Origin of the sequence: Chryseobacterium sp. MEBOG07 (genome assembly GCF_021869745.1) — a bacterium.
Lineage (GTDB): Bacteria > Bacteroidota > Bacteroidia > Flavobacteriales > Weeksellaceae > Chryseobacterium > Chryseobacterium viscerum.
The window spans coordinates 1-57671 of record NZ_CP084579.1; the positions used below are offsets into that span (position 1 = coordinate 1).

Consider the following 57671-nt stretch of genomic DNA (forward strand, 5'->3'; position numbering starts at 1 on the left):
AATCAGGGCAAACAGAATTCCTATGGCAAATTGGGTAAAAACGACAAAGAATTTTTTGGTTTTATAAATTTCTAAAAAAGGACTCCAAAGAGGTTTCAATGTCCAGGAGAACAGGATAAGTGCTGTCCAGAATGTGATCTTCGAATCCGAAACTCCCATATCTTTATACATAATTCCTGAAACCGCATTAATGGTTACAAAGGGAACACCCATTGCAAAATATAATGTGGAAATCCAGAGAATTGGCTGAATCCGACGGGTTCCGGAGTTGTTTTTTCCCATATTTGAAAATAAAATTCTAAATAAAAGAGAACATCTCAAAAGTTTATTCAGGCTAAAAACGAAACTATAAATTTTTTGGAGATTTTACTCTCCTGCCTTAATGAACAGATCAAATAAAAATCTGATTTTGAGATGCCTCTTTATTAATGAGTGATTCTGATTATTTCTTATCCCACCATAGCTTAGTTCCTCCGGTATCCGGTCCGTTAAGCATTTGGGAAGCTTGCTGATAATTGTATAATGAAGTTTTGGTATCAATAGTAAAAGGAATTCTTCTGATCATTGCTTCTGTACTGATGGCACCACCACTATCATTTTTTCTTACTTTGAAAAGAATAGGATAACCTGTTCTTCTCTGTTCTGCCCATGCTTCCGGTCCGTTTGGATACAGGGAAAGCCATTTTTGGGTAATAATTCTTTCTAATTTTCTTTCGTTGGTATCACCATTATTCCATGCAATAGTAATGGTACTTAACTGAGAATTTCCTACAAGCACGTTATTGTCTACATTTTTTGGATCAACATAAGGTGCTTCCGTAGAAGTTGTATCGGCAAGATAAGCTCCAACATTGGCACTTTTTCCCCATTCTCCGAAAGACTGTTGAACACCTGTAGTATAGTTGGTCTGAATATCTCCAGCTCCTGCATATCCTCTCAAAGCTGCTTCCGCTTTCAGGAACCATACTTCTGCAGCAGTAAATAATTTCATTTTACCATCAGTAGCTGAAAAATAATCTCCCGCTGCTGATTTTGCCTGTGGCTGAGAGAATCCTCCGTACGTTGTTTTACCATTTAACAAATCAATTCCCTGACGAATTCCTATATATTTCCCCTGAAGACTTGGATCAGCTGCCGGAATAGCATATGCAGGAAGTCTTGGGTCATTATATCCGTTCATATAGGCCATCAAAGGTGCCCCTATTAAACAGTCTCCCCATGAGTAGATGATGAAGCTCAATTCAGACTGCCCTACACTGATCAAAGCGTTATCTGCATTGTCAGTAATCAATCCTGCGGATGAAGCCAATGCCTCTTCTGCGTATTGTTTTGATTTCACAGGATCAGCATAGCTCATTCTCATCGCTAATCTCAACTTTAGTGAATTGGCAAGTTTTGCCCATTGTGCCATATTTCCACCGTACACCAGGTCGGCTCTTTTCAATGCTGCTTTATCACCTTCATTTCCGGTAGCAGGCATATTCTGTATTTTTTGCAAATCTGTAATAGCCACAGTAAGGTCATTGATAAAGTTTTGATATGCCTCTTGCTGAGAATCAAAATCGGTTACCCCGTTTGCATTTGGTGTTTCATATTTGCTGTATACTACCGGACCGTGATTGTCTGATACTCTTGCTGCTGTGATTACCTTTAAGATCTTTTTAACAGCAAATGTTCCTGTAAAATCTATTCCCGGATAGAAGTTTTTAGCGGCGTTATCGATGATGATAGAATAGTTGAAAATATCCTGTTGTCTTGCAATAATCCTATTGTTCCACCCATCCATCATAAAATAGGTCATATTGTTCTTGCCACCATTAAACTGGCTTGCGGTACTGAACATACCACTGAACATATCCGCACTCAGGTTGGGATACAGCTGATAATCTGACTGAAGACCTCTTTGAAGGGATTTTAAAGGATTAACAACCGCGTTGTAATCCGCATACATGTTTTCAGGATTCCCTAGCTTTTCCTGATTATACTGATCTAGATCACCGCATCCGGAAGCAGTCATCAAGACTACTGCGCCAAATACCAGTGTTTTAATATTATTGAATTTCATTTTCTTAAAATTAGAAGTTAGCCTTTAATGATAGTCCGATTGATCGGGTAACCGGTAGTCCAAATGAATCTACCCCAACCCCACCAGGTGTATTTCCTGATACTTGCTCCGGATCAAATGGTGCTTTTTTATAGAAGAAAAACAAATTGGTTCCTACTAAGCTTACCGTTGCATTTCTCATATATTTTGATTGGATATCAAAACTGTATGAAATGGATGCCTGACGTAAACGTACCGTTGTTGCACTGTACAAATAAGCCTCATCAATTCCTGTCCCGATACCACCGGCACCACCTGTTCTTTTATAATATGCTTTTGCATCGGTAACTCCATTATAAGCCTGTCCTGCCAGAGGTGTCCCCGGAGCATATACGGCATTTGGAATGGACACTCCACCAGCATCTCTTGCATCAGCAGTCGCCTGGCTTACTCCGTACAAATCATTTGCTTTCTCAGTAAGAGACAATACTTTACCTCCGAATTTACCATCGATAAGGAAAGATATCCCCAGTTTCCCAATATTAAAAGAGTTATTAAAGCCTATAATAAACTTAGGATTTGGATTACCCAAATATTGAGCGTCACCTGTAGTACCCAATGGAACTCCATTTTCATCTACTAAAACACGTCCCTGGTCATCTCTTTTGAATTTAACTCCATAAAGATCTCCAAAAGATCCTCCCAGTCTCAGTTTTGTAAAATCTCCACCACCAGTTAATGAGAAAAGTCGGTTTTCTGATATAGGTAAGCTTGATGGAAATAATTCAACAATTGTATTTTTGTTTGCTGAAGCATTTACTGTAGTTGTCCACCCGAATTGTTCTGTACCAAAAACTTTGTATGATAAAGAGGCTTCAAAACCTGTATTGCGTATTTTTCCAGCATTAATATAATATGAACCTGATGGAATTCCTCCAAAGTTAGAGCCTATAGTAGTCTCCAACAGCTGATTGCTGGCATTAGAATTATAATAAGTAAAATCAAAATTTAATCTGTTGCTAAACATTCTCAACTCAGTTCCTGCCTCAAAAGTTTTATTAAGTTCCGGACGAGGAATAAGGTCTGGTCTGCTGGTAACGAATGAACTTTTTGGATATACAATAGTTCCTGCGTCTACTCCATAAGAATACGCATTATAATAGGCTACCATTGCATTAGAAATATTGGCTGGTAATCCCAATCCAACAGTTGCATAAGAACCTCTTACTTTCCAGAAATTAATCACTTCCGGAAGTTTAAAGATAGAAGATAAGATCGCATTAGCCCCTACAGACTCATAATCAAATCCGCTTCTTCCTGTTAATGCCAAAGTAGAATCCCAGTCATTTCTAAAGGTCATATCTACATAAAACATATTCTTATAGCCTACTGAAGCACTTGCAAAGACTGAACGCACCTGTTTTTTCAAGTTCCAGTAAATATTATGATATCCATCTCCAGGACTTCTGTCTACATTCCATTGCAGGTTATTTATTGTAAACAAATTAGGGTTTGATAAATAAGCATTATCAACCTCTGTTACTTTATTACTTGTCGTATTCACACTTCCCCCAACTGTAAAGTCTAAGGAAATTGATTCGCTTAATTTTGGACTACCAATCAACAAAACATCACCATAGGTAGACGAATTTTCATATACATTTTTAAGAATTCTTCCATTTTGTCCTCCTGCCAATAAACTTGGCGCTGAATAGGCTGAAATATCACGCTGGCTGTCTGAACTATTCCAGCTATAATTACCTCTTACCCTTGCAGTCAACCATGGATTGATCTCATAAGATAATGAAACGGCGCTGTATGCATTTTTATTTTTAACAGTAACTGCGTTTCTGTTTAAAATCCAATATGGGTTTTGGGTTTCCGGGTTTCCTTTGAAACCTCCGTCAGGTTTTACTTCCCACCAGTTTTGTGCAAGTAAAAGTCTCTTTTTATCGATGAAAGAATAGTTATCCGGTCCATATTGATCGAAATCTACCCCTCTCGGCAGCCAGTATAAACTTGCTAAAGGAGAAAAAGATGCCCCTGGAGTCTGTCTGTTTTTACTGTCCTGTAAGGAACCAATGAAGTTAGCATCCAATGTCAGTTTATCATCAAGAAACTTACTTGAGTTTCTGAAAGAGACGTTATACTGATCAAAATAAGACATTGGGATCACCCCTTTATTGGTCGTATTTCCAATGGAAAAATAGTTGGTTGATTTTTCATTTCCAGATTGGAAAGAAAGACTGTTTACCCATGTTGTTCCGGTTTGCAGAAAATCTTTAAGATAGTCCTTCGAACTTCCTTTTGCTCCCCAGCTCTCAATATTATTTCCTGGAGATTGAGTAGGATCCGATGGATCATAAGATAAATAACTATGTTGCAGTTTTGGTAAGCTATAAGCTCTTTCTACCGTTAAACTCGAGCTATAAGAGATAGAACTCTTACCTATTTTTCCTTTTCTTGTGGTAATCAAAATAGCTCCGTTTCCACCTGCCGAACCATATAATGCTGATGCTGACGCTCCCTTCAGAAAGTTGATACTCTCAATATCATCAGGATTGATAGAACTCAGTACATCTCCCGGATCCGGCATATTGGAATACTGGCTTATATCTGCAGACTTTCCTGTTCCATTGATAATAGGAATTCCATCCACTACATACAAGGGCTGGCTGTTTGATACAGACTTATTACCCCTCATAATCACCCTTACGGAGCTTCCTACACCATTGGTTCTGTTGATCTGTACATTGGAAACTTTTCCATTGATCGAATTTAATAGATTGGGAGTTTTCACTTCAGTAAGCTCATCTCCACCAATCTGCTGACTGGAATACGTCAAAGAGCGGGCCTGCCTTTTTATCCCCAAAGAGGTGACTACGACCTCCTCAATACTGTTTGTCTTCGTAGTGTCGGCCGATTTTTTCTCCTGTGCATTCGCAGAAATTGAAAAAACGAACAGAACAGGTATAACTGCTTTTCTCATAAGGTTTAGATTCGTTAGATTTAATTGAGAATCAATTACATTGCTTTATTTTTCAATACAAAAAAAATTATTGTTTTTTCAGCAAAATTTTAACGTTTATGTATTAAATTATTTAAAGTTTTGTTAAGATTTAATTCACATTCACAAATCTAAATTTTGTAACCAGTCTGATATAATACTATTTTATCATAAAACGATATTATTTTTTCAGTCATTAAATTTAAAAGCCATTAATATACTATATATCAATAAAATACACCTTATCTCAAACAATTAAAAAAAGGGGATTTATTCAGATATTTTGGCAAAATAAAAATGAAATTTTTACTTAGAAATCTAATTGAGTTTTTTCGTAAAAAGTGAAATTTAGACAGATATTATTCAATCTTTTTAACTCCTTTAAACTGTTCTTTAAATTCTGTGGGAGTTGTCTTTTTGATTGACTTAAATACCTTATTGAAGTTGGCAATATTATTGAATCCGGCCTCAAAAGCAATTTCAAAAACAGTAAGATTCTTTTCCATCAGCCAGCGTGCAGCATAGCTGATCCGTATTTCGTTAAGATAATTGATGAAGGTTTTCCCTGTTCTTTTTTTAATAAATCGATTGAATGTCACATTGCTCATATTCACCATTGAGGCCACATTATCCAGCGTAATTTTATTCTCAAAATTTTTATGGACAAAATCATGGATGACCTTCATTTTATCATTATCTGCAAAAGATTCAAGCTCTATGCTATATGATGACAAAAGGGTCTTATTTTCCGCAACGGCAAGTTCATTCAAAATCTTCATAATTTCTATAAAAGACTCAAAACTGTTCATTTTTGAAAGATTTAGAAACGAATCTTTTAGTTTTTCGGCCGTTTCCGTTGAAAACAGAATTCCTCTGATGGAATCTTTCATCAGGTTATTGATGGGTTTCAGAATATTTTTTTCCATCAGTGACTGGTGAAAGAAATCCTGATTGAACTGTATGGTAATTTCGTGGGTTTTTCTGTTTTTACACCTGTAATTGGCCCAGCAGTGTGGCAGATTGGGACCTACCAATACCAGTTCTATATTCCCTATCTCTCCTGTGTGATCACCTATCATCCTGCGATAGCCTTTTCCTTTGTACACAAAATTGATTTCTATTTCCGGATGGTAATGGTATGGAAAATCAAATGATGCTTTGATCCTGTCAAATACAAGAAAACTGTCCTCAGGAGATAGTGGAGTTATTTCTCTAAGAATATTTTCTAGTTCGCTCATACAGGCTGTTTTGGAAAAAGGTTAATAATATTGGGTTGCAGTACAAATCTTTGTAAAAATGATAAAATAAAATCAATGTAAAAACATAATTACGATTTATTTTATTACCATTCTCTATGCCGGCATCAGAAACTGGGGTTTCGATAATTTAATACCGCTCAAATCCTGCTTTTTTGTATCTTTAAACTAAAGTTAAAATATGTCGCACCCGCTTATTTTTGAAGATCACTATAAAAGACTTGGACTGGAAATTTTTTCGGAAGAAACTCTGAGTAGCTTCAACGGGAATCGGTTCAGAACAGATATCAAAGTGTTTTTCATTCCTGCAGGGTATGAACTTACTGTTGATTTTCACGAATATAAAACAAAGAAACACTCTCTGTTTTTTTTGACCAATCAACATCTGAATATAGAAAAAGGAAAAGAAGAATCTATCCTTCTTTTCTACAACCGGGATTTCTATTGCATCCAGATCCATGATAAAGAAGTGGCTTGTGACGGGCTTCTCTTTCATAATGTATTTGAAATTCCTTTCGTGGAGCTTGACGATTCCGAGACTGCTCTTATAAAAGGATTATTTCAGAACATTCAGTATGAACTTGAATGGAAAGATTCATCTGCAGAGGAAATGATCAGAACGTATGTAAAACAGATCATCATACGTGCTACCCGAAAATGGAAAAAGCAGAATTTAGACAATGACACGCTCAAAATACCGGGCAGTGAGCTGGATGTTTTCAGAGATTTCAGCAGATACCTGGAAATTCATTTCAGGGAAAAACACAATGTTGCAGATTATGCAGAACTTCTTCATATCGCTCCGAAAACTTTAACTCATAAATTTAAAAATCTAAATCTCGACTCCCCCAATCAGCTTATTATCAACAGAATTTTATTAGAAGCTAAAAGATTATTATTCTATACAGATAAACCTGTGAAAGAAATAGCCTATGATCTTGGGTATGAAGATCCGGCTTATTTTAACAGACTTTTTACCAATAAAACAGGAAGCACTCCTTCAAATTTTAAAAAAAATTATTCCTCGGGAAAAAAGTACAATATTTAAGTCTTTTTATCTATTGAATCAGACCGACCACCACTCTATCTTTGTATTATCAAAATCAAACAATATTAAAACAAAAAAACAAACATTATGAGACGTAACGCAACAGCCGTTTGGAACGGAACTATCAAAGAAGGAAAAGGACACCTAACTACTCAAAGTACTACTTTAAATGAGACTCAATATTCTTTCAACAGCCGTTTCGCAGATGGTGTGGGTACTAACCCTGAAGAATTGCTGGCAGCAGCCCATGCAGGATGTTTCACTATGAAATTGGATGCAGAGCTTTCACAAGCAGGGTACAATCCTGAAGAATTAAAAACAACTTCTGTAATCACTCTTGATCCTAACATTGGAAAGATTACAAAATCTGAACTGACTTTAACCGCTAAAGTTCCGGGAATATCAGAAGAAGAATTTCAGAAATTGGCTAAGATTGCTGAAGAAGGATGTCCTGTAAGTGCAGCATTCAACTTTGAAATTACATTGAATGCTACTTTAGAGAATTAATCATAAGTATTTATTCAAAATCAATAGGAACGGGCTTTAGCCCGTTTTCTATTTTAAGAACACTTCTATTGGCTTTAGCCAAAACGTAAAGACCAAAATATTTTCCCACCTAAACTTCTTGAATAAAATATACCGAGTGGTATATTTTTGTATATTTGCATCATAAACTCAACATACATGTCGAAGGCGGAGAAAACAAAACAGCATATTATCGAGAAAACAGCAACTCTTTTTAACACAAAGGGTTATATTTCCACATCGCTGTCTGACATTACACAGGCAACCGGATTGACGAAAGGCAGTATCTATGGAAATTTTGAAAATAAAGATGAAGTAGCCATTGAAGTTTATAAATATAACGCAGGATTATTGAGCAAAACACTTAGCCGTTCTTTTGGTGAGGAATATCCTACTTCATTGGATAAACTTCATGCTTTTGTAAATTTTTACAAAAAAAACTGGCTTTTTGTCTTTTCAAACGGAGGCTGCCCTTTGATGAACGCTGCAACAGAGGCTGATGATTCTTTTCCGGCTTTAAAAACTCAGGTTAAAAGATCTTTTGAACAATGGATGACAAAAATATCAGCAGCAATTGTAGAAGGACAAAAGAAGGGAGAAATTAATAAAAACCTCAATGCAGAGCAATACGCCTCCCTATTCATCATGCTTATTGAAGGCGGAATCCTCCTTTCAAAAACAATGGGTGACCAAAGTTTTCTAAACCATGCTTTAGATAAAATCACCAGCATGATTGATCATGAACTCAATATTCTTCCATCATAAATTATACCATATGGAAACAAAAAAAGTGGCTATTGTAGGATACAACAGAATTCCTTTTGCCAGAATGAATACCGCTTATTCAGAACAGGGAAACCAGGATCTTTTACTTGCTTCTCTGAATGGACTGATAGACCGTTATCACCTCAAAGGAAAAAGACTTGGAGAAGTGGCTGGCGGAGCAGTTATCAAACACATTTCTGAAAGCAACCTCATCAGGGAAACCGTGATGAATACGACATTAGACCCTGCTACTCCTGCCTGCGATCTTCAACAGGCCTGCGATACAGGAATTGAAGCCGCTATTTACATTGGAAATAAAATTGCTTTAGGGCAAATTGAAAGTGGCATCGCATGCGGGGTAGAAGCCATGAGCAATATTCCGTTTGAGTCTTCACCAAGATTAAGAAAAGCCCTTTTAAAAGCCAATAAAGAAAAATCAGCCTTTGGAAAATTAAAACATCTGTTAAGCCCAAAACTGAAAGACTGGATGCCTATTCCTTACAAAGGGCAGGAACCCAAAACGGGCCTTGTAATGGGTGAACACACCGAAATTACAGCAAAATATTACAATATACCAAGAGAAGAACAGGATCAATTGGCTTTAAGAAGCCATCAGAATATGGCAAAAGCTTATGATGAGAGCTTTTTCGAAGATATGATCACTGCAGCTTTTGGGCTGGATAAGGATAATAACTTGCGCCGTGACAGCAGTATTGAAAAACTATCACAGCTGAAACCTGCTTTTGATAAGCAGAACGGAACATTGACTGCAGGTAACTCAACGCCATTCACAGATGGAGCTTCAGCCGTTTTATTGGCCAGTGAAGAATGGGCAAAGGCTAATAATTTGCCTATTTTAGCTTATATCACTTTTTCAGAATTGGCAGGAATAGAGTATGTTGAAAATAAACAAGATTTACTTCTTGCTCCGGTATTTGCGGCAGAAAGAATGCTGAAAAAAGCAGGCATGAGTCTGTCAGAATTTGATTACTACGAAATTCATGAGGCCTTTGCGGCACAGGTTTTAGCCACTATAAAAATCTGGGAAAATGATGAACTTGCTAAAAAGTTCGGATTGGAAAAAGCACTTGGAAAGATTGACAGGAGCAAATTGAATGTAAAAGGAGGAAGCCTGGCTGCTGCCCATCCTTTTGCTGCAACAGGAGGAAGAATTATTGCAACCTTAGCCAAATTACTTCATGAAAAAGGCAGTGGAAAAGGTTTTATATCAATCTGCGCAGCCCGTGGACAGGGGGTAACCATGATTTTAGAAAAATAAAAATTGAAAGTATGGATAGATTAGCACAATTAAAACAATTCATCGGAAAAGAATTTGACCAGTCACCATCTCCTTTTATGAAATGGCTCAATCCCATCGTTCTTTCTGTAGAAGAAGGGCAATTGGCATTTCAATATACAGTAAGACCGGAATGGCTGAATCCTATAGGAAATCTTCACGGTGGAGTTACAGCGGCTATTGTAGATGACATCATTGGAGCCACCATGTTTTCTTTAAATGAAAATTCTTTCATCACCACTATAAATAATGTCATTGATTATTTTTCAACTGCAAAAGAAAATGATAATATTGTAGCTGAAACTAAAATCATTAAAAGAGGTAAGCAATTTGTAAACGCGCAATGCGAAATATGGAATGCAGACAAAACACGCTTAATCGCAAGAGGAACCTCTAATTTATTCAAAATCAATAACTAAGTATGAAAAGAGTTGTCATTACAGGTCTTGGCGCAGTGACGCCTTTGGGAAATAATGTCGAAGAATTTTGGCAAAACAGTATCAATGGAGTGAGTGGAGCAAATGAAATCACCCATTTTGACACAGAAAAATTTAAAGTACATTTCGCTTGTGAGGTTAAAAATTTTGATCCAAAAGTACATTTAACACACAACGAAATCAAAAGAAGTGATTTATTTTCACAATATGCAATGTACTCCACCGCGGAGGCATTAAAAGATTCCGGGCTTGAACTGGAAAATATGGACCCATTTGATGTAGGTGTTATCTGGGGAACAGGACAAGGTGGAATGTGGACTTTCGAAAGTGAGGTCATGAATTTTGCAGCCGGTGACGGAACTCCAAGATTCAATCCTTTCTTTGTACCGAAATTCATTGCGAACATGGCTTCGGGAATGATCTCCATGAAATATGGTCTTCAGGGCATCAACTATACAACAGTTTCTGCATGTGCAACCGGAAATACAGCATTGATGGATGCATTCAATTATATCCGTCTGGGAAAAGCAAAGGTAATTGTCAGTGGAGGTTCTGAAGCGGCAATCTCTCCGGCTTCTATCGGTGGATTTTCCATTATGAAAGCTATGTCTACAAGAAATGACGATTTTGCTACAGCCAGCCGTCCTTACGATGCAAACAGAGATGGTTTTGTAATGGGTGAAGGTTCTGGAACTTTGATTCTGGAAGAATACGAACATGCTAAAGCAAGAGGGGCAAAAATCTACGCAGAATTAGTAGGCGCAGCTATGACAGCCGATGCTTACCACATGACAGCACCTCATCCTGATGGCGTTGGAGCTATCAAAGCAATGCAATTAGCCCTTAATGAGGCAGGAATTAACGTAGATGACATTGATTATATTAATCCTCATGCTACTTCTACTCCTCTTGGTGACCTGGTTGAGCTGAATGGAATTAATAAATTATTTAAAGGAAGTAAAAACCTTGACATCAGTGCTACAAAATCCATGACAGGTCACTTATTGGGTGCTGCAGGAGCTGTTGAAGCTATTATTTCCATTAAAGCGATTCAAAATGGGATTATTCCGCCAACGATTAATCTTCATTCTATTGATGAAAATATTCCACAGGATATCAATATTGTCTTTGGACAAGCAAAGGAAAAAGATATTACGTATGCTTTAAGTAATGCCTTTGGTTTTGGAGGGCATAATGCGACATTAATTTTCAAGAAGTTCAGCTAATTAAGATTTAAAAATAATTGAAAAAATCCCTGTATGAAAGCCATGCAGGGATTTTTTTATTCTATCTTAACTTTAATTGTTACATAAAATCAGCATCAGGAATGAAAAAATCAGCATCATTCTCTGAGATCGGGATATAAAGCCTCTCCCATTCATCACCTTTTACCATATCCCAGCTGTGTCCGGCACCTTTAAGATCTTCAGCCAAAAGGATGATTCCGGGTTTAATAATAAATGTAGTACCATCTGTTACTTTAAACCTTATATCCCCTTTGATAGTAATAACATATTGTCTTCTGGGTGCTGGGTGAACATTTTTTTCCCATTCTTCCGTTTCACTACTCATCCAGAAAACCGTTGTATTTATGCGTTTAAGAGTAGGCATCTTACCTTTCTCAAAAGAACATGAGCCATCGGGATTATTAATCAGTCTTATGGCTGGAATGAATCCGGTAGAGGTTTCCAGAGCTGCACTTATATTTTTGTGATTTTCATGTTGTCCATTCATCATTCTATTATACTTTAAGGCTAAAAGGTTTATATAAATTTAATTTTTATTTTCGAATTGCAGGATTTATTTTAAAAGAAAAAGAGCAGTCAAATCTGACTGCTCTTTTTATCTTTATGCTTTCAACCATTCTGAGGAGGAAAGATAATTCTGATCGGGATAATAGATGAACAGACAATTTTTACCTTTAATTGTGTTGACAATTGGCTGTATCAAATCTCTTGGTACGGCAGGGCATCCCCAGCTTCTTCCGATTCTTTTGTGCATTGCAGCGAATGCATCACTTACATAGTCTGCACCGTGCATTACAATTGCTCTTCTGTAAGCCGCATCATTAAAGCCTTTATCCATTCCCAATAATTTTAGAGAATATCCGTTGTCTCCCTGATAGGTTGCATCGGTGATATAAAATCCTAAGCTGCTCTGCAACGAACTTTCCCTGTTAGAAAAATTCGTCGCAAATTCTTCGCCTGTATTTTTACCGTGGGCAACCAATGAGTTGAACAGAACTTTTTTGTCTTCAAGATCAATTATCCAAAGTCTTTTGGTATTGGAAGACATAGAAAAATCGCAGATCGTTAATAAATGCGAGTCCTGAGTAAGCAATCCTGCTTTCTTTAAGTTTTCATATCCTGTCAATGCTTTTGAGAACACTTCATAATTAAGTTCATGCTCCGGGTCAAATGCTATTGATTGGTATAATGCTTCTGATGCAGATACGGCCGTCGTACCCTTCTCAGATTTCGTTTCAGCAACTTTTTCAGTTTTCGTTGTTTTGACATTCTCACTTTTCGCCGCCACTCTTGGGGAAATGTAGAATGAAGTCGTCACCATGTAAACAAGGCCTAATACGCTATAAAATCCTTTCATTCAATACTATATAAATCCAAATTAGTGGGGCAAAATTATAAAAACATAATTACCAAGGGGTTATAACTCTAAAAAGTTTAACGCTATTTAAGAAATTTTAACGTCCTGATTCTGTGAATTAAAGCACTTTTTTTTGAAAATCCGGGAAAATTTCAAGGTTCATACATTCATTCTGTTTTCCAAGAAAAGTCTCTATCGAAAAAATCATACACCTGCCTGATTATAGATCTCTTCCACTCTTTTCCAATAGTTCTGGTTCATTGGTTCGTAGAGATAATAAATACATTTGATGGCAAAAATATCCAGCTGATTTCTGGATTCCAGCCAGTTCATAATATTTTTAACTAATCTCTTTTCTTCAAATCCAGCCCATTCTCCCGCCGGATCCAGCAGATTGGAGAAGAGAACGGGAAAAACTTCGTACTGATCTATTTTTTTAATATTCTCAAGGCTAAAAGGACTTTCAAGGAAAACCCGGGTCATATACTGAAAATCCGATTCCTGAAGTTCTTTATCCAGGTATAAGTCAGAAAGCGCACACCAGACTTCCTTCCTTTCATCCAAAAATTCGAGTTCGTTCATACAATATTTACTTCTGAGAATCGGAAACAAATTCCAGGCTCACAGAATTCATACAGTATCTCAGCCCTGTAGGCTTGGGACCATCATCAAAAACATGCCCCAGATGGGAATCACATCTTTTGCAAAGCACTTCTACTCTATCCATTCCATAGGACTGATCTCTTACATAATAGACTCCTTCTTTATCGGCTTCAAAGAAACTCGGCCAGCCACAGCTGCTGGAAAATTTTGATGTGGAACGGAAAAGGTGATTTCCACACACCGCACAATAATAGTCGCCTACTTCATCAAACTCGTTATATTTTCCTGTAAAAGCTCTTTCTGTAGCGGCTTCTCTGGCGATTGCATACAAGTCCGGAGCGAGGATCTTTTTCCATTCTTCATTGGAAATAGTAAGTTTTGCGGTATCAGTTCTGGAATAGTATGGATTGTTTTTTGCTTCTGTATTTTCCATAGGAGAGTTTTTAATAGGTTGATATTTCTGCGTACAAGCCTGCAGAAAAAATAATAAGGTAATTGAAACTAAAAATTTCATCGTAAATTTTATTCTTTAACCATAAAATTTTTTGTGGTGTAAAAGCTTTTATTAAGATTAAACGGTTTCATAACCAAATTTAGTAAATTTGAGAATATGAATGACGAAGCAAAAAGAAAACAGCTCAGAAAATATAAAGCATTTGCCACAGGATTATTTGTCCTGATGGCTATTATTTTCATCGTTACCACTATTGCACAGAAGTCTAACCCTTCTCATTGGATTGGCTATGTACGGGCTTTTGCCGAAGCCGCGATGGTAGGTGCGTTGGCTGACTGGTTTGCTGTAACCGCATTATTCCGCCATCCTCTCGGACTTCCGATACCTCATACCAACCTGATTGAAAACAGTAAACAGAGATTGGGAGACAATCTGGGCAGTTTTGTGGTGGGTAACTTTCTTTCTCCTCAGAATATACGGCCTTATATTCAAAAGCTTAAAGTTTCGAACTTTGTCGGAGAATGGCTGGGTAAAGAAAAGAGCCAGGAGATTTTGATTAAAAATCTTTCAGATATTGTTCTTGATATTCTTAATAAACTTGATGATTCTACCGTGAGCCAATTTATCAGCAAAAAGGTTTCTGAAATGACGGATGATATTAAGCTTAATAAAGTCGTAGGAAACGGAATTGGCTATATTCTGGAAAAAAATGACCACCAGAGAATCATCACCAACCTTTCCAAACAGATCAAAGAATACATCATTGAAAACGACGAAATGATCAAAGATCGTGTAAAAAAAGGCAGTTACACGTTCATTCCATCTTTTGTAGATAATAAGATTGCAGATAAAATTGCAGACGGACTTGCTGATTTTTTCAAAGAAGTAGAAGAAGATCCCCAGCATGGAGTAAGAGGGCTGATCACTCAGAAAATCCATGAATTCGCTGTTGATCTGAAAGAAGATCCGAAGTGGGATAGCGAGTTTAAAACCATCAAAAACGGACTTCTCCGAAATGATAAACTTGATGAATATTCTAATGACATCTGGGTTTCTATCAAAAAAACACTCATGAAAGAACTGCAGGAAGAGCATTCCGCATTGAAAAGCTATCTTTCTAAAAATCTGAATGAGTTTGCACAAAACTTAAAGACCGATGAAAGTCTTCAGAACAAAATTGACCACTGGGTTCGGGTAACGGCTTATAAATACATTCTTAAAAACACCCACCAGTTCGGGAACCTCATCAGTACTACCGTTGGGAATTGGCAGGGAAAAGAACTTAGCGAAAAACTGGAACTGGAAGTAGGAAAAGATCTCCAGTTTATCCGGGTAAACGGAACGCTGGTTGGAGGTCTGGTCGGACTGATCATCTACACCATATCCCATTTCTTTCTCTGAAAAAACTACAACTAATGATACCCAACCATGAAAAAACTTTTTACCGTATTCTTTTTCTTATCCCTCACATTTTTTCTCTGCCAAAAAGTTGAATTGAAGAAAGTAACAGATTCTTCGCAGGTTTTCAAAGGAGAAATCGCAGGAGTTCCTATTACCATGCAGCTTCATTTCGCAGGAATTGCAGATTGCAGTCTCTACCAGTATTTTGTAGATGGATGGTATTATTACGATAAATATCAGAAGAAAATTCCGCTAACGGGGGTTTATGATTATGGTAAACTCTCATTGTATAACTTTGGTGCTAAGCAGAAAATAAATTCCAAAATATTTAAAGAAAAGATCACGTCACCACAAACGGTAGAAAAAACAAATGAAACAGCACAGTTATTGACTCCCAAAGAATATATTACCTTTAATCAGCAAGAAGCTAAAGAAAATACAATTCAGGGAAGTATTTATCTGGATAAAAAAACTCACTCTGCCAGACTTTTTACGGGTAATGATATGATTTACCGCTACAACAATTATCTGATTTTACCCAATAATAAAAAGATCAATACATTCGACTTCATCAATCAATATGGAGGAAATGAGCTGGTCTCCTATACATCGGGAGAAAATAAGAACCGGGTTTTGCTGTATTTTGAACATTCCTCGAATCTTAATGCGTGTGGAAGATGTGGGGCTAGTGAAGGTGAAAAAGGATACCGGGTTCTTTACTTTACAAAAGACTGGAATTATAAAAACTATGAGGAATTCCTGACAGAAAGTTGTCTGGAGAACATTGATGATGTTACCAAAACGAAATCCAAAGACAAGCAAACAATACGATATAAAATAGGTAAATCTGACACTACTCCTGCCCATACCCTTACCGTAGACCTTAAGAATGCATCAGTGGTAAAGTCAAAATAAAAAAGAGAGCTATCTCAACTCTCTTTATATTTTTATCTCGGTAATCTGCTTGCTCTTTTCAGAAGCTCCTGGTTGATCTCGTTGATCAGTTGTGGCCCTTCATAAATAAATCCTGTATAAAGCTGGATCAAACTTGCGCCCGCATCTAATTTCTCTATAGCATCTTTCGCAGAATGTATTCCTCCTACTCCAATGATTGGGAAAGCTCTGTTGCTTTTATCGGAAATATATTTGATCATTTTTGTACTTCTTTCACGAATAGGCTTTCCGCTTAGTCCGCCATTTCCTATTTGTTCCAAAACTTCCGGAGAAGTCTTCAACCCCTCTCTGTTGACAGAGGTATTGGAAACTACGATACCATCGATTTTTGTTTCTGCAATCAAATCAACAATTTCGTCCAGTTGATTGTTATTAAGATCCGGAGCAATTTTCAGTAATATAGGCTTCTGTACAGATTTTGACTGATTGATCTTCTTCACTTCTGTAATCAGCTCTCTCAGATATTCTACATCTTCAAGTTTGGCGTGGCTTCCTACATTCGGGCAGCTTACATTCAGTACAAAGTAGTCTACATGAGGATGAAGACCTTCAAAACAGTCAAGATAGTCCTGGGTATAATTTTCAGGGCTTGTATCTGTATTTTTTCCGATGTTTCCACCGATAATGATCTTTCCTTTGTTGGATTTCAGTTTTTCAATAGCCGCTTCAAGACCGTCATTGTTGAACCCCATTCTGTTGATAATTCCCCCGTCTTCTATTAAACGGAACAGTCTTTTTTTAGGATTTCCTGCTTGGGCTCTAGGGGTTACGGTTCCAATTTCTACAAATCCAAAACCAAGATCACCCAATTCATTGAACAAAACTGCATTTTTATCAAAACCGGCAGCCAGTCCTACAGGGTTTTTAAATTTCAATCCGAAAAATTCTCTTTCAAGACGTTTATCTTCAATAGGTTTAGGGAAAAATAATTGGGTAAGAAATCCAAAATTCTTAAGCATCGAAAAAGTAAAGTGATGAACTTCTTCGGGATCAAATTTGAAAAGAATTGGACGAATGAGCGATTTGTACATTGAAAAAAAGTTTTACAAAATTACTCATTTTAAAATTAATCTTTGGCTATCCTGTGATATTTTATCAAAATGTCTTTTATATATAGAATCTAAAAGATACCAATCTCTAATAGGATAGGATATTTAGAAAAACACACCTTGCCAAAGTTTAAAATCTTGACAAGGTGTGCTAAGATTCTTTTTATTTAAATTAAGAATACGGACTCAAATCGAAATTTAAGATATTCCCTACCCTTTTGAACTCTTCGTTTACTGTAGCATTCAGTGTTATTTTTTCGTTGGTAATGGGATGATTAAAGACCAATTGATGGGCGTGAAGCATCAGTTTGCTCATGTCAAAAGTTTCCAGCCACAGTTTATTTTGTTTATTACAGCCATAAGGACGACATCCCAAAATAGGGTGTAAGATATATTTAAAATGCTTTCTAAGCTGATGCATTCTGCCCGTTTCCGGAATGGCTTCTACCAGACAGTACCGCGAAGTCTGATGTTTTCCAAAAGCTAAATCTATTTCCGAAGTCTGCAAACGGTGATAATAAGTAATAGCATTTTGCTGGGTTCCATCCTCATTGATTAAATCATAATCAATTGTTTCTTCTTCTTTTGCCCAACCCCTAAGAATGACTAAGTATTTTTTTTCAACTTGCCGTGTCGCAAATCGATCGTTCATTACTCTCAATGTATCTTTATCTAAAGTAAACAGCAAAACACCCGAAGTTTTCCGGTCTAAACGATGCGCAGGATAAACATACTGCCCGATCTGATCTCTTAATTCCTGAATAGCATAGGTATCGGCTTCTCCTGCATAATAAGATTTATGAACCAATAATCCACTGGGTTTATTAATGGCAATAAGATGTTCGTCGCGATAAAGAATTTCTAACATGGGGCAAAAGTAGAAATTTTCAACCGATTTAGCCCTGATTGAGCGGTATGTTTGAGCTCTTTTCTGGTATTTTGCGGCGGCTTCGCCGCCGCAAAATACCAGAAAAAGCGAGCAGCGAAAGCAGGTTCCCGGCTCCTTAATAGAATGATCATTAAACCTCAAATAAAATCTCTATATTGGTATAAGGTTTTACCGTAATTTTTTAAAAAAATGACAGATTATTTTGGCTTTTTTGTAAAATTGATTGTGATCGCTGTTGTTATAACGATCGCTACAATTCTTTTTGTCCCATTAAAAAAATACAGAATAGCAAAGATATTACTGTTTATTATTGCCGGTATTTTATTTATCATTGGTGCAGGAGGATGCTTTTTGATGACCATCTCTAATGTAGGATCTTACAGGTATTAATATTTTCCCAATAAAAAACATTATTTTTGCACATCAGACGTAAAAATTATGGCAAAGCAAGAAGATGTTTTCAAGAAAGTGATTTCTCACGCTAAAGAATATGGTTTTATTTTCCCATCGAGTGAGATCTATGATGGTTTATCCGCTGTTTATGATTATGGACAGAACGGGGCCGAACTTAAAAATAATATCAAACAATACTGGTGGAAAGCTATGGTACAGCTTAACGAGAATATTGTGGGTATTGATTCGGCGATCCTTATGCACCCAACAACATGGAAGGCATCAGGCCACGTAGACGCTTTCAACGATCCATTGATTGACAATAAAGATTCTAAGAAACGTTTCAGAGCAGACGTTTTGGTGGAAGACTACTGTGCTAAAATTGAAGATAAAGAGAATAAAGAAATCGAAAAAGCTGCGAAAAGATTCGGGGAGGCTTTCGATAAAGATCAGTTTGTTGCAACGAATCCAAAAATTTTGGAATACAGAGCAAAAAGAGAAGCTATTCTTTCAAGACTGGCAAAATCTCTGGAAAATGAAGATCTTGCTGATGTAAAAGCATTGATTGAAGAGCTTGAAATTGCAGATCCTGATACAGGTTCTAGAAACTGGACAGAAGTAAGACAATTCAACCTGATGTTCGGAACAAAACTGGGTGCTTCTGCAGACTCCGCAATGGATCTTTATTTAAGACCTGAAACAGCACAAGGTATCTTTGTGAACTTCCTGAATGTACAGAAAACTTCACGTCATAAACTTCCTTTTGGTATCGCACAGATCGGTAAGGCATTCAGAAATGAGATTGTTGCAAGACAGTTTATCTTTAGAATGCGTGAATTCGAACAGATGGAAATGCAGTTCTTCGTAGCTCCGGGAACGGAACTGGAATTCTACGAGAAGTGGAAGCAAAAGCGTCTGAACTGGCACTTGGCTCTAGGTTTAGGAAACGACAACTACAGATTCCATGACCATGAGAAATTGGCTCACTATGCGAATGCTGCTGCTGATATTGAGTTTAACTTCCCATTCGGATTTAAGGAATTGGAAGGTATTCACTCAAGAACGGATTTCGATTTAAAAGCGCATGAAGAATTCTCTGGAAGAAAGCTTCAGTTCTTCGATCCTGAAAGAAATGAAAACTATGTTCCTTATGTAGTGGAAACTTCAGTAGGTTTAGACCGATTATTCCTTTCCATTTTCTCACATTGTCTAAGAGATGAAGTATTGGAAGATGGTTCTGAGAGAACTGTTTTATCTTTACCTCCAGCAATTGCTCCAATCAAAGCAGCCATTCTTCCATTGATGAAAAAAGATGGTTTGGCAGAGTATGCAGAAACAATCTTCAACGATCTGAAATATGATTTCAACCTATTCTACGAAGAAAAAGATGCGATTGGAAAACGTTACAGAAGACAGGATGCCATCGGTACTCCTTACTGTATCACTGTAGACCACGATTCTCTTGTAGATCATACAGTAACCATCAGAGACAGAGACACGATGCAGCAGGAAAGAGTTCCTGTTTCAGAGTTGAGAAGAATCATTGATGAGAAAACCAACTTCAGAAATTTACTTTCTAAATTATAATTTAAAAGCCCTGTTCGCAGGGCTTTTTTATTTTTATCAACATATGGGTTAATTTATTATTTTTATCCCTCAAATTTTAACCATGAAAAAAATAACACTCATAATGTTTGGAGTGATCCAGACATTGGCATTTGCCCAAACCCAGGATTTGACGACACTAGCTGCTGGGGATCATGTGGGAATGAATGCTCTATTCGATGATAAAGACAATCTTTACGGTTACGTTTCTCTATATTCTTACGGAAAATCCGGTGATAAGACCAAAAAATTTGAATACGTTGTATTAGACAAAAACCTCAACCCTGTTGCCAACAAAGAGTTTGAAGGAGATATCACCGCAGCATCGTATGTAGGATATGTTGATTTTAAAGGTCAGATTATCTTAAAACCCTCCATGATGGATTATTCTCTGGTAAAAAGCAGAGAAATATTTACTCCGGTTTCTATGGTAATTGATCCAAAAACCAACTCTATTACCAGAAAAATATATTATGACTATCTGGAAAATGGGACTTTCAAAGAGATCAATGAACCTAAGAGTTGGAAAGAACAGCGCAAGGAAAACCGTGATGAGAAAAAAGACAAAGGTTACAACTATGTTTCTGCTGTAGGAGAACTGAAAGAAGGGGGTTATTTTGCTGTTGAATACAAAGACTATGGAAAGTATGAGAACAGCAACAGCCTTATAAAGTTTGATCCAAACAAAAAGGAAGTCTGGAGATACAAATACAATACAGACGGAAGCAAGAAAATTTATACCACCTTATCTGTTCTGGAAAGAGACGAAAACTATATGTACTGCATCATGAAAAAAGTCAATGAGAAGCAGAAAACATTCAGTCTCCTGGTTCTTGATATGAAAACAGGAAAAGAAACTTCCAATAAGCCCGTTACCGGATTATCGGATGACACCATGGATAATATTGAGTCCTTCTACTCTAATTACAGAAAGATTGATAATGATAAAACCTTTGATGATAAAGTAGTTCTATTGGGAAGAAACTATGATGATTCTGAATCTGTAGGATTTGCTAGAATGATGGTCAATAAATCTAATTTTTCAGTAGATACGAAAGCGATTAATTATGAACCTAATATTTCTGCCTTTCTTCCAAAACTCAATAAAAATGGGATGGTGGAAAGCGGCTATATGCTTCAGACTAAGGACATGTATTTTATGAATGACGGAAGTGTAGGGATTCTATCTGAAAAATATAAACCGGCAGGCCAATATTCGGCTCCTAAAACAACTGACCTTGTGTATATCTACACCGATAAAGATTTCAAAGTAAAAAATGTTCAGGTTTTTGAAAAAGAAAAATCAAAATGGGTAAACAGTGATTATCTGTTCTCACAATACCTCAACGGAGGAAAAGATGTGGTATTTTTCTATCGTGACTATCAGAAAGATGAAGTGACGAAGCAAAAAAGATGGAATTTATTCATCAATACCATTATTGACGGGAAATTCAAACAGGAAATTGTTCCTATTTCTGAAAAAGACAATTATACAGTAACACCTTACGTAGGAAAAGAAGGCTATATCCTGCTTCGTGAGTATAATGAGAAAGAAAAGTTCAATAAGATCCGTTTAGAGAAATTAAATTACTAATACAAAAAAGAACCCTGATGAAAATTCAGGGTTTTTTTCTTGTATGTTTTGGCTAAAGGCCAGTGGATTTTTTATTATTTTAAAACAAGCTAAAGCTCGTTCCTATTGATCTCTTACTTATTATCAATTTACTTTTGCTAATGTCTCATTCGTCTGATAAAAGTCTGCAATATTCTTTATTTCATCCAAACTCAGGTTCCACATAAAATTCAGGAACTGCTGATAACTTTCACTTTGATTTTTGGATTCTATCCTATCCAGATATCGGTTTAGGTTGTAGTTTTTTCTCGCTTCATATATTTTGGAAAAACATCTTCCTAGCCAGCTTTTATAATATTTTTCCTCCTCTTCATCCTGTAAAAACTGCATGGCGGTATAAATTCCCAGTCCATAGTCTTCTGAGTGGAAATAATTGGGTAAAATCTCCATTCTTGCTGCTTTCTTTAATGTGATAAACAGATCTGAGGGTTTATCCGGAGCAACAGGTGTTTTAAGTTCTGCAAATGTTTTTTTAAGCATCTCAATTCTTCTGGACACTTCAGGATGAGAAGCTAGAGAATCTTTATTTAGCTTTTCTTTGTAGAAATTATAATTGTACAGTGAAAAATCCTCCTTCTTCATCCATTTTTCATTGAAAACCTGCTTGGGAAGGTTAAAAAGTTTTTTATACGTTTCTACTTTCAATTCTCTTGGTGAAATCGTATCAAAATCCTGCAGCCTCTGAAGAGCATTCACAAATTCTGCTTTCTTAAAATCGCTGTTTTTAAAAATAACATAGCCCAAAGAATCTGCCTGCATTTCACTCTGTCTCCTTTCTACGCTTTTTTTATAGACTCTATTTTTTACAATATCAAAAGCTTTCTGATTCTGGCTCTGACTTTGGCTCGTTGTGGTGGATTTTATATTCTCAACCAGTACTTTATCAAGCTTGTCCTGTTCTATAATTTTTAAAAAGGTTTTCAGGGAATGCTCTTCCATTTTATGTCCCAGCTCATGAGAAATCACGGCAGCAATCTGTTCCTCATTGTTGAGCCAGCTGTAAAGCCCCATATTGATTACAAAAGTGCCGTCAGCAAGACAATAAGCATTGGGAGTATTGTCTTTTGCAATCAGAATTTTCAGATCCTGAGGAATTTTAGGATTATTCTTTTTAAGACGTTGAATCATAGAGTATATACTGGTTTCAAATTCAGATTTAAAGATAAAATCCTTATTTTTCACCTGCTTTTCAAAGTCAGTTCCAAATTCTTTGTAAATTTTGGAGAGTTGAGAACCTGTTTTCCCTGAATACTGGGACCTTAATTTCTTTACAGTCGCTTCATTATTCGCTTCAAAATTATTTAAAAATGCTTTTCGCTGTATGTAATCTGCAGTATCTATGGGCTTATAAATCTGTGACATTCCCATAATAGAAAATAGGAAGCAGCCCAATACAATTAGTTTTCTGGTCATAGTTTTCATCAATAAGAACAAAAATAACGTATTTGATGATTCATTTTAATTTTTATAACCAAATTATTCTAAATTTGTTAGAGACACATTCATGAAAAAATGAGAATACTAAAGTATATGATAGGCGGAGCCATAGCAGGTGCTGCAGCAGCTTATTTTCTGGGATATGATTATTTATTTAGTGGTATCTCCAAAACCTATCTTAAAGGAAAATCAAGCGCCTATATTGATGACGGAAATCTTTTCCCGAGCAACCCTATTGCTACAGAAGAACCCAGGCTGTGGGAAGAAGATCCTGATTATAATAAAAAAGAACTACCGAAACATTTAGTTGAAAATTTAGAACACTCTAAAACAGCATCTTTTGTAGTGATACGGAATGGGAAAATTCTTCATGAGCAATATTGGGACGGGTACAACCAACTGTCACAAACCAATTCTTTTTCTATGGCAAAGGCAGTCACTGTCATGCTTTTGGGAAAAGCACTGGAAGAAGGTATTATTCCCTCTATTGATGAAAAGTTCTCTGATATTTATTCTGAATTTAAAAATAAGCCATTAGGAAACCAGGTTACCCTTAAAAACTTAGCTCAAATGGAAGCCGGATTGGACTGGAATGAAAATTACAACAATCCTTTTTTTCCTAATGCCAAAGCCTATTACGGAAAGAGCCTTGTAAAAGCCGTATTCCCAAGAAATTTTAAAGAAGAACCAGGAACCCGATTTGAATATCAAAGCGGCTCTACACAGCTTCTTGGTTTTGCCCTTAGAAAAGCAATCGATAAGCCATTGGCCAGGTATTTATCAGAAAAATTTTGGGTTCCTTTGGGAATGGAGCAAAATGCAAAATGGAGTACAGACGATTATGGAATGGAAAAAACCTACTGCTGTATTCATTCCAATGCAAGAGATTTTGCTAAACTGGGACAATTATTTCTGGATGATGGAAAAGTTGAGGATCAGCAAATTCTCAACCTTGACTTTATTGAACAGATGAGAACTCCTACAGAAAAATCTGAAAACATTTATGGAATGGGACTTTGGATCAATCATGATAATCCCATCAAACATTATTATTTCCTAGGATTGCAGGGACAATATATTATTATGGTTCCTGAGCACAATATGGTGATTGTAAAAACCGGAAGCTATTCCAACAACCCTAAAAATGATAGAGGAAGACCCGACCAGGTTAGATTCTTTGTGAATGAAATTGTATCTTTATTCCCATAGAAATGATGGGAAAATACAGCTCAAAAATAGATGCTTATATTGAAAAATCACAGGATTTTGCCAAACCGATATTGCATTATATCCGTGAAATCGTGCATGAGTTCTGTCCGGAAGCTGAAGAAACCATGAAATGGAGTTTTCCCCATTTTATCTACAAAGGGAAAAATCTCTGTGCCATGGCTTCTTTTAAACAGCACTGTACATTTGGGTTCTGGCTGGAAAAAGAAATGAAAACCATGCAGGAAATCACTCAGGATATTGAAAAAAACTCAATGTTCAGCTTAGGAAAAATCACCAGTATGGAAGACCTTCCATCTAAACCTCAGCTTAAAAGTGCCATTACAGAAGCCATGGAGCTTACAGATATGGGGGTTACCATGAAAAAAGCGGCTCCTTCCAAAACGGAAATGGAAGTTCCGGATTATTTTCAATCAGCTTTAGATGCTCAACCAAAAGCTCTGGAAGTTTTTGAAAAAGCTTCACCATCATTCAGAAAAGAATACATCTCCTGGATTGTTGATGCTAAAACAGAGGTGACCAGAAATAAGAGAATGGAACAGGCTCTGGAATGGATCTCTGAAGGTAAAGGCCGCAACTGGAAGTATGAGAGAAAATAAAAACACATATGCAATGAAGAAAAAAATTATTCACTTTTTCTTCCTTATTATTTCAATTTTTACATTTGCTCAAAAATTTGATTTTGAAGGGCAATATAGGTATGCCCGAATGCTTTCATCCAAAAATCCGGACAGCTCGGAAATCATTCTGAATAAGATCATTGATTCTGCGCAGAGAAGAAATCTACCGGAATTTCTTGCAAAGGCATATTATTTAAAGTCTTTCAACAGCTATTTGAAATCTGATGCCGAGAAAAGTCTTGATTTTGCAGACAAAGCGCTTAAAGTATCTATCCAAAGTGACTACAGCATCGGGAAAGCACTAGCGTACAGAATGCAGGGAACTCAATATGCAAAGCTTGGGCTGCTTAAGGAGTCTTCGAAAAGTCTTCGAAATGCCTTGGCAGAAGTAAAAAACAATAATACGGAAGAAGGACATGAGCTGAAAGGTATGATCTTTAATTCTTTTCTGATCCTTCTCAATAAGAACCAGTATAAAGAGAAAGAGTACTATTCTACAGGTGCCATTCAGGAATTTAAGAAACTTAAAAATGTAACCAGACGAAATGAATTGCTGATTTCAGCTTATACCAATATGGGGTATAATTTATCTGAAGTAAAAAAATTCAAGGAAGCCAAATATTATTTCGCAAACGCTCTTTCATTGGTAGGAGAAAGCAATTATTATCTCCGGGCCAATATTCTTAATGATATAGGGTTTTCGTTTTCAAAACAGAATAAACCGGACAGTGCTGTACTTTATTATCAGAAATCCCTGGCGATTGTAGACCAATATGGTTTCAATGAAAAAAAGATTGAGGTTACCAAACATCTTGAAGAAGCCTATGCCTTGCTTCACGATGACTCCAATACCGAGAAATATAAAATTGAAAATCTTACATTAAAAGACAGCATTGCTTACAATAAAGCCATGGCCGTCAACAAAACATTATCCAAAAAAGAGGAGAGTTTTCATCAACAGCTTAATGAAAGCCACAGCACTTCAAAAGGGCTTATTATAGCATGTCTTGCACTGATTTTTGTTTTAGGAGCTGCAATTTTCAATACCATCCGTCTCCGCAAAAAGCATAAAGAAGCTGTTGCTAAAATCTACAGAGAAGGGATTTCTCCCGTTGTTTATGAAGAAGACCCACAGGAAGCTTCTGAAGATATTCAAACAAAAAACACCTCTACTCCGATTGAAATAAAAATTTCGCCTGAAGTAGAGGAAAACATACTAAATGGATTAAAAATTTTTGAAGAAAACCTTGAGTTTAACAACAAAAACATTTCTCGTTATAATCTTGCAAACACGTTGAATATCAACACAAAATACCTTTCAACGGTTATTAAGAGATATAAAAAATTCAATTTTAACCAATACATTAATCATCTGAGGATCAATTATATTGTCAATCAGTTGAAAAATGAGCCACAATACAGAAAGTACAAGATTAATCACCTTGCTGAAATCACAGGATATTCATCTCACAGTGCTTTTTCTCTTGAATTCAAGAAGATTACAGGACTGCATCCGTCTGCTTTTATTAAAACTCTGGATGAAATCTCCTGACTATTGTTCTGCTATGGTCAGGTTATTATAACCTCCCGTATTGTTGAGCGAAAAATTCGCAACATTTGAGTTATTTAAATTAAACCAGATATAAGGCATCAGCCTCTGCCCTGCCGTCATGTAGAATGAAGCGGTGCAGTTACTTCCTGCATCAATATTTCCTACACTGTTTGAGGACATGGTATTGGCACATTTTACAGTATTGACAATATTGGTGGCAGCCAACCCTGTGGTATTATCATAAAGCTGCCAGATCGCTTCTATCTGAATAGGATTTAAAGAATCAGCAGTATAATTAATGGCTAACGGAGCCAGATCTGTGGTGAAAGTAGCAACATAAATTCCATTTCTGGGGGCTGTAAAAATACCTGTCCCCGCATTAAAAGTCGTCCCTGAGTTACTTTCAAAGGTCTTGCTCCAGTCTACAAGATAATTACTGGCTCTGTTCTGCAAACCATTTGTTACAGTAGGTATAGAGGGAGTTGCCAGCTTTACGTTATTCGTCGTTTTGGCTGCAATAACAATCACCTTATTGCTGGCGGGTTGTGCTGTAAGCAAAGGAAGCCACTCGCTTCCGTTGGAATATTCCACACCGCTGTTATAGCGTACTGCCCCCTCATCTGCCGCAACCGCTGTGAGTGTAGAAGTTCCAAAACCAATGGCTCCGTTTCCGGAATTTCTGGCATCTACTTTTACCGCCGGGCTCAAAGTCCCTGCACCTATTTTTCCCGCAGTGCTCACAAGCACATCATTGGCCTGCTGAGCCGGAGTAAATGTCGATCCTGACGAAGGATTATCTTTTTGCCCATCAATATGCAGAATTCCTTGTGGATTTGGAGTATTGATTCCAACCTGTGAAAATGCATATTGGAAGCTTAAGGTCATTAAAATCAGTAAACAATTCTTTTTCATCATCTATTTTTTATAATCCGAAAATACTTAAAGAAGTAAGCGTAGAATCTGTATCCAGTGTTTTTGAACTTCCCAGTTTTTGATTCAGGCTTATGGTAATATTATCTCCCTGGTTCAGGTTAAAAATTCCGGAACAGTTCCCTGCGACACGGTTCCCAATCGTATTGTTTCCGGGATAACTTCCTACACATTTGAAAACCTTACCTGTTGCCGAAGATGTAGAATTGGTTTGAATCAGCGTTTCATACCTTGAATCATCCGCAATGCTTCCCGAAGCCAGTGAAAAGGTAAAGGATACGATGTATACACCCGTTTTTGAAGCGGTAAAAATTCCTGTCCCTGCATTAAAGCTGCTATTTACATCTGTTTTTTTAGTCCAGTCTATAACGGCAGTCTGTATCCCGTCACTGAAACTTTGTGTAGAAGCATTTTCTGCATCCACAAAATCATTGGGAGCCTTATGAGCCAGTGCTACCCAAGCCGTTCCGTTAGAATAGCTCAGATCCTGAGTTCCGGAATTATACCTCATCGCTCCGGCCTTTGCTGCAGAAGCAGATTGTGAAGTACCTCCAATTCCTATTGCATTTAAACGTTCTCCTGATCTGAGATCCAGTCTTGTTTTGGGAGATTTTGTTCCTATCCCTACATTTCCGGAAGGGGTAATAACTACATCATCATAATAAGTGGAGGGTATTGAAATACTCGTATTCTTCTGTCCGTCAATGTGTAGCGCTCCTTCCGGAGAAGACATATTGATTCCTACCTGAGCATTCATCCATAAGCCACAGCAAATGAGTACAGCCAGTCCTAATTTTTTTCTCATATCAAAATGTGTTATTGTTCTAAAATAGAAAGATTTACAAAGCCATATTCATTACTTGCAGAAGATGTATCTGTTCTCAAACTCAGGCTGCCATTATAAACAGACTGATAGATATAGGGCTGAAGGGTATCTCCTTTATTCAGCTGAACTCCGGCAACGCAAGAGCCTGCTACCTGTGCCTGTTTTGAAATATTTGAGTAAGATTTTACGCATTTTTTTACGGTACTATTTCCATTTACAACATATCTCGCTTCTGAAAAATAGCCTGAAACTATAGGAATTCTTACAAAATCATATGTAAAAGAAACAAGATACACTCCGGTTCTTGGGGCTGTAAAAACGCCTGTTCCGGGAGTAAAGTTTCCTGTGGGGTCGGAAACTTCCGTCCACCCTGCAATACCTGTAGAAACCTGATAGGGAATTTTAACGGCAAAGTTCGCTGCCTGAAGATTGGCTACTACTACCGCTTTGGTAGGGGAAGAAATAAGGTCCTGCCATACAACACCATCTGAATACTGTATCTTACCTCCATTCAGCGGGTTATATCTTACAGCGCCTCCACCTGCCGCTGAGGCGGTCTGACTGGTCTCTCCTATTCCGATTGAGTTGTCTGTATTTGTTACGGAACGAGTATCTATCTTAACGGCTGGTGTTAAAGTTCCAATTCCTATTTCTCCGGCAGAGGTGATGGCAACGTCATTGGCTATCTGAGTAGAGGATGGAACTCCGGATGAGGGATTATCTTTTGCCCCATCCACATGGAAAGTGGTTTGAGGGTTTGAGGTATTAATACCTACTTGAGCTTTTGAGTAGCTTATGGTAAAGCATAAGGGAATAAGGATTCCCTTCATCAAAATACTTAGATTTTTCATGTAATTTGTGGTTTTTAAATCGTGTCCAATTCTTGCCAAAGATAAATGTAAAAGCACATCTCATACAATAGCACCATTTAAACCAAAAACACATAAATCACTGAAAACAAACAAAATAACACTTTGTTTTACATTGTCAAAATACGGAATTTTACTACTTAAAATAAAACCCGTATGCTATTTTATTGAAAATTTTTAAAGAATTTTTGTTTTTTGAAGAAAAAGGTTGGATATCATCAATAAGTTCATGGTATGATCTCTTATCTCCCGACTTCAAAACATTCCCAGTTTCGAGCTCTTCAATAACGAGATAATAATTATTGGTGTTAGTAGAATTAAATGTTGAAATATAAATGACAACATTTCCTTTCTGCAATCCTAAAGCTGTTGTATCTGCATCCCAATAATCGACAAATTCATACCCGGAAAAGTCTTCCTGGGAAAGTTTGTGTACTAAATTATTGATCTCAATAGTTTTATTTTCCATTCAATAAGAAATAAGGAGGTGAAAAATAAGGAGAATTTTTGAATTAAAATAACTTCTAATGAAATCTAAAGTTCGCTTCCGGCAAGGTATTCTTTTTCAGGAAGGCTTCATATTCGGGAGACAGTTTTGCTCGTCCAAAAGTATTTTCTCCACTCATGCTTCCAAGACGGACTTTATCCTTTCCGAATTTTCTGTTCATGGCATCCATCGCCTTCATCACAGGAAGATGCTGGTTTTGTATATCTTCTTCAAAAAGACCAATCTGTCTCTGATCTTCAGGAACAAAATCATTCACCATAACCCCAGCTCTTTTATAATGAAATCCTTCTCTATAAACGGCTTCAAAAAGCTCATCGACCACTCTTCCGATCAAGATGGATGAATTGGTAGGATTAGAAAGAATCCGGGTCATTGCATTTTTGTATTCGGGCAGGTCTTTTCTGAATCGGTTGGTCTGCACAAAAACGGTAATCATTTTACAACAGGTATTCTGCTTTCTCAATCTTTCTGAGCAATACATTCCAAAAGTTTCCACCCTTTCTCTTACTTCCCCTTTCTTAGTAAGCATCTGCATAAAGCTTCGGGTAACCGCGATGGATTTTTTAGGAGAAGGAGAATCCAGTTCAAGCTGGCGGATTCCTTTCAGCTCATTGATCATCCTTACTCCATGAATTCCCATAATTTTTCTGACCCACATTTCGGGTTTCTGAAGAAGATCCCAGGCCTTATAGACGCCATTGTCATTCATTTTTACAGCAAGCCTTCTTCCTATTCCCCATACATCTCCTATATTGAGCCATTTTAATGCCTTTTCAATTTTTTCGGGAGTGTCTAAGATATAAACTCCCTTAAAGTTATCAGGAAAATCCTTTACAATTCTGTTCGCCACTTTGCATAAGGTCTTGGTAGGCGCAATTCCTATACTCACGGGAATCTCTTCCTTATGAAGAATCTCTTCTCTGATTTTTAGGCAGTATTCATGCATATCAATATATTTAAAGCCTGTTAAATCAAGAAAAAGCTCATCAATACTGTACACTTCATGATCGATAACGTAGGATTTGGCTATATTGATGACCTGTTGGCTTTTATAATTATACAGTTCAAATTTAGCAGAAAAGCTCTTCACATCATGTTTCTGAAAAAGCTCTTTGTACTTGAATGCCGGAGCTGCCATAGGAATCCCCAGGTCTTTTGCTTCTTTACTTCGGGATACAACACAACCATCGTTGTTGGAAAGAACCACGACGGGCTTGCCCTCAAGCGCAGGATCTAAAGTCCTTTCACAGGAAACAAAAAAGTTGTTACAATCTACCAGAGCGTACATGACAAGTGTATAAGAAATATCTATACAAAATTATAGCTTTTAAAGAATAAAATAATCTTTTAGACTATAATTAACATCATATTTAACAATCTGAAAAACAAATGAATAAAATTTTAAACACGACACGTTTTGTCGCATTAGTACTTTAATTTTGTTTTCAAAAACATTATTATTTAATAGCTATCCTGCAGATTAAATCATTTTTAACCGCTCTTCTTCAAGGTCAATCTGATAAAGCTGATGACGGATAATCTCTTCATTCACGGATATGTCTTTATTGAGTTCTGAAAGAAATTGTCTCTGGCTTTCTAACATCTCAAAAAAGACCTCTTTCGTCTTTTCATTCATCCATTCTGTACCATCGGACTGTATTTTTTCTTCCCAATGTTTCAGCATTCGCTCTATTCCAGCATGGCTGCTCAGTTCGCTTTCATGCTTATTTTTAAGAAAATGATAAACATGCTGCTTCAGTTTTTGTTTTATTTCTTCTCTTGCCTGTTTGTCTTTCTCTTCATCTGTAAAATCATCAAATACATGTCCATATCTGATAATGTATGGCAGCGTAAGTCCCTGCACCAGTAATGTAAGTAAGATCACAACAAAAGTAATGAACAGAATAAGGTTTCTGTTAGGAAAAGGAAGTCCGTTTTCAAGGGTGATCGGAATTGCCAATGCGGCAGCTAATGAAACAACACCTCTCATCCCCGTCCATCCAAGGATAAGCGGCATCAGCAAACGCCTCCTCGCAGAAGATGCACGCGGTGCTACACTTGGCCGAAAAATCAAAGTAGCCAGCATGGCAGCGTATGCACTTATTATTCTGGCGGCAATGAGAATAACTGTCACCAAAACTCCATACTGGATGGCAATTCTCAGAGGAACTCCCTCTGACCGCAATCCGCCAACAATTTCGGGAAGCTCAAGCCCAATAATTAAAAATACGATCCCATTCAGAATAAATACAAAGCTTTCCCATACACTGTAGCCTCTTATACGACTGCTGCTGTTTAAAAATATCATTCTTTTGGCAGACATATACAAACCTCCACAAACGACCGCTAAAACTCCGGAACAATGAAACTGCTCTGCCACCCAATACATGAGATAAGGTTCAATAAGAGTCAATGCAATATCTGATGAAGGTTCTGTAGGAAGACGCTTGTGAGCTTGTACAAAAATCCAGGCGAGCAGCAAGCCAATTCCAGCACCCCCGATAATCATCCAAAAAAAGTCTAAAGAAGCTTCCTGCCATACAAATTGTCCGGTTCCTACAGCAATCAAAGCAAAACGGAATATAATAAGTGAAGAGGCATCATTCAATAAACTTTCTCCTTCCAGAATAGCGGATGTAGTGGTTGGTATTTTTACAAATTTCATAATAGCTCCCGTACTTACCGCATCAGGAGGAGATACTATTCCTCCCAGCAAGAACCCTAAAGCAATCGTAAATCCTGGAATAAAATAATTAGCGGCTACCGCCACTGCCAGCGCTGTAAAAAAAACGACCAGAAAGGCAAAGCTTCCAATAATACGCCACCATCTTTTCATTTCTTTAAAGGAAATAGACCATGCTGCTTCAAATAGTAAAGGAGGTAAAAAAATAAAAAATATAAGATCCGGATTGATCTTTACAACAGGCAAACCAGGTATAAAAGAAACGAAAAGTCCGAATACAACAAGTAAAATCGGATAAGCAATTTTTAATCTGGTAGCCCACATGTTTAGCAGCACGATAGCTGCTACCATAGCCAGTAAAAAAGGTAAGATGGTATGCATTTGATATTGTGTTTTTTGTCCATCATATTTACTACTTCTATTTGATTTTTAAAAATTTAAAAGCAATTTTTTTCTTGTTTTTTATGCTTGTAGATTAATTTGATGCCATCAATCTATTTTCATATTCCCTTTTTATCTCAGATTGAATATTGTGAAATTTTAAACAAATTTTAAATAAAACACGTCAAGTTTCGTCGCTTCCGTTCTATACTTTTGTATCATAACAATAAGAAATATGGACAAAGTAACCTTAGAACGAATTCAGAAACTTCACCCGTTGGTAAGAGATGAAGTGAAGCAGATTATAAAGGAATGTGATGAAGCACTCACCGGAAGAGCGAAGATACGAATCACTCAAGGGTTAAGATCTTTTGAAGAACAGGAAAAGCTTTATGCGATCGGAAGAATTACATCAGGAAAAAAGGTGACCAATGCTAAAGCGGGACAGAGTATTCACAATTACGGCCTTGCTGTAGATATTTGTCTGATGATAGACGGAAAAACCGCTAGTTGGGATACCGTAAAAGACTGGGATAATGACAAAGTTGCGGATTGGTACGAGTGTGTAAAGATTTTTGCCCGCCATGGCTGGGATTGGGGTGGAAACTGGAAAACTTTCAAGGATCTTCCTCACTTCGAAAAGAAAACCATTCCTTCTAAAAAAGGTCTCGTAAAAACCAGCTGGAGAACGCTTTTGAAGATGCCCAGAGACAAGCAGAATTATGTTGTTTTTTAGTGATTATTTATTTGAAAATAATTAAAACACGACACCTTCTGTCGCTTCCCCAGCCTACCTTTGCTTTATAAGAAAACAACGAAAAAAGCAATGAAATTTAAGAATGGAACCTTACTATTTTTCTGACAAATCAATGGGTTCTGTAAATTTAAGATTGCATGTGTCCTTTTAACAAACCATTAAAAATATCACATGAAAAAGACAACTATTCTTTCTTTGGACGGAGGTGGAATAAGGGGAATCATCACCTGCATTATTCTGCGTTACATAGAGGAGCAGCTCCAGTATTATGATAAACCGACTGCCAAGCTCGGAGATTATTTTGATCTGGTAGCAGGCAGCAGCACCGGAGGTCTGATTGCTTCTATTATTCTATCTCCTGATGAAACCCGAAAAGCAAAATATTCTATTCAGAAAGGATTGGAATTATATGCTGAAAAGGGCGGCGACATCTTCCAGGTTTCTTTTTGGGAAAAGCTGGTCAATCCATTCGGATTATTGAATGAAAGAATTTCTCAGGAAGCTCTTGAAAAAAATTTAAATGATTTTTTTGGAAATTTAGAATTAAAAGAATTAATAAAACCATGTTTGATAACAAGTTACGACATAGAAAACAGAAGGGCAAAACTTTTCAACTCATGGAAAGCCAACCTCAGCACAGACAACTTCTATGTAAAGGATATCTGCAGGGCAACTTCGGCGGCTCCCACCTATTTCAGCCCTGTTCAGATCAAATCGATGTATGGACAGATTTTCAGTCTGATTGATGGGGGAATGTTTGCTAATAATCCGTCGCTTTGTGCGTATGCGGAAGCAAGAAAAATTCCTTTTGCAGAAGTGTTGAAAAATCATCAGAAAGCCAATCATCCGAGTGTAAACGATATGATCATTGTTTCTATCGGAACAGGAATTGAAGCCAGACCTTATCCTTTTAAAAAACTGGAAAAATCTGGAAAAATAGGCTGGGTAAACCCAATTATTGACATTCTGATGTCTGCGAATGCCGAAACAGTAGATTATCAGCTGGAGCAAATGTTTCAGACTTTAGGTCTCAGAAATCAAAAGAACTATTACCGCCTGAATCCTTCACTGAAAAACGCCTCTCCGGCAATGGATAATGTAAGAAGGTCTAATATTGAAAATCTTATACAAGCCGGATTAAGCTATATTGATGATCACAGAGAAACATTGAATCAGATTGTTCAAAAACTCATCAAAAATAAAATATAATCTTTTAACCTTATAACAGGTCAATATAAGCTCTAAAGATTATATTAAAAATTTAGAAAATCTTTTTTTAACACGTCAAGTTTTGTCGTTTCGCGCCATTATCTTTGGAGTATCAAAAAGACACAAAACAACAATCTATAAAAACTTTTAAAAGCCATTGAATTCAACATTCGCCTATGCTGAACAGCCTGAAGTATGTTCAAACTATACCCAACACCTTATAACACAAAACATAGAAACACCCAATCACAATATACTCTTCGATGAAGATCTCTATACCATAGAATGGAGCGATATCGAAAATACTGAGATGGATTACGAAAACTATCTCAATGACATTGAAAATTTCTTCAGAGGAGACTTTGAAGAAGACCAACTTGAAGAAGATACATTTTAAATAAAAATTTAAAACACGACAAGTTCTGACGCTGTCCAACATTACCTTTGAAATCTCTCTAATACGCGTACAGCAGTTTCATTAAACATTCCCAACACCTTTGAATTCACCATTCACAAAAATGCTGGACAGCCAGAACTATGTCTGAAAATTTCTAAGAAAACAACAAACAATGAATCTGAAAATCAAGAGCAAAGGTGGATATCTTTTGTCTGAAACCACCTAAAAAAATAAGACTACAACCTGAGACCTATCTATTAAAAAGAAGTTTTAAAATTTTAACTCAATTAATAAAATACCTAACAAAATTACAAAATGAGTAATACTGAAAACAAAGTCGCTGGTTCTTCAGCTGACAACACCCCATCACAAACACTTTTCAGATTTGTAAGCTTAAGAAGCCCACAACTCCCTGATGAAGAAAAGGAAAACAAAAAATTCATCACCATTCCGGATAGCTTAAAAAGCGATGATTCTTTCTACAAACCTGTGGCTTCAAACAATGGCTCTAAGCAAAGAGTATTAAAAGAAAAAGCCCAACTGTACAAACAAAACAGTAATTTCATTCCAGATACTAAAACTTTGAAACAAGTTTATACAGTAGTATATGATTATGCACTATGGCTTGCTAAAAACAAAAACACATGTTCTTATAATCAATTCAATGAGAAAAAGAATCAGGTAAAATTTTCCCCTTCTTATGCATTCCCTAATCTTATCAATTTATGGAATAACTTAATTTATCAGATTGCTACTCAAAAAGACTTTTATGTTAAAGAAGGATTGATGCAGGTTTTATTGGCTGCTCATACTCTTGACCCTAAAAATTCAGCCCCAGTCGGAGATGAATACAAAGATCTATTATCTGCAAGAGTTGTAATTCCCAGAGAACTGATGCTGGATACTCCGGATGCTAATCCAATTGGTCTTGCATCCAAAATGGCAGAAAGGGAATCAGGAGAAATTACCGCTCCTTCTGCTTACATGGAAAAGCAGCAAAAGATTCAGGAAGCGAAGGCCTTACTTAGCAGATATGAAGTTTTAACAAAAGAGATCTCTCTTATTGAAACCGGATATAATAAAGAGTATGCACAGGAATATAAAAGAAGTGAAGAAGAGCACAATGAAAAAAATCAATCAATCATTGATGAATATTATGTTCGTTTAGAAGAAGCAAGAAGAAAATACTGTGAGATCAGAAAACCTGACCAGCCCTATAACCCTGCAGACCCTTGTCACCAGCCGGAAGCAATTCCTTATCCGAAACTTCCTAAATTCGAATTCCCATTCCGTCCTGAAATTGAGGCGAGAACACTTGTCAATGCATTGAAACCAAACAGTATTGATACCGTTTTGTCTCTTTTAGACTATGATTTTTCAGAACCGGTTAAAGCAAAAATGGACAATGTAGGGACTATCGATAATTTACTAGCAGGCAGGAATACTTTCTCTGAAGTAAAAGATATTATTTCAAATGCAACGGAAAGAGCCAACAAGCTTATCCTGGATAACATCACGGATAATTCTGAATCCTATACCAGTATTGGTGGAATCCTGCTTCCTGTTTCCAGAGTAGAAACCATTCCGTTTACCTATCAGTTATGTCCGAAATTTATAATGAGACTCACCTCTCTGGATTTATCTATTGATGTACCTGATGCTTCCTGGAATGTAGCGAGCATGAGTTATATTTTTTACACCAATGCAGGTCCTATTTCGGGAACTTATTTTGAAAAAAGCCGTGTCGGAAATAAAATTTTCCTAAGTAAATTATTGGGAACAGCAACTTCAGACGGGGTATACATCCCTCAGACTGAGAACTTCACAATGGATGTAAAGATCACCTTTACGAATGGTAAAGTAACTGCTTTCAATCCAAGGATCATCACGATGAAATCCTGCTATACGTCGGCTTTTGAATTTGTAAATGAAATTAAGGATCCTATCGAAGAGCCGGATGATGCTTACATTCCTTCAGGATTTGGATTCAAACAAATTGGGATTGCAGATTATCTTAAGGTAGAGCAAACTACTCATGCTTATGTAGAAGGAGAAGTAGCTCACATTGAAAACGTAATGGCTCGTGAATATCGCGAAAAAGCAACAAGAAGGCTAAGAAAAAGCGAAAACACAACCACGACCTCTTCAGATACTGAAAGAGAGAAACTTACAGATACAACGACTGCTACCAGATTTGAAATGCAGACTGAAATTGCCAAAATGATGCAGGAATCTAGAGATACCAATGTACAGGCACATTTTGATGCAAGCTGGAAAACAGGAACAGGAGCAATGGCAGCTACAATAAACACGGGAGTTGCAGGAGGATATGCCAGTCATTCATCCAAAGAAGAAAGTACAAGACAGGCACTCACTCAAGCTCAAGATGTTACAGCAAGAGCATTAGACAGAGTGGTGACTAAAGTTCATGAAGAAAGGATCGAAAAAATCATTGAGGAGTTTGAAGAAAACAACAAACACGGCTTTGATAATACGAAAGGAGACAAGCATGTTGTCGGTGTTTTCCGTTGGGTTGACAAACTAATGAAAAACCAGATCTATAATTATGGAAAACGTCTGATGTTTGAATTTATGATTCCTCAGCCGGCTAAACTTCATACATTGGGTATGACTCTGGATAATTCAGCAACAAAAAGTGATCTCGTAAAGCCTGAAGATCCGAGAAAAGCAAGCTATTTACCTTTGGAAAATTATGCTTCTTTAAGTAACGAAGCTGCATTAAAATATTGGGTAAGTAAATACAATGCTGAAATTGACGAAAGACCTTCCGAGTATTTTGGTATCAGTAAATCATTCAGTGGACGCGATGGAAATTTTGGAGGAAAAGATGATGATAAAGTTCAGATCGTCAATGGAAATGGAGAAGTAGAAGTTCCTGAAGGATATTTATTAAAAACTGTTGATTATACGTTCCAGACCTATCCACATAGCTTCAAAGGAGCACACCAGGCCTTCATGACCATTGGAGGGCAAGGTACTTATTGGATTAGTTCACCCAACAGTACACAAGTAAGTGGAACAACTACAACACTGAATATCAAAAACAAACTTGAATTTAGTTTCGCTACCGGAGAAAGTCCAATTATGCAAGGAACTCTAAAACTGAACTTAGAATTAACTTCTGAATCAAGAAATGTATGGTTCCAAAAAACATTCAAAGCTATTATAGACAGCTACGAAAAAGCATTAGCAATTTACGAACAGAAAATAGCCGAAGAAAAAGCAACCGGAATTCAGATTAAAGGTTCCAACCCAGGATTCTACCGTCAGATTGAAAATACGGTTCTTCGTAAAAACTGTATCTCTTATATGATCAACAGATCTGCCAATTCTACCCATGGATATGGTATGGCAGGCTTAACCACTGGAAGTACTTTTATGGATTATGAAACAGACCTGTCTTCAAATCTGGATAAATATACTGCCTTCCTTAAGTTCATGGAACAGGCTTTTGAATGGGAAAATCTTTCTTATTATCTGTATCCTTATTATTGGGCTAACAAAACTGAATGGAGTAAACTTTACCAGTCAGGAGATGTGGATCCTTTATTCAGAGCGTTCTTACAAAGTGGTATGGCAAGAGTGGTTGCAACCGTTCGTCCAGGATTTGAAGATGCTGTCCAGTTCTATATGGCAACAGGAAAAATCTGGAGTGGTGGAGAAGTCCCTGTCATTGGTGATAAGCTTTACTTGTCTATTGTAGATGAAATGAAGCAGCCAAAAGGAGAAAAACAAGGAAAAGCTTGGATTACGAGACTTCCTACTCCATTAAATATTCTTCAGGCAGAGAGCATCGGCTTAAAAGTAGGGCACGCTTTACCTTTTACAGCTGAAGATCCTAACGATTTTGAAGTGCCGGGTGATGTTATCACTGAAAGCAATTTCGTGAAAGATAATTCTTTAATGGGAATTAAATCAAGCATTAAGCAGATCCAATTTTCACTAAAACAGTTAGACAGTATGGGATCTTATAAGACCATTGGTGATCTTGATAATGCAGGTGAATTTCCTAGAAAATACGAATGTATGGGACAAACCATTGAAGTCATAAGAGATGCAAAATGGGCTAAAACAGATTCATTGGTGAAGCTTTATGGTGATTTGGCTAGTGGCCTTTCCAGAATAGATGGTCTTGAAGCCTTTGCCAATACAGAAAACGGAGTTACCATTCGAGTAGATATAGACAAAATCAAAAATTTCAAATTTGTAAAACCTCCTTATTCTGGTTCTGAGGATACCTTGAGCTTTACAACAGATGGTCTATCCTTCATAAAATTTGGCAGTGACAACTTTACAGGTTCCACAAATAGACTTTTTGACAAAGACAACAAGTCTATTGATTTCCAAGAGTATACAGATAAAATTGCTCTGTCTAAATTTTTAATTTAATTCTCTAAAATATAACCATGAGCCGAGTAAAACTCGAGGCTATTTGGCAGCACGATCAAGTGCTGCCTTATATTCTCACGACCTTAAAGGATAAGATTGATGATATAACTGCTGTGGAAAAGATCTTTCTTTTCGGAAGCAGAGGCCGGGTTCCTTTTGATGAATGGGATACTTTGGAAGGAAAAGACTGGGATGTTTTGGTTCAGGCTAAATGTAAACTTAAAAATGCTTATGCATTGATTGATCAAGATTACTATTTGGATCTTCTTGTTCTAGATGAACAAACAATAAAAGAGCATTATTCTAAAAATAAACTTGCGATGATCTTCCCGGAGAACAAATTAGAATATTCAACAGAAAAAAAACAAAATAATGGGATTACTTGAGGACTTATCAGAATTTAAAACATTGTCTCTCGAAGACATAAATAAAGAATTTACAAATAATAATTTCTTTGGCAAAAGCATTAATAATGAGGAATACCGTAGCCCCTTTATGGATCAAAGAAATATTCCTTTAGGTGAATCATTTATGGATAATTCTGATATTTCGGTTTTTCCAGGAACTGGGAAAGATGAAGAAGGAAAACAAGGCTACCATTATAATGTGGAAACCATACCTTGCGAAAGCGGCTCTATGGTTTATGAAAAATATGAAAATACAAAAGAAGTTCCTCACATCCTGAACTTATTCTATGAAAAAAATAGTAAAGGAAAAAATAACTTTTTTGGTAATTTTTATATTGCTCAGATGGGAAGCTATCATATCACCTTAGCCAATCAATTCCCAACTCCGTTACCTGCTAAAATAAATGGAACATTGTATAAAAACCTTACTTCCTTAAAAGATGAAGCAGGATATTTATCACAAGTTGCCTATTCAACAAATGGAGACAAACTAGATTCTTCGCTGGTTTATCTCGCTTTAATGAGGGAATATGATTACAAAATTGGAAACACTAAATTCCAAGAACTTATAGGAAACATTGAAAGTATTCCTCAAGATGCTCTTAATTGGTGTGCAGAACAGATTGGGAAAATAATTCCTGATGAAAAAAATTATGAGCCATCTCATGAAAATTATTCCCCTTTCATTCCATTACCAATAGTAGGACTGGTTCCTGTAAACCTGAATAAAGCAGCACAGTATTTTGAAGATATTAAAAGTAATCCTTTTGTACAGGGAGTAGAAAATGCTTTTTCCACTGCCTGGAATCTGATCACTAATGCTGCTAGTAAAGTGAAAGATGCCGTAATAGACCATCTCCCTGATCCCGTAAAGAATTTAATTCAAAAAATATCAGATATAGTAAACCAGATAAAAGTATTTTTAACTGATATTGAGAATGTTATAAAAGAATTTTTAAATACCGGATTAGAGACACTTAAAATTTTAAATGCTTTTGTTTGCGGTATCATTAGCGGACTAATAAGCCTGATTCAATGTATCATTTATCTATTGGCCTTTATATGCTCTCCTACTGTTACATTCTCATATAAACAATCTCTTGAAAGAAGAGCGTTTCAGGAAAAAATAGAAGATGTTATTGATTTTATCAAAGAACATACTTCGACAGTTTTCAATGCCATAAAATCACTTTTAAGCAGTGGTGACACTGAGGGAATTAATGACTTATATTCAACAGTGGCCAATTTTATTGGTGGTCTGTCTACATACAAAAAAGCATATTATGCAGGATGTATTGTTTTTGAAATCATTATTAATATTCTTTTATTGGTATTCACAGAAGGAGCCGGTAATCTGGTAAAAGGGACAACCTATCTTCAGAAAGCTCAAAGTCTGTTAAAAGTCATCCTCAAAGAAACCATTTCAGTGGTTACTTTAGGTCTGGCGGATCTCTTGACTTTGTTAGGCAGAATTATTTTGAGATTTGCCAAAGCTTGTCAACAAGGTTTTAAATCATTAGCTCTTTATATTGAAGAATTAATATCTGGTATGCGGAATGGTTCCAAGCTTGATAACTTAGCTCAAGAAGCTACGGATCTTGATGTAGTTACTGCACCAACTATAGGTAACGAGATAAGAAAAGTTAAAGGGCTGATTGCTCAGGATATCAAAAACTGGCTTTTAAGCAAATATAAAATTAGCAAAGCTTTTTTAAAACTCTTAGAAGAAATAGGAATATCTATTTTTAAAAATACGGATCATAATTACGCGTATGCACTATCAGAAAGATATATATTAAAGTTTGGAGATGACAACATATTTGAAGGAACAGGAAAAGCATTAGAAAAATTTTCAAAAAAAGTAGATAACATTAAAGCTTCATCTGGTACAGGTGCTGTAAGAAGATATGTTAATGAAAGAGTAGCCATTGCTAATTATGTAAAATTAAGAAAAGAACTAAAGGCACTGAAAAAACCAGATGTTCTTCTTGCAAAGTTCAAAGGAGCTTTTATAGTTAAACACTTTGATGCTGTAGATTTTTTTGAGAAAATGGTAAAAAAATATCCCAAATTAAAAGCAAGTATCAATGAATTGGGTGAAGTTCACCAAATAAATATTGCAGAGTTTACTATACAGAAAACAAAAAATGGGAAGTTTGAAAAAGTAGATGAATTATACCATTCCGGTTCAGAAAGATTCTATGAGGATGACTTTATTCATCCTTTTGAAGAAGGTGATACTTTAACAAGTACCTTTCAAAGCGGTGTTTCTGATATCACTGGAGCTCCAAGAAGAAGAGATAGCGAAGTCAAATTTATTTTTAACTTTATACGCAAGCATTTAGACACTGCAGATGAGTTTATCATTGAGACAAAAAACATTTACTTCACCTGTACCTCTTGTCAAAGGGAGATGTTGATGTTAAAAGAATATGTTGAAAGTCTTGGAAAAAAAATAGAAATTATTATTCATGGTGATGAGACTATTCTTGGTGGTAGTGAATTATTTAAAAAAATAAAATAATATATGGAAATAGTGTATTTAAAAAATTATGAGCGTTACAAACAAAGTGGAACGAGTAAAAGAATTTCTGCATTCGGGCCTCCTGTAGGGCTAAACGAAACAGATATCACACAGCTAGAACTTGAAATGAATGGAGGTTCTCCTTTTCCTAAAGTTTATAAAGAATTTCTTTTTATTGGTGGTGAATTCAGCTGTATCTCATTAAATCATGTGGGAAAAAATGCAGGAAAACTGGTTATAAAATACAAACAGGCTCTGCAAAAAAGAAAATCCGGTATTGCTCGACCGATTGCTATACTTAATACATTAGAGGGTCAATGCGGTACATTTATTTATCTTGACAGCGGAGACAATCCACAACCCTGGCTTTTTTCCATCAATGAAGATTATGACAGTGATAATGGTGAAGTAATATGGAAATCTCCTTTTAAAACTTTGAAAGATATGATTGATGAATTAGTTGATATCTCTGAAAGAAATCTTGCTATTTAATCAAGCTCACGATTATTTTTGCTATAGAAAAATTCATCAAAAAAATAAAACACGACACCTTTTGTCGCATTAAGCACATATATTTGTCTTACAAAACTTTACTATGAAGAAAGACTTTTATCTGACAAGATATGCCTTAATAATTAAAAGATTAGAAAGTTCTCCGGCTACCTATTCTCAGCTGGAGGACTATCTTTTAAACTCTTTTGAATTTCAGGATGCAGAAATCAAGAGCTACTCTATCCGTACCTTGCAGAGGGATATCCGTGAGATTTCTGACCTTTTCAATCTTTCTATTCACAACAAAAAAAAGGGGGATAATCGATATTATATTGAGAGCCGCCCGATCATGGAAGTGGATGAATACAACCAAAAACTATTGGAATCTTTTCAGGTGAGCAACGCCATGAATACCCATCCCAATTTTTCAGATTTTATCTTTTTCGAAAGCCGGAAACCTACTGGTGTGGAAAATTTTTATGACCTGTTCTTTGCCATCCGAAATAAAAGGGTTGTGACTTTTGAGCACTACAATTACAAAAACAAACTAATGACATCCAGAAAGGTTCATCCTTTGGCATTAAAAGAATCCAAAGACAGATGGTACCTCATCGCTATTGATACAAAAGATAAGATTTTAAAATCATTCGGTCTTGATAGAATTAATTACTTGGATGTGGCTAAAAATCAGTTCAGAGAGAAGTATAAATATAACTTCAGAGAGCATTTCAAAAACGCTTTTGGAGTGATGAATCTGGCAGAACAGAAACCACAAAATATTGTATTGAAATGCAGCCGCCATCAGGGAGAATATATCAGAAGCTTTCCTCTTCATCAGTCACAGAAGGAAACCAAAGAAACTCCGGAAGAGATCTATTTTGAGTTCTTTCTTCACCCCACCTACGACTTTATGCAGGAAATTCTTTCTTTTGGAAAAGAAGTAACAGTTCTGGAACCTAAAGCTTTAGTTGATGATATCCGCAATCATCTGCAGGAATCTTTAAACCGTTATCTTGAAAGCTGAGAATAAGAAACACATCTCATATTTTTTGTTATATTTACATAAATATACCCTTATTGAAAACTTTATTTATTGGCATCAGCTGTTTTATTTCTTCTTTTTTACTGTCACAGCAGAAAGAAGAATTTAAGCTTGTAAAAAATTATTACAACCAGCACAGAAATATGCTGAATAAAGAATTCAAGAAAAAATTTGATGCAGAATCCAATACCGTAAAAAAAATTGAAATAAAGGGAGACTTTCTCTATTTCATGAAAAAAATGGACAGCATTGAAAACAATGCGCTGATTGGAGCTTTGTTAAGGGTTAGAAACCTGGAAGACCTTAATACTATCAAGAGCCCCAAACTCATGTCATCTGACAAATTTTTGGATGCAGAAAAGGTTGCCGATTATCCCGGCGGACTCAATTCTTTGAGACAGGAAGTCGCCAATCTGCTGTACATTGACGGGGTATATTCTGAAGAAAAAATGGTAAAAACTGATGTTGCTTTTATTGTAGAAAAAGATGGAACCATTAGCAATGTTCATGCTCAGGGAGATAATTTCACCTTCAACAGACAGGCTGAAATTGCATTATATTCTCTGGCAGAAAAGTTTTCTCCCGCCATGATAAAAGGAGATCCGGCGATCTATCGTTTTACTCTTCCTTTAACTTTAACCATGACAGACTAATGAAGAAATACTGCAGTTTATTTCTGCTCTTTACCCTTAATTTTTATTTTTCACAGCAGACAGAAGGTCTTAGGCTCATTAAAGAAAAATATGATCTCGAAATTCAGAAAGTAAAAAACATTTACCTAGATGAAGTTTTAAAAGTTCCTTTAAGAAAACGCGCTAAAATAACTATAAAAAAGAGAGTGACATAAGCTCTCTAGAACTTAAAAGAGAGCAAGAATATCAAGAAGAGATAAAAAAGATACAATCTGTTTATCCAATCTCTGATACGAATATAACATCTTTAAAAGATAGTAAGGTTACTTATCAACCTAATTACCCTGGAGGAATGGAGGCCTTTAAAAAAGAGATTATTGATCATTTCAATATTAATGCTATTAATGGGAAAGGGAAACTCCAAAGTATTGTAATATTCATTATAGAAAAAGATGGAAGCATTATTACAGCAAAAGGCTTTGGCGAAAATCAAAATTTCAACAAACAAGCTGAGCTTGCAGTTCTACTCATTCAAAAGAAATGGGAACCCGCGATAAGAAATGGACAACCAGAGCGGGCTTATATGAGCGTTCCTTTAACATTAAACTTTGATTAAATTAAATGTTTACTGACGAATATTACATGAAAATGGCGCTGCAGGAAGCAGAAGCCGCTTTAGAAAAAGATGAGGTCCCTATTGGATGTATAGTGGTTTCTAATAACCGCATTATTGCAAGAGCTCACAACCTTACGGAAACATTGAATGATGTTACAGCCCATGCAGAGATGCAGGCCATCACCTCAGCAGCTAACTTCCTTGGAGGAAAGTATTTAAAGGATTGTACGCTTTATGTGACGATGGAACCTTGTGTCATGTGCTCAGGAGCCCTTTCCTGGTCTCAGATCTCAAAAGTAGTGATTGGAGCAAGGGATGAACAAAGAGGATTTATTAATAAACATCTTTCCCTACATCCGAAAACAGAGATTATTACTGGTATTATGGAAGCTGAGTGCTCTTCTATCGTGAAAGATTTTTTTAAAAGCAAAAGATAGACTTTTAATCATAGCATAAAAAAGCAGAGAATATTTTTCAATATTCTCTGCTTTTGTTTTTATAATGTCCGGAATGGTAAAAATACTTTTCCGGAGTCAGTCTTTGAAAATAGAATACCTTACAATATCAAAATATTCACCATTTTTTTTCATTTCCTGTTTTAAAATAGCTTCCTGTTCCATTCCTATTTTTTCCATAATTCTTCCGGAAGCAGGGTTATGAAGAAAATGAGTGGCGAAAATTTTATTGAACTCCAGATCCTTAAAACCAAAATCCACTATCGCCTTTGCCGCTTCAGTCACATATCCTTTATTCCAGTAAGGAATTCCGATCCAATAGCCCAGCTCTGCTTTATCATCATCCCTGTCATGAAGCCCGATAGCTCCTATAATTTGACCTTCTTTATTACGGATAGCAAACGTATAACCGGTATTCTCATCAAAAACTTCTTTTGACATTTTCACCCAGGATATGGCATCACTTTCCATATACGGATAAGGAATATTGGAGGTAAGATCAGAAAAAATTCTATGCTGAAGATATTCAACGATGAAAGGAATATCCTTCTCTTCCAATTGGGAGAGAATCAATCTTTCGGTTTCTAGTACGGGAAACTTTTTCATTATATTAAATAGTAAAGCTGAGGTTCGAGCTAAGTATCTGTTCTTAATTCTCTAGGTTTACAGGTCTTTTCCAAGGAAATAAAGCCCTTTTAGAGTATGAAGCCTATCCATCACATGAATTTTATCTGTCAAAGGTTTATAGACATGGGAAACCCCTCCAGTGGCAACTACAAAACAGTCATCATTCACTTCTTCATTGATACGGGTGATAAAACCTTCTACCATACCCAGGAAACCATATACCATACCGCTTTGCATGCAGGTTACCGTATCCAATCCTAAAACAGTTTTTGGCTTTTTAAGTTCAATATCCGGAAGCTGTGCAGTCTGATTGATCAGTGAATTGAGTGAGGTCACAATTCCCGGAGCAATAATCACTCCTAAAGTTTCGCCTGTTTCTGTCACGCAACTTGCTGTAAGGGCTGTTCCAAAATCAATGACAATCTTTTTCCTGCCTGGGTACAAATTGTGTGCTGCCACAAGATTCGCATAGATATCCGTCCCCATCTGCTTTGATTTTGCCTGAACTCCCGAAGGTGTTCCTCTGTCAACAATCACAGGAGTCTTTCCATGAATTTTTTTGATTCCTGAGCTCATTACTTTGGTAAGCTGGGGTACCACCGATCCGATAATGACCTTATCAATATCTTTTGGATCAATTTTATAGGTCTGGTAAAGCATCAGGATTTGTGCATACAGTTCATCTGCCGTTCTATAGGGTTTTGTATTGATGACCCACGAAATATCACAGTTATCACCATTGAAAAGCCCAAATCGGATATTGCTGTTCCCTACGTTGATTACGATTGAATTCATTGACATATTTTTCAGAAGAAACCTCATAATCTATAACTGAGATTCCTACTTAATTTTGAGGGAATAAATTTAATGATTTTTATAAAAACTATCCCCTGATCTCTCATAAATTACTTCTATCTTAAAAATATCCTTCCTAAAAAACTTATTTAATCAAAACAAACCTGTTTGGAACCTGCACAACTCCTCGGGAGATTACAAACAATAGTGTTTTACCCTTCCTGAGGACTCAGGAGATTACAAACAGGCCTGCGTATGACTTCCCGAGTCCTCAGGAAGTCTCCTGCAAGTTGCGGGAAAGCTCCCGAGTCCTCAGGAACTCTGAAACAAGGGTGTTTGTAACAAAATGATATTTTAGAGGTGATAAGAGATTTCATACTTTTTAATTCCCGTAGATTTTCCCAATTGAGCAAGATAAGTTGTTTAAAACCTTCCGCATCTGTGGAAATTAGTAAAAATTGGAAGACCAGAATATTGCTTCATCTTTAAATTAAACGGCGCGGAAATTTTATTTCCGCGCCGTTCTTTTTTATTTCGTGTTAATTATTTCACTTCAACAAAATTGTTCTCCATATTCACATCAGCAATTCTCTGACTGAAATCAATTCCCAGAACAGACAGCTGAGATTTTGTATAAGGAATCGTCAATGTATATTCTTTTTGAGTCCAAGGCCAGTAAGGCATTGTTTTAAAATCACCATAGACATCTTTTTCTTTCCATGTATGAGTCATATTCAATGGAATCTGGTAAGTCACTATTTTCTTATCAGTGGTCATTACCCCAAAATCGATCGGCATAGGAACCTGACCATTATTGACTAAGGTAATGGTTGTAGATTTTGCATCGTATTTTACATCCTTAATTCCATAATCGATCGTCTTTGTAGTATTGATCCAATAGTTATGAAACCATTTCAGATCCATTCCGGAAACTTGTTGAGCAATATGAAGGAAATCTCTGTCTGAAGGATGTTTCATACTCCACTGATCATAATACTGCTTTAAGGTTTCTGCAAGATTCTGCTCTCCCATAATATAGCCAAGCTGTACCAGATATAATTCTCCTTTTACATAAGATGCATACGTATAAGCATTCCCGTTATCATGGTGATCCCCCAGCCAAACCGCAGGTTCTTCAATTCCTTTTTTAATAAACTTTCTGTAAGCATCCAATCTTTCCATAAAAGGATTCGGAAGATCTTCCGGGAATAGCTGATACATCGTATATCCTTCTGCATAGCTTGTAAAGCCTTCATCCATCCATGGACGAACAGATTCATTAGTGGCAAGCATCTGCTGATACCAGGAGTGAGATCCTTCGTGGGCCATTAATCCCAATAGATCTTTAACATTTTTAGCTTCACCTAAAATCATGGTACACATCCCGTATTCCATTCCGCCATCTCCTCCCTGGATAAATGCGTAGGTAGGATATACATATTTTCCAAAGTGAGAATTCATGATCTGGAAATATTTGGTGATATAAGGCTGTGCTTCTCCCCATGCTTTTGTTTTATCGTTTTTCTGATACACCAAATATACTTTTGGTCCTTCCGGAACATTGAAGTTTTCTACAGAATAATCTCTGTCTGCGCTCCATGCAAAATCAAGAATATTTTTTGCTGTCCATTTCCAGGTTACTTTCTTATCTTTTTCTGCTTTTATTTTAGCATTGGCATCATAGCCTTTTACTTCTGTTGGGTTTTCGAGGATTCCTCCTGCTCCTACAACATAATCTTTATTGATTTTAATGGTAACATCAAAATCAGAGAACGGCGCATGAAATTCTCTTCCCAAATAGTCAAAAGTTGCCCAGCCGTCATAATCGTACTCTGCAATTTTTGGGTACCATTGTGTCATCGTCATGTCTACTCCTTCTCTGTTGTTTCTTCCGCTTCTTCTGATCTGCTGAGGAATCACAGAATCCCAGTCCATCGTAAAGGTAGTGGTAGAATTGGGCTTGATGGGTTCTGCCAGATATACTTTCATAATGGTTTCCTGAACTTCAAACTTCAGGTCTTTTCCATTCTGTTTAATCCAGTGGATATTCTGAACACCTTCCTGATCTTTTGGAATAGAAGCCAATCTTGAGACTCCGTCTTTCTGCAGCCTTCCGTCACCATTTTTTCCTTGGGAAGCCACTCTTTGGTCCATCATAGAATTTGGCTTGAAAGCATTCCAGTATAAATGAAAATACACCACCTTCAACTCATCGGGTGAGTTATTGGTATATTCTAAAGTTTGTTTTCCCTGGTAGGTAAATTTTTCAGCATTAACATCAATATCCATCTTGTACTTCGCAGCCTGCTGATAATAAGCTCCTTGCTGAGCCTGAAATTGTGAAATGATAAACGCAAAAATGATTGCAGCCGATTTTCTCATTTAAAATTTTATTTTTTCTAAAGTTAGGTAATTTAAATAAGAACCTCAAATAGGAGTTATTCTGAGATTTTATTCTGTTTGATATGGTTTTAGATAGATTTTAATTAAAATTGTTAAATTCTTTTTTTGAGCTTTATTTACAATGATTCTGTATATCTTTTTATCTGTTTTTTAATAGTTTTTTGATTAAAGTGATCTGTCCCAGATGATAATAACAGTGTTCGATCATTCCGTCTATATTTCTTCTGTAGGTTCCGTACTTCTCATCCACAAATACCTCATCAAGTTTAGAATCCTGCATCTGCTCCAATAGTACAGCAAACTTCTCAGAATCGTTCCATAATGTATGTAATAAATTTTCCCACTGTTCCTGAGATTCGATGGGAGGAAGATCAAAACTAAATTTATCTTTGATCTCGAGATTACCGCCTTCAAAAACATTCACCATTCCTGCAATATAATAATCGATATGAAAAGTGAGCATCGCAATGGTATTCAAAGAATCTATCTTCGTCACTGCCTGTTCCCAGCTAACATCCGAAAGCTGATCTTTAAAATTGGTATTGGCAATCCAGAGACCATCTAACAATACTTCCCTAAATCTTTTTGATAATTCTGATGCTGAACTCATGGGTACTATATTATGTTTTCTAAAGATAAATAATAAAAAAAGAATGTCAGTTTTTTAGAAAACTGACATTCTTTTGGAAAATAATTGTGATAACCTGCATCACAAAAGCAATAATTATAAGGCTGAGTATTGATTAATCCGCTTCATAGAAAAGTTTCTTCCATTTTGTTATTGTATTTCTGCTCAGTTTATAATGATTCGCCAATTGAAGATTATTCAGATTATTCTTTTTCTGATAATCTAATATTTTAAGAATAGCAGATTTACTGTAAGAACGGTGTTTCTGATTAAAAACTTCTGTTTCTCTATCTGCTTTCCCGAATATTTTATGGTTCAGCTTTATAATATCTATTGCTGAAAGGTTTTCATTTTTCAATAAAGAAAGACATTCCGCTTTTTTTTCAGGATATTTAGCGTCGAGAATATCCATGAAAATTTGTCGATAATTAATGTTAGATTTTTGCATGGCTTTTTGAGGTTTAATAGATATTAGTCTACATATTTTTTGATTTTCTGTATTTTCCAATCCATTTATAAAGGGTTGTTTTAGGTATTCTGTAATCTTCTAATACCTGAAACCTTGTTTTTTCTCCACTTTCAATAAGTTCCAGTACAAAATCTATGATCTCTCTGGTATAAATATTTTTCCTAAATTGTGGAAGAGCCGTCTTTGTCTTTTTATCAATTCCTCTTTCAGAATTAGCCGGGGCATACAATATCAAATGTTGTGTATAAATCCTAAAAAAATCATATTCCAAAAGCTTGCTCCAGCGGAGTAGAACCTCGCTATCTAAGCTTTGGGCTTCATACATTTTGCTTACTTCCTCCTGTGAACATTTCATAAAGTTGCAGATCCGGAATATTTCTATCCTACATTCTGTAACTCTTTTTTCAATCATCTTTCCTATATGTATTTCTTTAAAATTAACCATTGTTTTACTTTTTATTACCTTCTGTAACCCAAAATTGGAAATGCTTTTAAGTTCTTTTAAATTCTATACAGAGACTTTAATGAGAGTTAGCCTTTCTCTGGGCTTTCTCTTTTTTAAATAATTTAAAAGATGCAGCCTTCTATACTTTTATAACCATATTAAAAGAAAGAAGTACTGCATCATTATTTTAGATCAGATTTTATACATTAAAATCCTGCCTTACCTAGAGCATAAGCCATTATATTATGTAAAAATCGCTCTTGTGGAGTATCAATTACAGTACCTGCAACTGAAGTATCTCTGAAAACACCTTCATCCCAGAAGAAAATGGCTTTATTCTGGTTTCCGGTAACAAATATCTGAGGAGCAGCTCCATTAGCTGCCAAAAGCGTATATCCTGCAGGCAATTGAGAAGTCGTAACAGCACCAAATGATCCCTGACCGGTTATCAGAGTGTTTGTTGTATTCCCAAATATTCCATTGTTGATCGCATTTGTATTGGTTGTTGCAGTTGCTACACCAGAACCTACAGCACCTGTACCTCCGAACGCATTAAACAGACTGGTTCCAGTACCAGAATCAAAAAGGATGATTGCAACTCCTCCACCATCTACAAACCCTTTAATTTTGGCAGCATCTGCAGCTGTCATATTGGCAAATCCTGTACTTATAACATCATAGTTACTTAATAAGTTTGCCACAGTAAGCCCAGATAAAGTGGATGTGATATTTGTAAAAGTAAACCCATTGAAATTGCCTGTATATGTTCCGGAAGCTCCATAATTAGCAGCATTGCTGAGCTGCGAATTGTACGCCGCTTGTTCGGTACTTCCTATTGAATACGTTGACCAATATGCAAAACGAACTGTTTTTCGAACAGCTACAGAATTTGAACAGCTTAAGTTCAGTTTACTCCATGCTCCAGTTAAAGTTCCTGATGCAGCAGGTGTTCCACTTAGAGTATATGTGATTATTTGAGATTGTCCTGCATTAAGAGTAGCCGATGCAGGTGTTACAGAAGCAACGGTAACTCCACTTACACCGCTCAAAGTAAGGTCGCTTGCCTGAAAACCTATTGTAGCCGTGGAGAAGGAATTATTCGTTAAAGTCACGGAAAATGTTGCTCCGGATAATGCTACACCTCCGGTATATGTACCCTGAAATCCGCTTTGGGTACAGTCCGCTGCTATAGTAGGTGTTGTGGAACAAGCATCACATAAACAGTTTGACCATGCTGTCCCGTTAAATACTTTTACGCATTTCAGGCTGCTGTCATAAATGATAGTTCCTTCTGCAACATTTCCTCCCTGAGGGTTTATAATGTTTCCGGTGGAAGCATTCGTAGGCAATACCAAACCCATATTATAGGTGGTAGGCTTATTAATATCTAATGCACCTCTGGGTGCCGTCGTTCCGATTCCAACCTGTCCGTTTGCTATTTGAAATAGCACTATTAATATAATTAATAAATACTTGTTTTTCATACTATGTATTTTTTACGATGATAATTTGTAAACTTGAATATTGTTAAGTTAAAAATGCTTCACATCCTTTTCATGGTTTTGAACTTTGATAAGGCTAATTGTAAAGGCTTAAGCAGTAAAGTCTATCATAAAAGGCGGCGGTCGGGAATAATGAGCCAGCACTTTTTCTTTTACAAGAGAAGAGTCACAAAATGAAAATATAATAGTGTCTTCCCAGGCAAAAGAGTGTATGGATATATATAAATCTTCGTATACAATCTGAAATTTCTGGATAATGGGATTATTATTCAGTATCGCAAACCCCAAATAACTACCCGACATCGCAAAGAATGTATCTTTATTTCCTGAAGGTTTAACATAAGAAAGGCTTTGAGGTTTTTCTTCTGGCTTGTAAAGTTTTGCTTTTTGAAGTTTTGGACGTACAGTCCATTTTTTCTTTACCGATTTGCGGGCAATTGTTTTTTCTTCATTCAATTTTGAATTTCCGAAATGTTCCGCACCATATATATGAACGCCTTTTGCAATATAAATTTCGGGTTTTCCTGTCCCTGTACTGATTTTCGTTTTTGAGTTATCAGAATCCTTTGCTTCGCTGTTAAAATCATCTGCTACATAAAGAGTAACATTTTCTTTGACAGTAACCGCCGGATTATTTTTATTAAAAGTTTGGGAAAATAAAAACACGGAGATGAAATGCAGAAAAAAGCCAATAGACATACCGCACTTACGGTATGCTATTGGAAACAAACTTTCTTTCATCAGAATGTTTTTCATCATATTATTAAACAATAGTCCTCTTTAGACTATTATTTAACCCATTGATTTACAAATCAATATTTTTAGAATAAAGAATTGGCATCAATAAAAATTTATCTTTCTATTTTTTTTATCTATAAATATTAAATCAATGAAAAAAAGTATACACAATGAACTAGAAAACAGAATTTTAAATTATTCTGTTTCTCAAAAAAAGTTTATATTTGCACTGAAAAAGTAGTCTAAAGAGGACTACTTTTTTTATGTTAATTTAGCTGATAATAATCGCTAAACCCGACAGAATGACACTTCAATTTTTTCTATCTGAAAATTGTGGCATACAGAAAAATATCCACCTGGTAATTACTGACAATCAACAAAATAAAAAATACAATTTTCGCACAAATCTTAGTATTTCTGAAGAAAACTGGGACAAAGAGAAGCAGCGTCCCTGCAATATTTATATAAAAAAGTATAAAATACTCAATGCAAAATTGGATTGTATAAAAAGAAAATAACAGGACATATTAATAATAAAAAATTTCTTCGCCGCGAGATATCATGCAAAATAAAAAACATAGGTAACGGAGTGCAGGATCCACCACAGGAAAACACCCTCCTATATTATATGCAATGGTACATTGACAGCAAAAAGGACTTAATATGCCATTCCACTTATAAAAGATACAAAGTTTTCTTCCGCCTTATGGAACGTTTTGAAGGGTTTTTATGCAAATCCGTTTATATTGAGAATGTCAATTCTGATTTCATAAGGGATTTTATGATTTTTGGAAAAAAAGAAGAATACAGCGAAAATACAATCTACCGCACCATTCATTTTATCAAAACCATTTTGAATTTTGTAGAAAGAAAAGGCATCAGAACTTGCGTAAGAGAACTGGAGCTGCGCAGGGAGAAACAAAAGAAAGATGTGGTAACACTTACAGAAAAGGAAATCATCACAATACAAAAAACAGTTGTTCCGGAAGAATTGCAAGCCGCAAAAGATTGGTTGCTCATCAGTTGTTATACCGGTCAGCGATTTTCAGATTTTATACGTTTTAATACTCAACAGTTACATAGTATAGAAGGGAAAACCTGTCTTTCGTTTGAACAGCAGAAAACAAAAAAAGAAATTTTCCTGCCCTTACATCCTAAAGTACTGCACATCATTAAACAGAATAAGAATCGCTTTCCAAAAATAATGGACATCCAGCATTACAACAAATACATTAAAGAAATCGCAAAACTCGCCCACCTGAATGAGTCTTTAAAATCCAGGAAAAGAATTGGTTACAGAAGTAAGGAAGTACAATCGGAAAAATGGGAAACGCTGTCCAGCCACATAGGGCGAAGGAGTTTTGCGACCAACTTCTATGGAAAAATTCCCACACCACTGTTGATGGAGGCTACAGGGCACAGCACCGAACAAATGTTTCTGCGATATATTAATCCCGTGAATAAAGACCGCATCCTCTCTCTAGGCAATTATTTTGATAGAATTGATGAAGGAAGAATGGCGTATCAATTCTAAAAATGGACATTATTGTTTCATTTATATTTAAAAAAACCTCAAATGCAAAATACATCTGAGGTTGATATTATAATATTGAATTATTATTATTTTTTAGCAGAAGCTTCTTTCTTTCCACTTCTTAGAATTTTTTCAAGAATTCTTAAAGTGATCAGATAAGTTGGTTTTACTCCTGTAAGGCCAAGACCTCCTGAAGATAATGTACTTCCTGTTTCCAACGGATTATCAGAAGCGTAATACGCATACATCACAAACAGGTCCGGCGAAATGTGGTGTCTGATTTTAGAAGCTACCTGAATAGCTTTCTGATAATGTGCCCCTTCCATTTCAAGACCGATTGCCTTCCATGAAGTATTCATAAAGTATGATAAAATATCTCTGTTTTGCAGTGACGTTCCCAATACTGTAATCATTGGTCCTTCAAAAGCTTTCAGCTCTTCATCATTGAAATCATCAAGTTTTAATGCATTTTCAAATGGATAGTTATCTGCTGTTCCTTCAAAAATATGAGAAGTAGGAATCATAATATCTCCTTTTGCTCCTGTAAGAATTCCCGCTTTCCCCATGATAGATACAGATTTCACCTTCATCATATATATTTCCCCTTTGTGCTCAAAAGGTCTCAACAGCTCATCCATCACTTCGAAAGCCTGCTCACCAAAAGCATAATCGAATACCATTACCACATCATCACCTGAAAACTTGCAGTCTGCAAACGGTGTATTCTTTAAGTCTGTTTTGCTGAGGTCAATGATCTGAACATCGATATTACTTCCACTCTTGTCAGCAATATGAATCATTCCTTCATCCAGCGCATATTTTAAAACTTTATCACGAAGTTCTTTTTTATTTGAAATCTCTTCGTACAGTTTATAGTCAATTTCATGATGCTGTTTCTTTTTAACTGCATTGTTGGCATACAGCATATTTTTCACAGAGTGCATGTTGGCAGAAATAATATGAAGCGGGCGCATGTGAAGGTTGTTATCAAATAAAACCTCTTTCACTTTATTGGCCCATTTCTCACCAAAATAATGGTGTCCTACTCTTTCCTTTAATATAGCGCTGAAATAAACTTCTCTTTCTCTGCTACCTTTCGCATCCTCAAGACTTACTTTTCCTAAGTTGTAGATGATTTTGAATAAACGATCAGGATTATGATCATCACCAAAAGTATTATAAGCTCTTAACGTTTCATCAAAAGATCTTCCTATTAAAGAAGAAAGATGAATAAGTGCTACTTCTTTTTCTTTTCTGCTGAATTTCTTTTCCCCTTTCACGACTTCTTCAATAATTTTGAAAGCACGTGTGGGTTTCCAGTTTTCATTCTGAATGAAAGCCAGATTACGGATTTTATCCGCTTCTATAAATAAAAAGGTAAGGTGGGTAAGAATGTCATAAATTTCGGAACGCCCCAAAAGAACCTCAATATTCATCTGGTGTTCGTCTATTCTATAACAGTTTCTTCTTCTTTTCTTTGGAACAATTGGTTCGAAACTTCCTTTATCAAAACCTTCATCAGATGTAAGATGAATAAAAGCACATTCTTCAATCCCTTCCGGAAGTCTGTCTAATACATACATCAAACCGTCAAGTTCCAATTTGCTTGGAATATTCATGGTTCCATAAATCTCCGGATTGATCGTCTTCAACAAACTTCTGATACTTTCTCCTGAAACACCTCCCGGCTTGAAAAATCCTCTATAAAATAAATGTCTCATAGAGATGTATAATCTTTCAATAGCTTCTGTTGTCTCTCTTGCTCTAGAATTTGTCATAAAATAAATTTCACACAAATATACAAAATCTTTGCCCATCTTATTTTAACTGTCTTTTAATAAGTTGTTTAAAACCTACTGATAAGAAGATGTATTTTAAGATCTATCTTCACTCCTTTTTGTTTAATTATTTAATGTAAAATTGAATATCCATGTTTTATTCTTATATTTATATAGGCATAAGTGGTCATGAAAGTTGTTATTAATATGATTCCTCTTAAGAGATCTATTTTAAAAGCACATTACAGTAAAAGCTCCTATTTTCGGATTTAAAGCCATCCATTTTTAAACTTAAATACAAATTACCCCTCTTCAAAAACGCCAAACAAGTGTTTAAATTATATAAATTTTCAAAACACCCCTAAAATTTTTAGGGTTAAAATGTTTTCAATTCATTTTTTTTGTAAATTTGCCCTGTAAAAAATCACCCAAATATGTCAACCTTAAGATTCAAAGCATTAGAAACCCTACCATTTAAGGATTTCAGAAAAGACAACGCTGTCGAAATCCCTGCAAAATTATCTGAACTTTTCTGTAAAAATGTTTTCTCAGAAGAAACAATGAGAGAATATTTAACAAAAGAAGCATTCAATTCTATTATGGATGCTATTAAAAAAGGAACTAAGATCCAGAGACATATCGCAGATCAGGTAGCGGTAGCGATGAAAGACTGGGCAATGAGCAAAGGTGCAACTCACTACACGCACTGGTTTCAGCCTTTAACAGGGACTACTGCGGAAAAGCACGATTCTTTCTTTACCCCAATTGAAGGAGGAAGAGCGATTGAAAGATTCAGCGGAAGCATGCTAATCCA

At 36.2% G+C, this 57671-nt stretch carries 52 protein-coding genes and 1 pseudogene (1 of these 53 running past the window's edge); 27 read left to right on the forward strand and 26 right to left on the reverse strand.

Annotation, left to right across the window (positions count from 1 at the left end; translation table 11 throughout):
* The 4 genes and pseudogenes from LF886_RS00005 to LF886_RS00020 form a co-directional block, all read right to left on the reverse strand.
* Nucleotides 1–282 (reverse strand): annotated as a pseudogene (locus tag LF886_RS00005) (MFS transporter); the annotation flags it as partial.
* Between the two features lie 160 nt (nucleotides 283–442).
* A complete protein-coding gene (locus LF886_RS00010; protein ID WP_236852096.1) occupies nucleotides 443–2065 on the reverse strand; it encodes a SusD/RagB family nutrient-binding outer membrane lipoprotein in 1623 nt (540 codons plus the stop codon).
* A 10-nt stretch (nucleotides 2066–2075) separates the two neighbouring features.
* On the reverse strand, nucleotides 2076–5033 hold the full coding sequence (locus LF886_RS00015; protein ID WP_236852097.1) for a SusC/RagA family TonB-linked outer membrane protein: 2958 nt from the start codon (nucleotides 5031–5033) through the stop codon (nucleotides 2076–2078).
* Nucleotides 5034–5410: 377 nt separating this feature from the next.
* Nucleotides 5411–6289 carry an AraC family transcriptional regulator gene (locus LF886_RS00020; RefSeq protein ID WP_103231118.1) on the reverse strand — a complete coding sequence of 293 codons (879 nt, stop codon included), beginning with the start codon at nucleotides 6287–6289 and terminating at the stop codon, nucleotides 5411–5413.
* Nucleotides 6290–6488: 199 nt separating this feature from the next.
* On the opposite strand from LF886_RS00020, the gene LF886_RS00025 reads away from it, so the two are divergent.
* From LF886_RS00025 to fabF, 6 genes are all read left to right on the forward strand, one after another.
* Nucleotides 6489–7355, forward strand: coding sequence for a helix-turn-helix domain-containing protein (locus LF886_RS00025; RefSeq protein ID WP_236852098.1), 867 nt, complete (start codon nucleotides 6489–6491; stop codon nucleotides 7353–7355).
* Between the two features lie 87 nt (nucleotides 7356–7442).
* A complete protein-coding gene (locus LF886_RS00030; RefSeq protein ID WP_124532527.1) occupies nucleotides 7443–7862 on the forward strand; it encodes an OsmC family protein in 420 nt (139 codons plus the stop codon).
* A 177-nt stretch (nucleotides 7863–8039) separates the two neighbouring features.
* Nucleotides 8040–8645, forward strand: a complete 606-nt coding sequence (locus tag LF886_RS00035) for a TetR/AcrR family transcriptional regulator (RefSeq protein WP_236852099.1) — start codon at nucleotides 8040–8042, stop codon at nucleotides 8643–8645.
* A 10-nt stretch (nucleotides 8646–8655) separates the two neighbouring features.
* Complete coding sequence (locus LF886_RS00040) at nucleotides 8656–9924, forward strand: acetyl-CoA C-acetyltransferase (RefSeq protein WP_236852100.1); 1269 nt, start codon at nucleotides 8656–8658, stop codon at nucleotides 9922–9924.
* 11 nt (nucleotides 9925–9935) lie between these two features.
* Nucleotides 9936–10361: a PaaI family thioesterase gene (locus LF886_RS00045; protein WP_124532533.1), complete on the forward strand. Its 426-nt coding sequence runs from the start codon at nucleotides 9936–9938 to the stop codon at nucleotides 10359–10361.
* A gap of 2 nt (nucleotides 10362–10363) precedes the next feature.
* A complete protein-coding gene (fabF, locus tag LF886_RS00050) occupies nucleotides 10364–11605 on the forward strand; it encodes a beta-ketoacyl-ACP synthase II (protein WP_236852101.1) in 1242 nt (413 codons plus the stop codon).
* 79 nt (nucleotides 11606–11684) lie between these two features.
* On the opposite strand, the gene LF886_RS00055 is transcribed toward fabF, so the two are convergent.
* From LF886_RS00055 to msrB, 4 genes are all read right to left on the reverse strand, one after another.
* Complete coding sequence (locus LF886_RS00055; protein WP_236852102.1) at nucleotides 11685–12116, reverse strand: hypothetical protein; 432 nt, start codon at nucleotides 12114–12116, stop codon at nucleotides 11685–11687.
* Between the two features lie 111 nt (nucleotides 12117–12227).
* The gene (locus LF886_RS00060) at nucleotides 12228–12983 is read right to left on the reverse strand and encodes a murein L,D-transpeptidase catalytic domain family protein (protein ID WP_103231128.1); all 756 of its coding nucleotides are present in this window, start codon (nucleotides 12981–12983) and stop codon (nucleotides 12228–12230) included.
* 204 nt (nucleotides 12984–13187) lie between these two features.
* Nucleotides 13188–13565: a hypothetical protein gene (locus LF886_RS00065; RefSeq protein WP_236852103.1), complete on the reverse strand. Its 378-nt coding sequence runs from the start codon at nucleotides 13563–13565 to the stop codon at nucleotides 13188–13190.
* A gap of 7 nt (nucleotides 13566–13572) precedes the next feature.
* The gene (gene msrB, locus LF886_RS00070) at nucleotides 13573–14100 is read right to left on the reverse strand and encodes a peptide-methionine (R)-S-oxide reductase MsrB (protein ID WP_109737810.1); all 528 of its coding nucleotides are present in this window, start codon (nucleotides 14098–14100) and stop codon (nucleotides 13573–13575) included.
* 96 nt (nucleotides 14101–14196) lie between these two features.
* Between msrB and LF886_RS00075 the strand changes: the two genes are divergently transcribed.
* Together LF886_RS00075 and LF886_RS00080 are read left to right on the forward strand one after the other, a co-directional pair.
* Entirely contained in the window at nucleotides 14197–15441 is a 1245-nt protein-coding gene (locus LF886_RS00075; protein WP_236852104.1) for a DUF445 domain-containing protein, read from the forward strand.
* 93 nt (nucleotides 15442–15534) lie between these two features.
* Entirely contained in the window at nucleotides 15535–16356 is an 822-nt protein-coding gene (locus LF886_RS00080) for a hypothetical protein (RefSeq protein WP_236852105.1), read from the forward strand.
* A 32-nt stretch (nucleotides 16357–16388) separates the two neighbouring features.
* Here the strand turns inward: LF886_RS00080 and LF886_RS00085 are convergent, their stop codons facing one another.
* A complete protein-coding gene (locus tag LF886_RS00085) occupies nucleotides 16389–17426 on the reverse strand; it encodes a quinone-dependent dihydroorotate dehydrogenase (RefSeq protein ID WP_236852106.1) in 1038 nt (345 codons plus the stop codon).
* A 190-nt stretch (nucleotides 17427–17616) separates the two neighbouring features.
* A complete protein-coding gene (locus tag LF886_RS00090; RefSeq protein WP_236852107.1) occupies nucleotides 17617–18312 on the reverse strand; it encodes a pseudouridine synthase in 696 nt (231 codons plus the stop codon).
* A 210-nt stretch (nucleotides 18313–18522) separates the two neighbouring features.
* Here LF886_RS00090 and LF886_RS00095 point away from each other — a divergent pair, with 210 nt between their 5' ends.
* The 3 genes from LF886_RS00095 (at nucleotide 18523) to LF886_RS00105 (ending at nucleotide 21925) form a co-directional block, all read left to right on the forward strand.
* The gene (locus tag LF886_RS00095; protein WP_236852108.1) at nucleotides 18523–18723 is read left to right on the forward strand and encodes a hypothetical protein; all 201 of its coding nucleotides are present in this window, start codon (nucleotides 18523–18525) and stop codon (nucleotides 18721–18723) included.
* A gap of 48 nt (nucleotides 18724–18771) precedes the next feature.
* Nucleotides 18772–20313 (forward strand): glycine--tRNA ligase, encoded by a 1542-nt coding sequence (locus LF886_RS00100; RefSeq protein ID WP_103231135.1) that lies wholly within the window; start codon nucleotides 18772–18774, stop codon nucleotides 20311–20313.
* A gap of 82 nt (nucleotides 20314–20395) precedes the next feature.
* Nucleotides 20396–21925, forward strand: a complete 1530-nt coding sequence (locus LF886_RS00105; RefSeq protein WP_236852109.1) for a hypothetical protein — start codon at nucleotides 20396–20398, stop codon at nucleotides 21923–21925.
* Nucleotides 21926–22048: 123 nt separating this feature from the next.
* On the opposite strand, the gene LF886_RS00110 is transcribed toward LF886_RS00105, so the two are convergent.
* The gene (locus LF886_RS00110; RefSeq protein WP_236852110.1) at nucleotides 22049–23377 is read right to left on the reverse strand and encodes a M48 family metalloprotease; all 1329 of its coding nucleotides are present in this window, start codon (nucleotides 23375–23377) and stop codon (nucleotides 22049–22051) included.
* Nucleotides 23378–23476: 99 nt separating this feature from the next.
* Between LF886_RS00110 and LF886_RS00115 the strand changes: the two genes are divergently transcribed.
* Genes LF886_RS00115 through LF886_RS00125 form a run of 3 tightly spaced genes read left to right on the forward strand, consistent with a single transcriptional unit; the run spans nucleotide 23477 to nucleotide 26800 of the window.
* Complete coding sequence (locus LF886_RS00115) at nucleotides 23477–24610, forward strand: serine hydrolase domain-containing protein (protein ID WP_236852111.1); 1134 nt, start codon at nucleotides 23477–23479, stop codon at nucleotides 24608–24610.
* Between the two features lie 2 nt (nucleotides 24611–24612).
* On the forward strand, nucleotides 24613–25227 hold the full coding sequence (locus LF886_RS00120) for a YdeI/OmpD-associated family protein (RefSeq protein WP_236852112.1): 615 nt from the start codon (nucleotides 24613–24615) through the stop codon (nucleotides 25225–25227).
* A 13-nt stretch (nucleotides 25228–25240) separates the two neighbouring features.
* Entirely contained in the window at nucleotides 25241–26800 is a 1560-nt protein-coding gene (locus LF886_RS00125; RefSeq protein WP_236852113.1) for an AraC family transcriptional regulator, read from the forward strand.
* On the opposite strand, the gene LF886_RS00130 is transcribed toward LF886_RS00125, so the two are convergent.
* The 6 genes from LF886_RS00130 to LF886_RS00155 form a co-directional block, all read right to left on the reverse strand.
* Nucleotides 26801–27712 (reverse strand): hypothetical protein, encoded by a 912-nt coding sequence (locus LF886_RS00130; protein WP_236852114.1) that lies wholly within the window; start codon nucleotides 27710–27712, stop codon nucleotides 26801–26803.
* A 10-nt stretch (nucleotides 27713–27722) separates the two neighbouring features.
* Nucleotides 27723–28535, reverse strand: coding sequence for a hypothetical protein (locus tag LF886_RS00135; RefSeq protein ID WP_236852115.1), 813 nt, complete (start codon nucleotides 28533–28535; stop codon nucleotides 27723–27725).
* A gap of 11 nt (nucleotides 28536–28546) precedes the next feature.
* Nucleotides 28547–29407, reverse strand: a complete 861-nt coding sequence (locus LF886_RS00140) for a complement C1q domain-containing protein (RefSeq protein ID WP_236852116.1) — start codon at nucleotides 29405–29407, stop codon at nucleotides 28547–28549.
* 154 nt (nucleotides 29408–29561) lie between these two features.
* Nucleotides 29562–29894, reverse strand: a complete 333-nt coding sequence (locus LF886_RS00145; RefSeq protein WP_236852117.1) for a hypothetical protein — start codon at nucleotides 29892–29894, stop codon at nucleotides 29562–29564.
* 55 nt (nucleotides 29895–29949) lie between these two features.
* Complete coding sequence (locus tag LF886_RS00150; RefSeq protein WP_236852118.1) at nucleotides 29950–31221, reverse strand: Y-family DNA polymerase; 1272 nt, start codon at nucleotides 31219–31221, stop codon at nucleotides 29950–29952.
* A gap of 192 nt (nucleotides 31222–31413) precedes the next feature.
* Nucleotides 31414–32997 (reverse strand): Na+/H+ antiporter, encoded by a 1584-nt coding sequence (locus tag LF886_RS00155; protein ID WP_236852119.1) that lies wholly within the window; start codon nucleotides 32995–32997, stop codon nucleotides 31414–31416.
* 235 nt (nucleotides 32998–33232) lie between these two features.
* Here LF886_RS00155 and LF886_RS00160 point away from each other — a divergent pair, with 235 nt between their 5' ends.
* The 11 genes from LF886_RS00160 (at nucleotide 33233) to LF886_RS00210 (ending at nucleotide 45920) form a co-directional block, all read left to right on the forward strand.
* Nucleotides 33233–33733, forward strand: a complete 501-nt coding sequence (locus LF886_RS00160) for a M15 family metallopeptidase (protein ID WP_236852120.1) — start codon at nucleotides 33233–33235, stop codon at nucleotides 33731–33733.
* 192 nt (nucleotides 33734–33925) lie between these two features.
* Nucleotides 33926–34963, forward strand: a complete 1038-nt coding sequence (locus LF886_RS00165; protein WP_236852121.1) for a patatin-like phospholipase family protein — start codon at nucleotides 33926–33928, stop codon at nucleotides 34961–34963.
* Nucleotides 34964–35120: 157 nt separating this feature from the next.
* Nucleotides 35121–35360: a hypothetical protein gene (locus tag LF886_RS00170; RefSeq protein WP_236852122.1), complete on the forward strand. Its 240-nt coding sequence runs from the start codon at nucleotides 35121–35123 to the stop codon at nucleotides 35358–35360.
* Nucleotides 35361–35675: 315 nt separating this feature from the next.
* Nucleotides 35676–39770 carry a hypothetical protein gene (locus LF886_RS00175; protein WP_236852123.1) on the forward strand — a complete coding sequence of 1365 codons (4095 nt, stop codon included), beginning with the start codon at nucleotides 35676–35678 and terminating at the stop codon, nucleotides 39768–39770.
* 17 nt (nucleotides 39771–39787) lie between these two features.
* Nucleotides 39788–40156, forward strand: a complete 369-nt coding sequence (locus LF886_RS00180; RefSeq protein WP_236852124.1) for a hypothetical protein — start codon at nucleotides 39788–39790, stop codon at nucleotides 40154–40156.
* Nucleotides 40143–42701 carry a hypothetical protein gene (locus LF886_RS00185; RefSeq protein ID WP_236852125.1) on the forward strand — a complete coding sequence of 853 codons (2559 nt, stop codon included), beginning with the start codon at nucleotides 40143–40145 and terminating at the stop codon, nucleotides 42699–42701. The genes LF886_RS00180 and LF886_RS00185 overlap by 14 nt, the downstream gene beginning before the upstream one ends.
* Before the next feature lie 3 nt (nucleotides 42702–42704).
* The gene (locus LF886_RS00190; protein WP_236852126.1) at nucleotides 42705–43193 is read left to right on the forward strand and encodes a hypothetical protein; all 489 of its coding nucleotides are present in this window, start codon (nucleotides 42705–42707) and stop codon (nucleotides 43191–43193) included.
* Nucleotides 43194–43296: 103 nt separating this feature from the next.
* On the forward strand, nucleotides 43297–44217 hold the full coding sequence (locus LF886_RS00195; RefSeq protein ID WP_236852127.1) for a helix-turn-helix transcriptional regulator: 921 nt from the start codon (nucleotides 43297–43299) through the stop codon (nucleotides 44215–44217).
* A gap of 53 nt (nucleotides 44218–44270) precedes the next feature.
* Nucleotides 44271–44888, forward strand: a complete 618-nt coding sequence (locus LF886_RS00200; RefSeq protein WP_236852128.1) for a hypothetical protein — start codon at nucleotides 44271–44273, stop codon at nucleotides 44886–44888.
* 331 nt (nucleotides 44889–45219) lie between these two features.
* Nucleotides 45220–45483 (forward strand): energy transducer TonB, encoded by a 264-nt coding sequence (locus LF886_RS00205; RefSeq protein ID WP_236852129.1) that lies wholly within the window; start codon nucleotides 45220–45222, stop codon nucleotides 45481–45483.
* A gap of 5 nt (nucleotides 45484–45488) precedes the next feature.
* Nucleotides 45489–45920 (forward strand): nucleoside deaminase, encoded by a 432-nt coding sequence (locus LF886_RS00210; protein WP_124532587.1) that lies wholly within the window; start codon nucleotides 45489–45491, stop codon nucleotides 45918–45920.
* A gap of 96 nt (nucleotides 45921–46016) precedes the next feature.
* On the opposite strand, the gene LF886_RS00215 is transcribed toward LF886_RS00210, so the two are convergent.
* The 8 genes from LF886_RS00215 to LF886_RS00250 all read right to left on the reverse strand — a co-directional run bounded on the left by LF886_RS00215 (nucleotide 46017) and on the right by LF886_RS00250 (nucleotide 53566).
* Nucleotides 46017–46544: a GNAT family N-acetyltransferase gene (locus LF886_RS00215; RefSeq protein WP_236852130.1), complete on the reverse strand. Its 528-nt coding sequence runs from the start codon at nucleotides 46542–46544 to the stop codon at nucleotides 46017–46019.
* Between the two features lie 57 nt (nucleotides 46545–46601).
* Complete coding sequence (locus LF886_RS00220) at nucleotides 46602–47360, reverse strand: type III pantothenate kinase (protein WP_236852131.1); 759 nt, start codon at nucleotides 47358–47360, stop codon at nucleotides 46602–46604.
* A gap of 543 nt (nucleotides 47361–47903) precedes the next feature.
* Nucleotides 47904–49742: a M1 family metallopeptidase gene (locus LF886_RS00225; RefSeq protein ID WP_236852132.1), complete on the reverse strand. Its 1839-nt coding sequence runs from the start codon at nucleotides 49740–49742 to the stop codon at nucleotides 47904–47906.
* 160 nt (nucleotides 49743–49902) lie between these two features.
* The gene (locus tag LF886_RS00230) at nucleotides 49903–50373 is read right to left on the reverse strand and encodes a DUF1572 domain-containing protein (RefSeq protein ID WP_236852133.1); all 471 of its coding nucleotides are present in this window, start codon (nucleotides 50371–50373) and stop codon (nucleotides 49903–49905) included.
* 133 nt (nucleotides 50374–50506) lie between these two features.
* Nucleotides 50507–50803: a helix-turn-helix domain-containing protein gene (locus LF886_RS00235; RefSeq protein WP_236852134.1), complete on the reverse strand. Its 297-nt coding sequence runs from the start codon at nucleotides 50801–50803 to the stop codon at nucleotides 50507–50509.
* A 64-nt stretch (nucleotides 50804–50867) separates the two neighbouring features.
* Nucleotides 50868–51305, reverse strand: a complete 438-nt coding sequence (locus LF886_RS00240) for a transposase (RefSeq protein ID WP_236852135.1) — start codon at nucleotides 51303–51305, stop codon at nucleotides 50868–50870.
* Between the two features lie 206 nt (nucleotides 51306–51511).
* The gene (locus LF886_RS00245) at nucleotides 51512–52789 is read right to left on the reverse strand and encodes a hypothetical protein (protein WP_236852136.1); all 1278 of its coding nucleotides are present in this window, start codon (nucleotides 52787–52789) and stop codon (nucleotides 51512–51514) included.
* A 108-nt stretch (nucleotides 52790–52897) separates the two neighbouring features.
* The gene (locus LF886_RS00250; RefSeq protein WP_236852137.1) at nucleotides 52898–53566 is read right to left on the reverse strand and encodes a hypothetical protein; all 669 of its coding nucleotides are present in this window, start codon (nucleotides 53564–53566) and stop codon (nucleotides 52898–52900) included.
* A 607-nt stretch (nucleotides 53567–54173) separates the two neighbouring features.
* Between LF886_RS00250 and LF886_RS00255 the strand changes: the two genes are divergently transcribed.
* Nucleotides 54174–55079 (forward strand): tyrosine-type recombinase/integrase, encoded by a 906-nt coding sequence (locus tag LF886_RS00255; protein ID WP_236852138.1) that lies wholly within the window; start codon nucleotides 54174–54176, stop codon nucleotides 55077–55079.
* A gap of 86 nt (nucleotides 55080–55165) precedes the next feature.
* Here LF886_RS00255 and LF886_RS00260 read toward each other — a convergent pair whose 3' ends face one another.
* On the reverse strand, nucleotides 55166–56857 hold the full coding sequence (locus LF886_RS00260; protein WP_236852139.1) for a DUF6909 family protein: 1692 nt from the start codon (nucleotides 56855–56857) through the stop codon (nucleotides 55166–55168).
* A 434-nt stretch (nucleotides 56858–57291) separates the two neighbouring features.
* Here LF886_RS00260 and LF886_RS00265 point away from each other — a divergent pair, with 434 nt between their 5' ends.
* Nucleotides 57292–57671 carry the beginning of a glutamine synthetase III gene (locus tag LF886_RS00265; RefSeq protein WP_236852140.1) on the forward strand. 1816 nt of this gene lie beyond the right edge of the window, so 380 of the gene's 2196 nt are visible here — the first part of the coding sequence; it begins with the start codon at nucleotides 57292–57294; its stop codon lies beyond the right edge, outside the window.

Excerpts from the sequence above, each read along its gene's own strand:
- LF886_RS00010 (WP_236852096.1), bottom strand. The coding sequence starts at position 2,065 with ATGAAATTCAATAATATTAAAACACTGGTATTTGGCGCAGTAGTCTTG.
- LF886_RS00015 (WP_236852097.1), bottom strand. The coding sequence starts at position 5,033 with ATGAGAAAAGCAGTTATACCTGTTCTGTTCGTTTTTTCAATTTCTGCG.
- LF886_RS00020 (WP_103231118.1), bottom strand. The coding sequence starts at position 6,289 with ATGAGCGAACTAGAAAATATTCTTAGAGAAATAACTCCACTATCTCCT.
- LF886_RS00025 (WP_236852098.1), top strand. The coding sequence starts at position 6,489 with ATGTCGCACCCGCTTATTTTTGAAGATCACTATAAAAGACTTGGACTG.
- LF886_RS00030 (WP_124532527.1), top strand. The coding sequence starts at position 7,443 with ATGAGACGTAACGCAACAGCCGTTTGGAACGGAACTATCAAAGAAGGA.
- LF886_RS00035 (WP_236852099.1), top strand. The coding sequence starts at position 8,040 with ATGTCGAAGGCGGAGAAAACAAAACAGCATATTATCGAGAAAACAGCA.
- LF886_RS00040 (WP_236852100.1), top strand. The coding sequence starts at position 8,656 with ATGGAAACAAAAAAAGTGGCTATTGTAGGATACAACAGAATTCCTTTT.
- LF886_RS00045 (WP_124532533.1), top strand. The coding sequence starts at position 9,936 with ATGGATAGATTAGCACAATTAAAACAATTCATCGGAAAAGAATTTGAC.
- fabF (WP_236852101.1), top strand. The coding sequence starts at position 10,364 with ATGAAAAGAGTTGTCATTACAGGTCTTGGCGCAGTGACGCCTTTGGGA.
- LF886_RS00055 (WP_236852102.1), bottom strand. The coding sequence starts at position 12,116 with ATGATGAATGGACAACATGAAAATCACAAAAATATAAGTGCAGCTCTG.
- LF886_RS00060 (WP_103231128.1), bottom strand. The coding sequence starts at position 12,983 with ATGAAAGGATTTTATAGCGTATTAGGCCTTGTTTACATGGTGACGACT.
- LF886_RS00065 (WP_236852103.1), bottom strand. The coding sequence starts at position 13,565 with ATGAACGAACTCGAATTTTTGGATGAAAGGAAGGAAGTCTGGTGTGCG.
- msrB (WP_109737810.1), bottom strand. The coding sequence starts at position 14,100 with ATGAAATTTTTAGTTTCAATTACCTTATTATTTTTTCTGCAGGCTTGT.
- LF886_RS00075 (WP_236852104.1), top strand. The coding sequence starts at position 14,197 with ATGAATGACGAAGCAAAAAGAAAACAGCTCAGAAAATATAAAGCATTT.
- LF886_RS00085 (WP_236852106.1), bottom strand. The coding sequence starts at position 17,426 with ATGTACAAATCGCTCATTCGTCCAATTCTTTTCAAATTTGATCCCGAA.
- LF886_RS00090 (WP_236852107.1), bottom strand. The coding sequence starts at position 18,312 with ATGTTAGAAATTCTTTATCGCGACGAACATCTTATTGCCATTAATAAA.
- LF886_RS00095 (WP_236852108.1), top strand. The coding sequence starts at position 18,523 with ATGACAGATTATTTTGGCTTTTTTGTAAAATTGATTGTGATCGCTGTT.
- LF886_RS00100 (WP_103231135.1), top strand. The coding sequence starts at position 18,772 with ATGGCAAAGCAAGAAGATGTTTTCAAGAAAGTGATTTCTCACGCTAAA.
- LF886_RS00105 (WP_236852109.1), top strand. The coding sequence starts at position 20,396 with ATGAAAAAAATAACACTCATAATGTTTGGAGTGATCCAGACATTGGCA.
- LF886_RS00110 (WP_236852110.1), bottom strand. The coding sequence starts at position 23,377 with ATGACCAGAAAACTAATTGTATTGGGCTGCTTCCTATTTTCTATTATG.
- LF886_RS00115 (WP_236852111.1), top strand. The coding sequence starts at position 23,477 with ATGAGAATACTAAAGTATATGATAGGCGGAGCCATAGCAGGTGCTGCA.
- LF886_RS00120 (WP_236852112.1), top strand. The coding sequence starts at position 24,613 with ATGATGGGAAAATACAGCTCAAAAATAGATGCTTATATTGAAAAATCA.
- LF886_RS00125 (WP_236852113.1), top strand. The coding sequence starts at position 25,241 with ATGAAGAAAAAAATTATTCACTTTTTCTTCCTTATTATTTCAATTTTT.
- LF886_RS00130 (WP_236852114.1), bottom strand. The coding sequence starts at position 27,712 with ATGAAAAAGAATTGTTTACTGATTTTAATGACCTTAAGCTTCCAATAT.
- LF886_RS00135 (WP_236852115.1), bottom strand. The coding sequence starts at position 28,535 with ATGAGAAAAAAATTAGGACTGGCTGTACTCATTTGCTGTGGCTTATGG.
- LF886_RS00140 (WP_236852116.1), bottom strand. The coding sequence starts at position 29,407 with ATGAAAAATCTAAGTATTTTGATGAAGGGAATCCTTATTCCCTTATGC.
- LF886_RS00145 (WP_236852117.1), bottom strand. The coding sequence starts at position 29,894 with ATGGAAAATAAAACTATTGAGATCAATAATTTAGTACACAAACTTTCC.
- LF886_RS00150 (WP_236852118.1), bottom strand. The coding sequence starts at position 31,221 with ATGTACGCTCTGGTAGATTGTAACAACTTTTTTGTTTCCTGTGAAAGG.
- LF886_RS00155 (WP_236852119.1), bottom strand. The coding sequence starts at position 32,997 with ATGCATACCATCTTACCTTTTTTACTGGCTATGGTAGCAGCTATCGTG.
- LF886_RS00160 (WP_236852120.1), top strand. The coding sequence starts at position 33,233 with ATGGACAAAGTAACCTTAGAACGAATTCAGAAACTTCACCCGTTGGTA.
- LF886_RS00165 (WP_236852121.1), top strand. The coding sequence starts at position 33,926 with ATGAAAAAGACAACTATTCTTTCTTTGGACGGAGGTGGAATAAGGGGA.
- LF886_RS00175 (WP_236852123.1), top strand. The coding sequence starts at position 35,676 with ATGAGTAATACTGAAAACAAAGTCGCTGGTTCTTCAGCTGACAACACC.
- LF886_RS00180 (WP_236852124.1), top strand. The coding sequence starts at position 39,788 with ATGAGCCGAGTAAAACTCGAGGCTATTTGGCAGCACGATCAAGTGCTG.
- LF886_RS00185 (WP_236852125.1), top strand. The coding sequence starts at position 40,143 with ATGGGATTACTTGAGGACTTATCAGAATTTAAAACATTGTCTCTCGAA.
- LF886_RS00190 (WP_236852126.1), top strand. The coding sequence starts at position 42,705 with ATGGAAATAGTGTATTTAAAAAATTATGAGCGTTACAAACAAAGTGGA.
- LF886_RS00195 (WP_236852127.1), top strand. The coding sequence starts at position 43,297 with ATGAAGAAAGACTTTTATCTGACAAGATATGCCTTAATAATTAAAAGA.
- LF886_RS00205 (WP_236852129.1), top strand. The coding sequence starts at position 45,220 with ATGGAGGCCTTTAAAAAAGAGATTATTGATCATTTCAATATTAATGCT.
- LF886_RS00210 (WP_124532587.1), top strand. The coding sequence starts at position 45,489 with ATGTTTACTGACGAATATTACATGAAAATGGCGCTGCAGGAAGCAGAA.
- LF886_RS00215 (WP_236852130.1), bottom strand. The coding sequence starts at position 46,544 with ATGAAAAAGTTTCCCGTACTAGAAACCGAAAGATTGATTCTCTCCCAA.
- LF886_RS00220 (WP_236852131.1), bottom strand. The coding sequence starts at position 47,360 with ATGAATTCAATCGTAATCAACGTAGGGAACAGCAATATCCGATTTGGG.
- LF886_RS00225 (WP_236852132.1), bottom strand. The coding sequence starts at position 49,742 with ATGAGAAAATCGGCTGCAATCATTTTTGCGTTTATCATTTCACAATTT.
- LF886_RS00230 (WP_236852133.1), bottom strand. The coding sequence starts at position 50,373 with ATGAGTTCAGCATCAGAATTATCAAAAAGATTTAGGGAAGTATTGTTA.
- LF886_RS00235 (WP_236852134.1), bottom strand. The coding sequence starts at position 50,803 with ATGGATATTCTCGACGCTAAATATCCTGAAAAAAAAGCGGAATGTCTT.
- LF886_RS00240 (WP_236852135.1), bottom strand. The coding sequence starts at position 51,305 with ATGGTTAATTTTAAAGAAATACATATAGGAAAGATGATTGAAAAAAGA.
- LF886_RS00245 (WP_236852136.1), bottom strand. The coding sequence starts at position 52,789 with ATGAAAAACAAGTATTTATTAATTATATTAATAGTGCTATTTCAAATA.
- LF886_RS00250 (WP_236852137.1), bottom strand. The coding sequence starts at position 53,566 with ATGATGAAAAACATTCTGATGAAAGAAAGTTTGTTTCCAATAGCATAC.
- LF886_RS00255 (WP_236852138.1), top strand. The coding sequence starts at position 54,174 with ATGCAATGGTACATTGACAGCAAAAAGGACTTAATATGCCATTCCACT.
- LF886_RS00260 (WP_236852139.1), bottom strand. The coding sequence starts at position 56,857 with ATGACAAATTCTAGAGCAAGAGAGACAACAGAAGCTATTGAAAGATTA.